The sequence below is a fragment of the Hyphomonas sp. genome (assembly GCF_016125515.1).
Taxonomy (GTDB): Bacteria; Pseudomonadota; Alphaproteobacteria; order Caulobacterales; family Hyphomonadaceae; genus Hyphomonas.
This window is the reverse complement of record NZ_WGLO01000008.1, coordinates 220937-277248: the sequence shown is the minus strand read 5'-3', so window position 1 is coordinate 277248 and position 56312 is coordinate 220937. Positions and strand designations below refer to the sequence as shown.

Sequence of the window (56312 nt, the reverse complement as noted above, 5' to 3'; positions counted from 1 at the left end):
GTCGACCCGCCATTCCGGCTTTCCGTAATAGCGCGTCGCGCTTTCGAACACGTCCGCCATCGCCGCGAGCGACTTGCCGTAACTTGTCTGGCCCATCGGGTTGAGCGGAGACGCCAGCGCGGCGCGCCCGGCTTTCGCCATCAGCCGCATCGGTGCCATCGCCACCCGGTTCATCTCGACAAGTGAATAGAGCATCGTCTGCCTCACCGTTCATGTTGCAGTGCAGCGTAGGCGCAGGATTTCAATCCCGCAATGGCCCTCGCCCGCTGCGCGCAATATTCGACGGTTAACGCAAGCTGTTGATGAAGCACTAATTTTCCCGCGAATGGGAATATTCAGGTCAGGCCTTGCTGTTAAAACTTCGGCGTCTGGGGCGAAATACGAGGAATCTGCCATGTTCCTGAGCTGCAAACCGAACCCGCATGACGGTGGACGGATGACCCGGGCGCTGGTCTTCGAGAAGACACCCGGCACCCATTTCGCGATCGATGCCGAGGCGCTGCACCGCCAGCCCGAACTGCTGAAACCGTTCGGCCGATGGCTGGACGTGCGCATCCGCCTGCTCGACGCGCTGGCCTATCTGGCCGTCTTGGTTGGGGTGCTGGCCGCCTTGCCGGTGGGCTGGTGGACGGCGGGCGCCGGCCTTCTGATCTGCGTCCTGATGCTGGCCGCGAACCGCAAAACCGCTGGCCGCCTCGCCCGGGGCGCAACGGAACGCTCCACGGAGAGCTTCCGTCAGCTCCACGAGATGGGCTGTCTCTGGCTGGTGAAGGACTAGAGCCCGAACAGGCCGAGCACCGCCGCAATCATCGATGCCGCGGTGAAGGTCAGGGACAGCGCGACCGATGTGCCGCGCTGTTCCTTGCGCCGGGTGCGCACGCCGGGGGCATTCTTGCCCTCTTTCGGCGCCAGCAGCATCCGCGTGGCATAGAAGCCGAACGCTGCCACGATCGAGACGATGCCAGCAATCAGGCTGGAGGCGAACAGGAACAAGCCGCCTGAGACGGCCATCAGAAAGCCCAGCTGCGGGCTCGTCCGGTGGATCAGTTCGCGGACATGTCCGTCTGCCCGCGCGCCGGTCAGCTTGTCGAAGCTGCAATTGGGCGACACGATCGAGGCCACCCAGGACGCACCGATAGCCACTGCGCAGGTCATCAGCGCGAGATTGTTGAGCAGCGTCTGGAGGTTTCCGAGCATGAACGCATTTATCGGCGGATTCGGGGCCCTGCGGAAAGCGAATTCCGGCAGCGGCGCCCTTCGGGGCTCCAGAAACCTGTAGTCGCCGCGTGCGCGAGAGCGTTGGAAGTCGCCAAACGCCTGTGCAATCTGGGGCGCAGGAGGGGAGCGCGGGGTCATGGGTTACCGTTTCAAGGCTGGCGAGAAATCGGTCACCAAAAGCGTCCGGCGCATTGCCGCGGCGGAGTTTGCGCAGATTCAGGCCAGCCTGGCAGACCCGTCCCTGCCCCTTGCCCGCAAGGTCCACGACGCACGCAAGGGCACCAAACGCCTGCGCGCCCTGATCCGCCTGGTCGCGCCCGTCTTTCCCGAAGCCGCCGCCGAGATCGCGGCCTTGCGCGCGGCCGCCGGCGAATTGTCGGCGCTGCGCGACACAGGCGCCCTCACGGAAGCTGTCGCTGCATTGCCCTTGCCGGACGATCTGGCCGGCAAACTCGCAGCCGCCCTCGCCGCCAAACCGGCCGGCAGCGCCGCTTCGCATCGCCGGCTGCTCGCCGGCTTCGCCGCAGAGATGTCCGCCGCTGCAGAACGCGTCGAGGGCTGGGCGCTGGAGGCGGAAGGCTGGAAGGCGCTCGCACCAGGATTGAAACGCGCCCACCGCCGGCTGCGCAAATCCATGGCCGCAGCGCGGCGGGCGACGGATGAGGAGCCGGTACATGAATTTCGCAAGCGCGCGAAGGATCACTGGTACCAGACACTGCTTCTGCGCGGCGCCTTTCCGGATGTAATGCAGGGTTATGCCGAAGCGGGTGAGAAGCTCTGCGACGATCTCGGTCTCTGGCGCGACCTCGGGTTGCTCGAATCCGCCGTAGGCGGACTGTCGCCGCGCAAACTTTCCGCAGACGACGCCGGCGCTGCCCTCACCCTCATTGCAAAGGCGCGCCGCCGCGCCCTGCGCCGTGCCTTCCGCACCGCCGCCCCCCTCGCCGCCGAAACGCCGGAAGCCTACGTCGCCCGCCTCAAGGCCTGGTGGACGCCGCGCCGCTGACCCAAAAAAAACGGGCCGCAGCGTTCTGCTGCAGCCCGTTCCGTCCGAGATTGCGATTTGCCGGATCAGTAAGTGACGCGTACGCCGAGCACGAAGCTCCTGCCAAACTCGTCATACTGCGACAGGCGGTTCTCGTTCCCGTGATAGTAGTATTCTTCGGCATCCGTCAGGTTCTTGCCTTCGAGATAGACCTGGAAGTTGTCGTTGATCGTGTATTTGGCGGACGCTTCGACCAGAGTGCGGTCGTCGGTATACCGATCGATATTCGCGCCGAACAACTCGTCGAGATAGTCGTCACGGAAGTTCGCCGAAACCCGCAGGTCCCAAGGGCCTTTCTCATAGCCGAGCGCGATGTTCCAGATCGTGTCAGACTGCTTCAGGAACGGTACCTTGCGACCATCCGGAAGCGTGCTTTCGGAGTCGGTGAGGGTCAGGTTAGCGGAGGTCAGAAAGCCGTCCAGCACCGGGAAGAGGTCGCCAAGGTTCTGCACATAGTTGAACTCAATGCCGCGCACTTCCGAAGATCCGACGTTCACGTAGCTGTCGACTTCGAACTGATTTGGTGCATCACCCGGATTCGCCACGATCAGACTGCTCGGCACCGCAACCGTGCCTGCGCCAAACTCGCTCAGGTCTATGGACGTCTGACCAAAGACGACATCGAATGTTTTCGTCGTCGGGAAGATGGCATTGTCGATCTCTTTGGCGAAAACGCCGACGGACAAGACAGAAAGCCTGGTCGGGTAGAACTCGATTGAAAGGTCGAAGTTGTCTGCCTCATAGGGATCAAGAATGGTATTGCCGACGAACGCGCCGTCCTGGTCTTCGTTGTAGACGAAAACGGGTGCCATTTCGCCGAACGCGGGACGAACAAGGGCGCCATAGTATGCCGCGCGACCAATGATATTGTCCGTGAAGGCATATTTGACGTTCAGGCTTGGCAGGACATTCGTGTAGTCGTCAGAGAAAGTGCGCGGCGTCACGCTCGCTGGATCATCGCCTTCGGTGAAAATGTTTCCGCGGCTGTCAACGTTAGTCTGTTCGACGCGCACGCCCGCAACGACCGTGAGCGGACCGTTCTCGAACGTTCCCATACCGTACGCCGCCAGGATGTCTTCCTGGATATTGTAATCGGCAGAAAGGCTCTCGAATGCGGAAGCAGCATCGTCGCGGTCGGCCGCTGTCACAGTGTTGCGCAGGGCACGCGTCAGGTTGGCGCTCGGCCAGCTCGGCATGAAGTTCGGCAGGCGCCAGCCCGGCACTTCCGTGTTGCTGGCAACGTAGTCGCTGAGCACTTCACCGGGTTCATAGACGTCCAGATTGACATCACGCACTTTCTCGCGGGTCCGGTATTTCAGACCGCCTTTCCATTCCACCGGCGTGCCCATCAACAGGCTGTCGCGGCTGATGTTCAGCTTGCCCGCAAACTCGGTGTCTTCGTTCGTGGTGAATTCACGCTCGAACGCGTCCAGTTCGTAATTGTTGGGATCCAGCAGGAACGCCAACGCCTGTCCCGAAATAATCGGAGTTTGCAGGTTCGAGAAATCCAGGGTGATCGACCCGACCGTATTGTTTCGTTGTTCCGGCGTGGAGCGGAAGGCAACGTCGTGGTTGTCGCTGTCATCCTCTTCGGCATAGGCGTAGGAGGCTTCATAGTCGAACTTCCAGTCGTCGAGGCGGGTGTCACCGCCCAAGGCGATTGTCTGGATCTTGCGAACTTCCTTGCGAACGCGCACCTCGGCATCAACTTCGCCGCGACGGATCGAAACAGATGTCGGCGTTGCCGACACGATCTCTTCGTCGAATTCGCGGAACTCGAACTTGTTGCGGACTTCGTCGTCTTCATACTGGTTGAAGAGGGTACGCAGATAGAGGTCCGTGTTTTCGGTCGCGCGATATTCCAGGTTTCCGACGAAACCGTAGCGGGTGCGTGTCAGATCATACCAGCGCATTTCATAGTCGTCGTTTGGCACGAAATAGGTGCCCGCCTGAGGCACGAGGAAGTCAGCGCCGTCAACTTCGCCCCAGCCGCCGGTTTCGTTGTTGTGCGTTTCAATCCGAAGGTCCTGGTAGTTGAACGACAGGGCCACACCCAGCTTGTCGCCGAAGGTTTCCGAATAGGTCAACGTGCCCTTGGGTGAAATCTCTTCGGTGATCTCGTTATACTGGCCTTCGATCTTAGCACGGATGAAACGGCCGTCGCGGTCAAAGGCCGAGATGGTTTTCAGGTTGATCACGCCCCCAATGCTGTCGCCGTCGACATTCGGGGTCAGCGATTTCTGCACTTCGATCGTGTCGAGCAGATCTGACGGAACGCCGTCGAGCAGTACGCCGCGGCGGTCTTCCGGCGACGGTGTGCGCACGCCGTTGATACTGGAAGAGATCAGGTCCGTGTTGATGCCGCGGATCGATACGTAGCGGCCTTCGCCCTGGTCCGTCTCGATTGACAGGCCGGAAACGCGCGAAAGCGAATCGGCAACCGTCGTGTCGGGGAAATTTCCGAGGCCGTCACTGTCGATCACATTGATCAGGGCGTTTGAGGCGCGCTGCTGGTTGATGGCGCCGGCCTGCGCCGCAGCGGAGCCGACCACAAGGACGTTGTCGAGATATCGCACATTCTCGCCGACGGTCAGGTCAACCACGATCTCGCCGGATTCAGCCACCGAGATGGAGCGGGTCAGACGCGGGGCGCCGACATAGGAGACCGACAGGGTGTAGTCGCCGGCCGGCACGTTCGAGAAGCGGTAGCTGCCGAAGCGGTCGGACGAGGTCGACCGGCCGAGTTCTTCTCTGGAAACTCGACGCCGCGCCCGGCGCGCTGGCCGGCACACTCCTCAAGTCGGTGAAACTCGACACCCAGCTTGAAGGCTGTGTATTCGACGAAACCCTGGGCCTGATGTTCGTCGGCGAGGAAGATCGCGGCCTCTGGAAGCTTGCCTACCGCGAGACGGCTCCCGTGCCGGAGCTGATCGACGAAGTCGGCGGCAGGGCCGGCCTCGTGGCCGATGTCGAGGGCGTGTCGGTCTGGCGCGGCAAGGACGGTGCGGGCTGGATCGTCGCCTCGGCGCAGACCGACAACCGCTATGTGGTCTATGACCGGAAGGCGCCGCATGCCGCCATGGGCAGCTTCTCAATTGGCGCCAACACGGTGCTTGGCATCGACGATGTAACGCATACGGACGGTCTCGACATCCATTCCGGCGCCCTTCCGGGCTTTCCGCGCGGCGTTCTGATCGTCCAGGATGACGGCAACCCGAATTCCGGACAAGACCAGAACTTCAAGCTGGTGAACTGGGCCGATATCGAAGCAGCCCTCACCCTGCCGGTTCTGGACGCCGAGTGATCAGCCGACGCTGAGCGCCAGCAGCCGGCTGATCTGCGCCCGCGGCAGGCCGCTGTCAGCGTGATACTCATTGATCGCTGCCTGCAGGCGCGCGAGGTCGCCCTTGCTGGTGGCCGCCGGCTTCGCCAAAACGCCTTCCCGCACCAGCGCCGTGCAGACATGGCTCGACGCGATCCACGCATCCCAGCCGGCAAAGCGCAGGAAATACTGCGCTGTGGCGCCGCCGAGGCGCGCGCCGCGCTTGTTCAGCGCGTCCATCAGGCCCGTCTGATCCTCTGCCGGCCAGTTGGCCAGGAACTTGCCGAAGCCGCCTTCCTTGCTCTCAACCTCGGCAACGAAGCGCGCATTCTCGAGACTGGCCTTGATCTTCTGGCCGTTGCGCACGATCCGTTCGTCCGAGACCAGCCGGTCCAGCATCTCATCGCCGAAGAAAGCGAGCCTGCCCGGATCGAAGCCCTCGAAGGCAGCCTCGAAGCCGTCCCACTTCGCCTCGATGACCTTCCAGTTGAACCCGGCATTGAACACGCACTTCGTCATAACCGACAGCAGCCGGTCCGCAGGCACCTTGGCGAGGTTGCGCACGGCATGCGTATTTGCCGATTGGGCGAGCACGGATTTTTCGCCGCCATGATGGCCGGCCGCCAGTTTCAGGATGGGTCCAAACTTGCGGGCCAAGGCGCGAACCTCCTATTTGAGCGCCGTCTCGAAGACCTTGGCATAATCATCCGCGCTCATCGGGCGCGGGTTGCCGAAATGGGCGAGGTCTTTCAGCGCATAGTCGACGATGCCGGGACCATCCGACGCCTCAAGCCCCATGGCCGACAGATTCTTCGGAATGCCGATGGCATCGTTGAGATCCTGAATGGCATCGGCGAGGTCCGCGCCGGCCTTCAAACCCATGACTTGCCGCAGACGGACATATTTCGCGTCGGCCGCGCCGTCATGGAAGCGCAGTATATGCGGCAGGAATACCGCGTTCAGCGTGCCGTGGTGCAGCTTCTTTTGCTCCAGGCGGCCCGCCGCATGGCTCAGCGCGTGCACGCCGCCGAGGCCTTTCACGAACGCCAGTGCGCCTTCATAGCTTGCCATCATCATGTGCCAGCGTGCTTCAGCGTCCGATCCGTCCTTCACGGCCCGCTTCAGCATACCTTGCCCGAACGCACGCTGCGCGCCGTCATAGCCGATACCCTCCGCAGGCGGATTGATCGAAGGCGTCAGAACGGCCTCGATGCAGTGCGTCAACGCGTCCATGCCGGTCGCCGCCGTCAGGCCGGCCGGCAGGCCGAGTGTCAGGTCCGGATCGCACAGCGCGACCACGGGAATTAGGTTCGGCGAGGCAAAGGTTTCCTTGCGGCCATTCTCCATGATGATGACCATGCCGACCGACACTTCCGAGCCAGTGCCAGCGGTCGTCGGGATCGCAATCAGCGGCGGGATCTTGCCGATCTTCTTGGCGCCGCCGATGATCGCGGCATAGGTTTCCAGCGGCTCATTGTGCGACGCAAGGAGGCCGATCGCTTTGGCATGGTCCATGGACGAGCCGCCACCCACCGCGATGATGCCGTCCGCGCCGGACTCTGTGTAGAGCTGCGTTGCCTGCTTCGTCTGCGTCTCGGTAGGGTTCGATGTCGTCTCCGCGAACACGCCCGCAGGCGCCACGCCCAGCGCATCCTCCACCTTGGCCAGGATGCCCGATGCCTTGATGCCGGCATCGGTCACGATAAACGGCCGCGTGATACCGCGCGCCTTGGCCAGCGAGGCGAGCTGCTTCAGCGCGCCAGCATCGAACACGCATTGGGTGAGGAAGTTCATCACGGGCATCTAGGCACACTCCAGCCGGAAACAGGGAAAGTCCCATGTTCCCAACTGGAGCCGCGAAGAGCAAGTCTTTCCTTGGGGTCAGGCGCCCTGGCCCGAGGCGGCATTTGTCAGCGTGACTTGCACATCTCCTGCGAGTCCCCTTCGCAGTTCGCCGAACCTGCGGCCTTCGGGGGAATGTCTCAATACGGACGACTACCTAGTCGCGCGTCTGTGTCGCGCGGCTCGCAGCCGCGCGTCAAGCTGCCCGATATCCGAAGCAATTACAGGGGGTTATCGAGAACCATCACAGTCCAAAAAGGATAGGACCAAAGCGATGAAAAAGCTTCTTCTTGCCGCTCTGATGGCCGGCGCTTCCTTCACCGGGATCGCTGGCACTGCTTCTGCCGACGACAATCCGTGGATGATCCGCGGCCGCGTGATCGGCGTGTTGCCGAGCGAGTCGGCCGACCTCTCGGTCGCCGGCGCGCCTCTGGGCGGAAGCGTCAAGATCAGTGACGAGTACGTCCCCGAACTCGACATCTCCTACTTCTTCACGAAGAACATTGCTGCCGAGCTCATCCTGGCGACGGCCCAGCATGATGTGACCGCAACCGACGTGGCCGCTGTAGCCGGCGCTGACGTCAAGATCGGCGATGTCTGGGTCCTGCCCCCGACGCTGACGCTGCAATACCACTTCACCGACATGGGCAAGTTCAAGCCGTATGTCGGCGCCGGTATCAACGCCACGCTGTTCTACAGCGAAGATGAAGGCGCCGTGGCCGACAGTATCGACTACGACTCCAGCATCGGGCCGGCGCTGCAACTCGGCTTCGACTATGACCTTGACGGCACGCCGGGTGGCTGGGCCTTCAACGCCGACATCAAGAAGATCTGGATCAACTCCGATGTCACGGTCGACTTCACCACCGCCCTCGGCGCCACTGTGAAGGCCGATGTCGACATCAACCCGCTCGTTGTCGGACTGGGTTTCGGCTACAAGTTCTGAGCCCCTCCTCTCAGGCCGACGAAACCTGAACGCCGCGCCCCGCCTGCATCGGGACGCGGCGTTTGCGTTTTCTGCGCCGGGCCTCTTGCGCCTGTGGCCTGCCCCGCTACTCCTCAGGTCATGACCATTCTCACTGTCAAAGACCTCGCGGTCGATTTCACCACGCCCGACGGCACCGTAAATGCGGTGCGCGGCACGAATTTCACCGTCTCTGCAGGCGAATGCCTCGGCATCGTTGGCGAAAGTGGCTCCGGCAAGAGCCAGTCCGCCCTCGCCGCGATGGGGCTTCTGGCCGCCAATGGTCGCGCGTCAGGCGAAATCCTGTTCAACGGCACCGACATGCTGACCGCCTCGACGGCGAACCTGCGCCGGATCCGCGGCGCCGAGATGTCGATGATCTTCCAGGATCCGCTCACCAGCCTGACCCCGCACATGACCGTCGGCGCCCAGATGCGCGAGATCCTGGCGCTGCATCAGGACCTGAAGGGCGAAGCGGCCAACCAGCGCTGCGTAGAATGGCTCGAACACGTCCGCATCCCGGAAGCCGCGCGCCGATTAGACCAGTTCCCACACGAACTGTCGGGCGGAATGCGCCAGCGCGTGATGATCGCCATCGCCATGCTCTGCGGCCCGAAACTGCTGATCGCGGACGAGCCGACGACGGCGCTCGACGTGACTGTCCAGGCCCAGGTGCTGGAACTGATGGACGAGCTGAAGCGCGAAACCGGCACCGGCATCGTACTGATCACCCACAACATGGGCGTCGTCGCCCGCATGTGCGACCGCGTGATCGTCATGCGCTACGGCGAAATCGTCGAACAGGGCCCCACCGACGATATCTTCTATGCGCCAAAGCACGACTACACGAAGATGCTGCTGGCCGCCGTGCCACGCCTTGACCTGCCGGACCCGCCCGGCCGTCCCGCCCTGTCGCCGCCGCCGGCCGACACGATCGAGCCGGTGCTGCGCGTCGATGACATGAAGGTGCATTTCCCCATCCAGGTCAAAGGCGGCCTGTTCGGACGCACCAAGCCGCTCAAGGCCGTCAACGGTGTCAGCTTTGACCTGAAGCCCGGCGAAACGCTCGGCGTCGTCGGCGAATCCGGTTGCGGCAAGTCGACCCTGGCGCGAGGCGTGCTGAAACTGATCCCGCCCACCAGCGGCACCGTCGCCTGGCTCGGCAAGGACATCACCAAGGCCGGCGCCCGGGAGATGAACGCCCTGCGGGACGATCTCCAGATCGTTTTCCAGGACCCGCTGGCGAGCCTCGACCCGCGCATGACCATCGGCGCCTCGGTGGCCGAGCCGCTGCTGGTCCACGAACCGAACCTGTCGAAAACCGAACGCGAAGCCAAAGTGCGCGAGATCCTGCCCCGCGTCGGCCTCGATCCGAACCTGATCAACCGCTATCCGCACGAGCTGTCCGGCGGCCAGAACCAGCGCGTCGGCATTGCCCGCGCGATGATCCTGAAGCCGAAGCTCGTGATCTGCGACGAAGCCGTCTCCGCGCTCGACGTGTCGGTCCAGGCGCAGGTCGTGGACCTGCTGATCGAACTCCAGAAGGAGTTCGGCCTCGCCATGATCTTCATCAGCCACGACCTCGCCGTCGTGCGCCAGATCAGCCATCGCGTGATGGTGCTCTACCTCGGGCGCGTCGTGGAACTCGCCGGGCGCGACTCGATCTACACGGATGCCCGCCACCCCTACACCAAGGCCCTGATCGCGGCGGTTCCTAACGCGGACCCGAAAGGGGAACGCGCCCGCGAGAAGCTGCGCCTGACCGGCGACCTGCCGAGCCCGCTCGACAGCCGCGCGGCGCTGCGCTTCCTCAAATCCAAGGTCGTCGACGACCCGGAAGCCGACCAGTACCAGGCCAAGCTCGTCCCCGTCGGCCCCGGCCATTGGGTCGCGGAGCACGACCCCGCGCCCGGCGTCGAAGGCCTGATGGCGGTCTAAGGCGACGGGCCGGTCGGGCGATCGCCATCCGCCGTAAAATCAGTTCCCCGCCGCGAGCGCAGAGCGGTCGATGACAGTCCCGCCCAGAACGACCTTGTCGATCTCGTCGTAGGCCTCAAGACTGTCCAGCGGATTGCCTGAGAGCAGAAGCAGATTGGCACGCTTACCGACCTCGACACTTCCAACTTCGCCGTCAATTCCGAAGGCGGCCGCGTTGTCCAGCGTTGCCGCTTTGAAGATGGTCGCGAGCGGTATGCCGGCCTTCGCCCAGTCCTGCATTTCCCAATAGCCGTTCAGCCCCGGGGGATTGCCCCAGCCGGAACCGCCGACCGCCGTATCGGTGCCGAACAGGAAGTGAGTGCCCGCAGTGTTCATCTGCGAGACCAGTCGTTCCAGCCGAGCCTGATAGGTTCTGACCATTGCTTCCGGATCCGCACTGGCTGCCTCGCCCTTGTCGAACGCGTCGGCGATCACCGCACCATTGCGCCGGATGAAATCATCCCTGCCCTTTTGGCCATCGGTGCGCAGGTAGTCGATATAGGCCGGCGGCAACACGGCTTTCAGACCGGGCTCGTCCAGAAGCGCTGTCTCGAACAGTGAGACCGTGTTGTTCAGCGTCTGCACCGTCGGCTGCACCGCCACGCCGGCTTGTGCGACCTCTTCGATGGCCTGGGTCGCAGCTGCGGGGATCTCGTCATGGCCGAGATAAGCGCCCTCCCAATCCCAGAGCCCATGCGCCACCGCGTCGACACCCGTATGCGCCGCAAGCGTGTAGGCCGCGGGTGTCGTGCCATGCAGCAGCACCGGCATACCGCGCGCATGTGCCTCGGCAACGACTTCGCGCACGATCGCCTCAGATGGCAGGCCGAACGGCGGCCGGGACTCTGCAGGCCACCAGAGCGCTTCTTCATAGTACAGTTTTACGCAGCGCCCACTGCTCTCGGCGATCTTCGCCACCGTCGCGGCCGGCGTATGGTCTGCCGGATCAAATCCGGCCGGAAGGTCAGGTGTTGTGAACCGGTCATGCAGGAAGTTCGGGAATGCAGCGAGGAACTCTTCCTCGCTTTCGAAATCCGTTGCCATGAAATCATTCGACAACACCAAACCCTGGCCGCAATGGATCAGGTCCGGATGCAGAGGCGCGGATTCGAAGTCGCGGTTGGTGTCGAAGTCCGCGTTCAGTTCGGCAACCGTAGTGTAGCCGAAATAGAGGAAGCTGCGCGGCTGCTGGGCCTGGAAGGCCGCGTAAAGGGCGTCAAACGAGTCCGTATACCGTCGTTTCAGGCCGGTGGCGTGATAGAGGTGTACGTGACCATCGATCAGGCCAGGCGTGAGAAACAGGCCCGAACCGTCGAATTCATGCGCCGCAAGCCAACCCGGCGCAGCTGGCCCGACCGCAACGATCCGGCCCTCATCGATCAGGACATCGGCATGCTCAAGAAGCCCGGCCCGCTCGGGGCTGACGACTGTGACATTGCGGATGGCCAGGTCCGCAATGGTGGGGTCGGAGGCCGAAGCACAGGCTCCGATGGCCGGTGCCAACAAGGCGGCCAGCGCGGCCGTGATGGGAATCTTCATAGTTTTTCTGTCCTCGAAAGGTTTCATGACGCCTCGACACCCGCTACTCGTTTACCAAGCCCAAGCGCCGGATAAAGCCCCGAAAATACAAGACAGCGCGTTCGGCCCCACTTGCGAGCCCGGCGTCAGCCCCGCCTTGTCTTTGCCCCCCTCCCCGCATAGGGTGCGCCCGCTTTAGCCGGACCCGTTCCCATGCCTGATACCCTGACCCCGAACGCCCTCGTCACGCTTGCCGATGTGCGGGCCGCCGCCAAGGTGCTGGAAGGCAATATCGAGCGCACGGAACTGGCCCACTCGCGTACCCTTTCGGCTATCACCGGCGCCGATGTCTGGGTCAAGTTCGAGAACCGCCAGTACACAGCCGCCTTCAAGGAGCGCGGCGCCCTCAATAAGCTGTCCAAGCTGACCGATGATGAAAAGCGCCGCGGCGTGATCGCCGCCTCGGCCGGCAACCATGCGCAGGGCGTCGCCTACCATGCCCGCCGCCTCGGCATCCCGGCCACGATCGTGATGGCCGAGACGACCCCCTTCAACAAGGTGGAGCACACCCGCGACCACGGCGCCCGCGTCATCCTCGAAGGCCTGATCTTCGACGAGGCCAAGGAGTACGCCCTGAAGCTCGGTGAGAAGGAAGGCCTCGTCTTCATCCACCCCTTCGACGATGCGGACATCATCGCCGGCCAGGGCACGATCGCCCTCGAAATGCTGGCCGATCAGCCCGACCTAGACACGCTCGTCGTGCCGATCGGCGGCGGCGGCCTGATCTCCGGCATTGCCACAGCGGCCAAGGCCCTGAAGCCTGACATCAAGATCATCGGCGTCGAAGCGGCGATGTATCCGTGCATGCATGCGTCGCTACGCGGCAAGTCGCCCAAGATGGGCGGCGCCACGATCGCCGAAGGCATCGCGGTGAAGGAAGTCGGCAAACTGACCCGCCAGATCGCGGAACAGCTGGTCGACGACATCCTGCTCGTCGAGGAGGAACACCTCGAGCGGGCGATCACCCTTTTCGCCGAAGTCGAGAAGACGATCGCTGAAGGCGCGGGCGCAGCCGGTCTCGCCGCCCTGCTCGCCCACCCGTCCCGCTTCTACGGGCGCAAGGTCGGCCTCGTCCTGTGCGGCGGCAATATCGACACGCGCCTTCTTGCCTCGGTCCTGACCCGCGCCCTTGTGCGCGAGAACCGCCTCGCGCGCATCCGGATCATCGGCGACGACCGGCCGGGCCTGCTGGCGCTGGTGTCCAAGATCATCGGCGACAACGGCGCCAACATCATGGAAGTCGCGCACAACCGCATCGCCCTCGACGTGCCGGCCAAGGGCGCCGAGTTCGACATCCTGATGGAAACGCGCGACAGCCAGCATACGCAGGAAGTCATCGACGCCCTCGCCCAGGCTGGCTACCCGCCCCGCGCGCTCTGATCCAGAAGCTCCGTACACAAACCCAACCAGAATTCGTTTCAATCGAACAGGTCACGCCATGAACGACACACCCCAGGAAAAATCCCCCGAAGCAGAAGGCGGCTCGCCGATCTGGATGATCGTCTGCATGGTCGTGGCCCTGTTTGCCGCCAGCTATTTTGTCCGGTCGGATACGGTCTCGCCAGGCAAGCCCAACGCTCCCTCACTTACCGATTCCTCAAACCCACCGGATGACATCATGCCTGCAGCTTTCAAGGATCACCTGCCCTGGAACCCCAACGCCGAGGGCGTGATCAAGGGCAATCTGGGCCTGCAATACATCGTGCTGAAAGAAGGCCGTAAGGACGGCAAGCGTCCGGTCGCGACCGACCGCGTCAGCGTCAACTATGAAGGCCGCCTCGCCACCGGTGAGAAGTTCGACTCCTCCTTTGATCGCGGCGCGCCGGCCCAGTTCAGGCTGAACCAGGTGATCCCCGGCTGGACGATGGGCCTGCAGGAGATGACCGAAGGCGCCGAATACCTGTTCTACATCCCCAGCGCGCTTGCTTATGGCGACCAGCCGCGCGGCAATGTGATCAAGGCCGGCGACGATCTCGTCTTCCTCGTCCAGCTGCTCGAAGTCGAGGTTCCGAAACACGCCGATGACGCCGCCTGGAAAAAGTACTTCCCGTGGAACCCGGACCTGCCAGAAGTGAAGACAACCGAGTCGGGCCTGCAATATGTCGTGCTCGCCAGCGGCGACCCGTCGGGCGCCCCGCCTGTCAACGGCCAGTTCGTCCTGGTGCATTATGACGGCCGCCTGGCCGAGACCGGCGCGCCGTTCGATTCCTCCTATGAGCGCGGCGACCCGGAAGCCTTCCCCTCCAATGGCCTCATCCCCGGCTGGGTCGAGGCCCTCGCGCTGATGAAGCCGGGCGACCGCTGGATGCTCTACATCCCCGCCGACCTCGCCTATGGCAAAGAAGGCACGCCCGGCGGCCCGATCCCGCCCAACGCCCCGCTCCAGTTCGAAGTCGAACTGCTCAGCGTGATGCAGTAAGCCGCGTCATGGCGCTGACGCCCGACACGCTCGCCCGCATCGCCCTGGATGCCGGCCAGGAAATCATGCGGATCTACCGCACGGAATTCTCGGTCGACACCAAGGACGACAAGTCCCCGCTGACCGAAGCGGACGGCCGCGCCGAGGCGCTGATCCTCGCGCGTCTGGCCGAGGCCGACCCGGACCTCAAGGTCATTGCAGAAGAGTCGGTCGCGGACGGCATCGTGCCTGAACACGGCGCACGCTTCGCGCTGGTCGATCCACTGGACGGCACCAAGGAATTCATCGCCAGGAATGGTGAGTTCACCGTCAACATCGCCATAGTCGAGCACGGCCGCGCCGTGATGGGTGTCGTCTACGCGCCGGCGCTGGACCGTCTGTTCGTCGCCGAAAGCCCATCCTCGGCCTGGCAGGCAAAAGCCGCACCGGGCGGCTCCCTTCCGACCGAGCGCCAGACCCTGCGCATCCGCCGCGCGCCGGCTGCGGGCCTCTCCGCCGTCGCCTCGAAATCCCACCGTTCGCCCGAAACCGATGCCTGGCTTGCGAACTATCACGTCCATGAAATCGTGGCGGCCGGCTCCTCGCTGAAATTCTGCCTCGTGGCGGCCGGCGAAGCGGACGTCTATCCCCGCCTCGGACGCACGATGGAATGGGACACAGCCGCCGGCCAGGCCGTCGTTGAAGCCGCGGGCGGACGGGTGCTGCAGCTTGACGGCGCCCCCCTGCTCTACGGCAAGCGCGCGCGCGGCTACGACAATCCGGACTTCGTGGTCTATGGCGACGTCTCTCCAGCCTGAGTCGCCGCCCGGCCATTTCCAGTTCAGGTGAATTCTGGCAGCTAGGGGGCCAGCAAAGAGAGGTTCCATGGCCCGGCAGTATTTCGGCACCGACGGCATCCGCGGCCGGATCAACCAGCGCCCGATGACGGCCGAAACCGCTTTGCGGCTGGCGATCGCTTCGGCGCGCACCTTTGCGCCCGAGGGCGGGCGCGAGGTGGTCATCGGCCGCGACACGCGCCGCTCCGGCGAGATGATCGAAGCCGCCTTGATCGCCGGGCTGACCTCGATGGGTGTAACGCCCGTGCGCCTCGGCATCGTGCCGACACCCGCCGTCGCGCTGATCGCCCGCGAAACCGGCGCGGCACTCGGTTTCATGGTCTCGGCCAGCCACAACAAGTTTGAAGACAACGGCCTGAAACTCTTCAGCCCCGAAGGCGTGAAGTTCACGGATGAAGTCGAGGAAACACTCGAAGCCGCCATGGCAGCCGCCTTCGAGGGCGCCTACGCCGCACCGGCCGCCATTTCCGAACTGGCCAATCTGCCCGGCGCTGCCGCCCGCTATCTGGAACGTTGTCTCGAAACCATCGGCAAGGGCCAGGATTTCTCGAAACTGAAGATCGTGCTCGACTGCGCCCACGGCGCCGGATTCGAAACCGCGCCGGAAGCCCTGCGCAAGCTCGGCGCCCGGCTTACCCTGATCGGCGCTGCGCCCGACGGCATCAACATCAATGCCGGCGTCGGCTCGACCGCCACGGGCGCGCTCAAGGCGGCTGTCCTCGAAACCGGCGCCGATATCGGCATCGCGCTCGATGGCGACGCCGACCGGCTGATCGTGGTCGATGAGACGGGCGCGGAAGTGGACGGCGACCAGGTGATGGCGCTGATCGCGGGCGAGATGCACCGCACCGGGCGCCTGAAAGGCGGCGGCATGGTCGCCACCGTCATGTCCAACATGGGGCTCGACGCATATCTTAAGGCCAGCGGACTCGTCCTTGCACGCACAAAAGTCGGCGACCGCTATGTCGGCGAGCATATGCGCCAGCACGGCTTCAATCTCGGCGGCGAACAATCCGGACACATCATCCTGTCGGACGTCTCGACCACGGGCGACGGCTTGCTGGCCGGTCTGCAGGTCCTGTCCGTCCTCGCCGCACGCGGCGGCAAGGCCTCCGACATGCTGCGTGTCTTCACGCCGGCGCCGCAGAAACTGTCCAACATCCGCTATTCCGGCGCCAACCCGCTCGAGTCCGACAGGGTGAAAGCCGCTTTGGCCGAAGCCGAAGCCGTCCTGGGCGATCGCGGCCGGATGGTCGTGCGCAAATCAGGCACCGAACCCCTGATCCGCGTGATGGCCGAGGCGCTCGACGAAGCCCTGATGCAGCAGGCGCTGACGCTGGTGGCTGACGCGGTCCAAGCCGAAGCCTGACGGCGCAGCCTATCGCGGCGTCACCCGTTGAATGGCGGAGCGGAGTCTTTATGGCTCGGCAAAACACATCGACACCGGAGGAAACCTGCCATGACCGAGGCCCAGCCCCTGCCTGCCTTCCGTCCGCTGCCGCAGAAGCTGCCGGACGTCACGATGACCCGGAAAGACGGGGCATTCTACATCTCCGCCCGTCAGGCCCCCGGTCCGCGCCCGAGATCGATTCCGCATGCCCTGGACGAACGCGCCGCCCAGCACCCGGAGAGACCCTTCCTGCGCGAACGCGCTCCGCAGACGGATGAATGGATCACGCTGACCTATGGCGAAGCCAAAGAGATCACCGACGCCCTCGCGCAGGCCTTTCTCGATATCGGCGCCGGCCCCGATGCGCCCGTGATGCTCTTGTCCGGCAATTCGATCCGCGCCGCGATGGTCATTCTCGCCGCCCAGAAAATCGGCGCCCCGGCCGCGCCTATCTCGGTGCCCTATTCCACAATGTCGACCGATTTCGACAAGCTGAAACACTGCTTCGACGCCGTGAAGCCCGCCATTGTCTTCGCCGAACAGCTTGCGCCCTTCCGCAGGGCCCTCGCCGCGCTGCCCGCCGGCGCCTTCAGGATCGTCACCGCCGAACCGGACGGCGACAATGCCGTACTCGCCTATGACAGCCTCGCGGCCACCACGCCGACCGTAGCCGTCACCGCCGCGCGCGACAGCCTGACCGATGCCAGTATCGGCAAATACCTTTTTACCTCTGGCTCCACCGGCATGCCCAAGCCCGTCCCCCAGACGCAGGGCGCCATGTGTTCGCTGATCGCCGGCCAGGAAGGCTTGCGCGACAATGCCCGCGACCCGGACCACGATCCGGACCGGGTCGACAACCTGCTCGACTGGCTGCCCTGGAACCACATCTCGGGCTCCAACGTGAACTTCAACAGCGCGCTCTGGAACGGTTCGACCTTCTGGATCGACGGCGGCAAGCCGACCGCGGCCCTGTTCCGCGAAACCATCCGCAATATCAGCGATTGCAGCCCGTCCGTATTCGGAACAGCGCCCATAGCCTTGTCGATGCTGGCCGACGAGATGGAGCAGAACGAGACGCTTCTAAATGCGTTCTTCAAGAATATGCGCTCCATCGGGTATGGCGGAGCAACACTGTCCGACGACCTCTATGACCGCCTGCAAGCCCTCGCCATCAAGGCGACGGGTCATCGTATCCCCATCGTCACCATGTACGGCGCCACTGAAACCCAAGGCATTACCGTCGTGCATTGGGAAGTCGAGCGCGTTGGTCTAATCGGCCTGCCGCTGCCCGGCACGACGCTGAAACTCGTGCCCAATGGCGAAAAGCTGGAAGTGCGCGTCAAGGGCCCGACCGTCATGCCCGGCTACCATAACGACCCGAAGAAGAATGCCGAAGTGTTCGATGAAGAAGGCTTCTATTGCCTTGGCGACGCTGTGAAATTTGTTGACGAGACCGATCCCAACAAGGGCCTCGTCTTCGATGGGCGCGTCGGCGAAGACTTCAAGCTCTCCTCCGGCACCTGGGTCTCGGTCGGCACGCTGCGGCCGGATTTCGTGGCGGCCTGCTCACCCCTGATCTTCGACGCCGTGATCTGTGGCCAAGACAAGGATTTTGCCACCGCGCTGGTATGGCCCTCGCCGGCTGCCGCCGAACAATACATCAAGGCGGCTGGCGACGCCGCCGGGGGAATGGCCGCGCTGAAGGCCGATCTGGCCCGCCGCGCTGCCGCCTTCAACGCCGCCGAACAAGGCTCGTCCCGGCGGATCAAGCGCCTGATGGTCATGATCGAACCGCCGAGCATCGATGCCGGCGAGATCACCGACAAGGGCTATGTAAACCAGCGCCTCGTGGTCAATCGCCGCGCAAATCTTGTGCAGGCCCTGTATGCCGAGCCGTTGGCTGAAGGCGTGATCGCGCTCTGAACGGGCTCCGGCTGGCCCGCTGATTGCATCGCCAGAGAACTGCCATCACTTGGTCAGAATTGGCAGGCAATGGCGCGTTCATGACGTTTGACGATGCCCTCCGCAGCTTTCGGGACCGGTTCAATCTGCCGGAACTGAAGCCGCTTGACCTGAAATTGCCGATCGACCGTCTGCGCCAGCAATTCCTCAAGATTGATTATTCCAGCGAGCCGGATGCGCCGGAACTGGCCGAGATCCGTCCCCTGATCATTCCGGGTGCGGCCGGCCCCATCAAGGCGCGCCTCTATGTGCCGCTTGGCGCGGGTGTCCCACCGGGTCCGGGCATCCTGTTCTTCCATGGCGGCGGCTTCGTCCTCGGCGACCTCGACAGCCATGACATGCTGTGCCGTCGCCTTGCGGAAGGCTCGCGCTGCCGGGTGATCGCGGTTGACTACCGCCTCGCCCCGGAACACCGTTTCCCGAGCGCGCATGACGACGCGCTCGCCGCCTGGGCCTGGATCCAGGAAAAGGCCGGCGCCGTGGCAGGCATCGACCCAGCCCGCATGGCGGTGGCCGGCGACAGCGCAGGCGGTAACCTCGCCGCCTATCTCTGCCAGGAGATGGTGCGCGCCCGCGGCCCGAAACCCGCCTTCCAGCTGCTGCTCTACCCCCTGCTCCAGTTTGCCGACATTCGCACAAAGAAGATGTCGCCGCAGGAGAGCGGATTCTTCATTTCGGCCAGCCTGTTCGAATTCTTCAAGGGTCACTACCTCGCCGACCCTGCCTGCAGCATGGACCGGCGCATGTCGCCGCTTTTTTCGCCGATCGAGGACCTCAGGGGCCTTCCGCCGGCACACATTATCGTCTGCGGCTGGGACCCGCTGCACGATGAGGGTCTCGCCTATGCCGCCAAGCTGCGCAGCCTCGGCGTGCACGCCTCGGAGCGCGAATACAGCACCATGGTGCACGGCTTCCTCAATCTTACTCACATTTCCTCGACCGCCCGCCTCGCCGCGCGCGACGCCGGCGTGGTCACCGGCAAAGCGCTCGGCGCGCTGTAATTTCGGGCATGACAACCTTGTAAAGCGCCAAGGCGTGTCCTTGGGGCAACACCCCCAACTTTATAGAAAAAACAAGCGCCTGACTCTATTCTATATGAAAGGAATTACCCTAAGTGACGCGCTGGGATCCACCGTCCCGCACAGAAATCACTTAGAGGAAACTCCCAGGAATGAAATTCAGCAAAGTACTGATGTCGTCGGTATCGGCGGCAATGATTGCCTTCGTGCCGGCCTATGCTCAGGTTTCGGAAACGCCTGAAGCGACCGCCGAACGCGAGTCCGCCATCGACCGCGTCCTCGGCACCATCACAGTCACCGCGACCAAGAAAGCAGACGTCGAGAACGTCCAGTCGGTTCCCGTCGCCGTCACCGCCTTCAACGCCGAAACGCTCGACGCCCTTCAGGTGCGCGACGTCTCCAGCCTGTCCTACTCGGCCCCGAACATCCAGCTGGAAGACATCGGCACCGCGCGCGGCACCGCCAACTTCTCGATCCGCGGCCTCGGCATCAACTCCTCGATCCCGTCAATCGACCCGACCGTCGGCGTGTTCGTGGACGGCGTGTATCTCGGTGTGAATAATGGCGTGGTGCTTGACCTGTTCGACCTCGACAGCGTCGAGATCCTGCGCGGCCCGCAAGGCCTGCTGTTCGGCCGCAACACCACCGGCGGCGCGGTGCTGATCAATACCGGCAACCCGACCGACACTTTCCAGTACAAGGCAAAGGCCACCTATGAAGGCCCGATCGATGACGGCCGCGGCGGCCCTTCGTCGACCCTGCAGGCCGGCGTGTCCGGCCCGATCGCCGAAGGTCTCCTGAACGGCAAGATCGGCGCCTACTACAATTACGATTCCGGCTACTTTAACAACAAGTTCGACAACTCGAACATCGGTGAGGCCCAGACCTTCATTGTGCGCGGCGCGCTGGAATTCACGCCGACCGAAGACTTCACCCTGCTCGGCAAGCTGGAATCCTTCACCACCCAGACCGATGGTCCGGCCGCAAAGAACTCCGGCGTCTACAGCCGCGACAATTTCGATCTCGCCGTCGACAATATCGGCCGCTACCAGGCCGACACGACCTTCGCCACGCTGCGCGCCGACTATGACGTGAGCTTCGGCAATGGCCGCATCACGAACATCTTCGGCTACCGCGACCTCGACTCGACCTCGAATGGGGACATCGACGCCCTGCCGTTGTTCCTGTTCCACTCGGATACTGAACTCGTCCAGGAGCAATACTCGAACGAGCTGCGCTATGCCGGCACCTTCGGCAAGGCCGACGTCACTACGGGCGTGTTCTGGTTCAACCAGGAAATCGCCTACACTGAACGACGCAACCTTCCGACCGTCACGGCGGCCCAGTTCAACGGCGGCGGCCGTCAGGACCACACCGTGTATGGCATCTTCGGCCAGGTCGATTATGCGTTCACGGACAAATGGACCGGTATCTTCGGCCTGCGCTACGGCACGGAAGAAAAGATCGCAGACATCACCTACGTGCGCCCGCGCCCGTTCTGCTCGGTGGTCGACAATACCTGCCCGACGACGGGCACAAACCCCTTCGTGCCAGGTGAGCCGAACGGTTTCACCGACTCGCAGGAATGGTCGAACCTGAACCCGAAGATTGGCTTCCAGTACACGCCGACCGACCTGATGCAGATTTATAGCCACTACACCCAGGGCGTACGCTCGGGCGGCTACAACTTCCGCATCACCAACGCTGTCGCCTTCGAGGCCTTGTTCCCGGCCGGCAGCAGCCGCGCCTTTGATGAGGAAGAAGTGAACTCCTACGAGGTTGGCTTCAAATACGAAACGCAGGACCGCAAGGGCCAGCTCAACGCCGCCGTGTTCCTGAACGACATCACGAACATGCAGCGCGAGCTCAACCTGTCCTCGCCTTCCTCGGGCGTGGCCCAGACGATCATCAACACGGCCGACGCCGAAATCCTCGGCTTCGAAGCCGAAGGCCGCTACGCGCTCACCGACAACCTGTTGCTGACCGCCAACATCGGTATCCTCGATGCCGAATACACCGCTGTGAAGTTCGATATTTCGGGCAACGGTTCGTTGGGTCCGGAGGACCTCGCGCTCGCCCTGCCCCGCGTGCCGGAAACCACCTACGGTTTCGGCCTGCTGCATGATCTCGATCTTGCAGAGCGCGGGTCGCTCGTCTCGCGCGTGAGCTTCCAGCACCGCGACGAGTTTGCTTATACGGACAACAATTTCGGCTACATCAACGAAGCCGACCAGGTCGACGCAAACTTCACCTGGAACACGCCGTATGAAGGCCTGTCGGTCTCGCTGTTCGGCAAGAACCTGCTCGACGAGGTCGTCTCGGGCGGCGATACGCAAGTGCCGTTCGGCGGTTCGCTTGCACCGCTGGTTCCGGGTGGCCAGAACCTGTCGAACGGTGTCAACGCCCCGTTCGATCCGAACCCGGCCGCCGGTACTTTCCAGCCGCTGCAGCCGGGCCGCACCATCGGCATCGAGTTCACGATCCGCGGCTAAAGCCCCGTGTCCTCAAACGGGAAAGGGCGGGCTTTCGGGTCCGCCCTTTTTGTTGCTGGGCAAACCGGCAAAGAAAAACGGCCCCCGGATTTCCGGGGGCCGTCTTGTTTTGTCAAACAGTCCTATGGATCAGTTGCTGCCACCGAAGCGCTTGGTCACACTTACCTTAAACGTACGCCCGAATGGATTGTGCGTGTAAGGATCATAGTTGACGTCGAAAGCCGCGAAGGGCGGATCTTCATCCGTAACGTTCACAGCGGACAGGCCGAAGTCGAGACCCCAGGCTTCCGATGTTAAGTTGTAGAAGAGGTCGAACGTCGTTTGGCTATCAATTGTCTCGCCAACACCGCCTCGTGCGGCGGCTGAACGTTCATCCTTGTAGCTATCGATATGACGCATCACGGCCCGCAGATTGTGCTCACCGATAGCGTAGTTGGCAAAAACGTTGGCCTTCCATTGCGGCATCGAGCGCGTGAAGTTTGACCGGTTGAATTGGCCGACATAGTCGCCGCCGCCAATTGCAAGACCTTCGACGATGTAGGGGTCTACCACGTACTCGATGATGTACGTCGCATCCGCACCCAACGTGAACTCGGAACTACCCACATCCCACACATTGCTGGCTCGCAGGTCGATCCCCGAGGTTTGGATGTTCGGACCGTTGGTCACGTTCACCCGGATGCGGGAAATCGTTGACGCCGAAGGCGCCAGCGGATTGTTGAAAGTGATCCTCGACAGAATCGCATCATCTGCCGTAGTCGCCGTCGCAAGTGCAGCCACGGCCGCGTTCACGATTTGCGCTTGCTCCTCGACGATCACCGGGTCGGAGAAGTCGAAGTTGTAGTAGTCGAGCGATGCTTGGAAGTTGCCGGTGTCATAGAGGGCACCGACGTTGAAGCTGAAGGCCGATTCCGGCTTCAGGTCAGCATTGCCAAAGGTGTCTACGGCTTTGAACGCACTCGTCGGAGCCACAAACTGCAGGCTGGTGCCCACACCGCCGAGCTGGTTGAGCGTCGGACCCTTGAAGGAGGTCTGGGCCGAACCGCGCAAGGCAAAGTTGTCTGTCACGTCCCATTTCGCAGCGACTTTCGGGTCGAATGTCGATCCGATTTCGCCGCCGTAGTCTTCGTAGCGTACGGCGAACTGCATATTCAGGTTGTCATAGAGAGGTACCTGAAGTTCACCGAAGATGGCATAGATGGTCTGCGATTCATCCGATGGCAGCGTGCCAGCAAGGAACGAATACGGACCCGTGCCGCCCGGTCCAGGCGTGACCGACAGGTCGGTCAACGCCGACGGATCAAGCTTGTAGGATTCGCGGCGAACCTGCATGCCGGCAGCCCAGCCGACAGCTCCGCCCGAGGCCTGGACACTGCTCTCCCCCGACAGGATGCCATCAAAGACAAGCAAGTCAGTCTTCGCAGTGGTCAGGCTAGGATCGGTGATCCAGTCTGCAAGCGTGGCGGTGTTCTCAAGGCCTGGTACGAACGTCGGGTTTGCCGCACCGGTCACAGCGTTGAACGGAATCGCGTTGGAGAAGGGATTGTAATATTCGCACGAACCGACGCCGGCGGCGAGCGTACCCGCATAACCGGCTGACAATGGCGAAGTGCCGGTTGCCGGGTCGAAGCCGGTGTTCGGATCGGTACAAACGCCAAATCCGCGAAGCGCGTTCGTCAAACCGGTGATGTACGTATCATTGGTCAGACGTTCGCTTTCGGTTGTCGAATAGCTGATGGTCGCGTCGTAATTCACGCCGTTGGTGAAGTCGCCTTTGAGGCCGCCTGACCCGCGGAAGGTTTCGCTGGTGCGATAACCTTCCTGCGCTCCGCCGGTAAGGGGGGAGCCGCCATAGCCGAACGACCGGCCGATGTAGAGCGCTGCCGCCGTGCCGGCCGGGAAGACGCCGGGATTGTCAAGGTTGTACTGGATGAAGCCAGGGTGACTGGCGAGCAGCAGCTGGTTGGTCAGAACCTGCGGCGGATAGGATGGAGAGGTTTTCCAGGTCGGCACATCCGAGTAAGCATACATTGCTTCAAGGTGCAGTTCAGCACCATTGCCGAGGTTTCGGTTGTATTCTGAGAAGACCTGATAGCGCTCTTCCTCTTCGACAAGGTTGTCGAACTGCGTAAATTGAAAATAGCAGGAGCTTGCAGCGCCTGCGTATATGCCCCCGGCTTCATCGCACCCAAAATCGTTGACGTTTGCTGCCAGCGGCGTGAAGCCGGCGCTGAGTGGCACATAACGGCCCGGGTTCGACAGCGAAGACCAGCCTCCGACGGGGTTTTCGGCGAATGGCCGGACAGCCCAGTCCTTTTCACTTAGCAGAACTTCCGAGCGCTTGTTGTAACCAACCGAGGTCACCCAATTGAAGTTCGCGCCCTGCAGGCCATAGGCCGCAGAGATGTCGAAGTCGCCATCGGATCCGTCGAACTGCGAGAACGAACCACCGACCTCAAAACCGTCGAGATCCTGGTTTGTGATGAAGTTCACAACGCCGGCAATTGCGTCCGATCCGTAAAGCGCCGCGGCACCGTCTTTCAACACTTCAACCCGACCAATTGCGGCCGAAGGAATGTTGTTCGTATCGACGAACAGCTGCGCCTGCTCACCGATCGAATAGGGGTGATAGGTCTGGCGGTGACCGTTGATCAGCACCAGCGTACGGGCGGGGCCGAGGCCGCGCAGGTTGATGTTCGACGTGCCTTCGAGGCCGTTCGACGCGAACTGGTTGGTCTGGCCATCCACACCGGACGAGGGGCCGAGGTTGCGGATCAGCTCCGTGATCGTCGGCTTGCCTTCAAGCTTGAGGTCCTGCGCACTCAGCACATCCACCGGCAGGGCCGCATCTTCAGGTGTGCCCTGAATGAACGAACCCGTGACCGTCACCGTACCGAGCTTGCGCTCGCCGTCATCGGCTTCTTGAGCGTGAGCAACCAAGCTGCTGCTCAGCGCAATGGCTGATGCATAAAACAGCATTCCTTTGAAAGTTTTCATTCGTTTCCTCCCGAAACTATTATGGTCTGGCGCAAGCTTCTGCCACTTGTCATGTATTTGACCAATTTCCATCCTTAAGCGTCTCGACCCGGTCGCAAAGAGGGCTTGTGTGCTGCGCCGCCGCATACCAATTTAGAACCAACCCGTCCCGACATGGCGGTTAAGCATCACTTTACCTCAATGCGCTCAGCAACCACGTGTGAATACGAAAACGGAACTCACATGCCGCCCTTCCAGAAACTCGCGGCAAGATTTGCCGATCCCGTCACACCTGCAAATTTTCCTCAGCGAGTGTTGCGCTGGCGCAACCAGCGCTGGGCGCAAGCGGTAGGGTTGGGGGAACTGTCCGCGCCGGACTGGCTGGAACATTTTGCAAGGTTCCGCCCCCTGCCCGGCAACCTGCCACAGCCACTGGCCATGCGCTATCACGGCCACCAGTTCGGCACCTACAATCCGGATCTCGGCGACGGACGCGGTTTCCTCTTTGCCCAGCTGCGCGATCCGGCCGGCCGCCTGCTCGATCTCGGCACCAAAGGCTCCGGCCGAACGCCCTGGTCACGCAACGGCGATGGCCGGCTGACCCTCAAGGGCGGCGTGCGCGAGATCCTCGCCGCCAGCTATCTGGAAGCCCTCGGCGTCAACACATCCAAGGCCTTCAGCCTTGTCGAGACCGGTGAGGCCCTGCAACGCGGCGACGAGCCTTCGCCGACCCGCAGCTCGGTCCTCGTGCGCCTGTCCCACAGCCATGTCCGGTTCGGAACCTTCCAGCGCTCCGCCTGGCTGGAAGACCGGGACGCCATGGCCGAACTTGTCGATTATTGCGTGGCCGAATTCCACCCTGCTGCAGACCATCCGGAGATGGCTGACAAGACCTGCGCCCTGCTGCAGCAGATCGCCCTCGCCACGGGCCGGATGATCGGCCAATGGATGGCCGCCGGCTTCGTGCACGGCGTCATGAACACCGACAATTTCAACATCACCGGCGAGACCTTCGATTTCGGCCCCTGGCGCTTCCTGCCGCAATCGGATCCGAACTTCACCGCCGCCTATTTCGACCAGAACGGTCTCTACCGGTTTGGCCGACAGCCCCTGCAGGGTGGCTGGGCGCTCCAACAGCTCGCCTCCGCCATGCTGCTCCTCGCCGAAGCAGAAGACCTCGCCCGGGCGCTGGCGCCCTACGAAGCGGCCTACCGCGACAGCTTCGCCGCGCACACCCATGCCTTGCTGGGTCTTGCCTCGGGCGGCGACCATGCCCGCGATCTCGGCTTCCTGCAGGTCTTCTATGCATGGATGACCGACAGCGGCGCCAGCTGGCCGCAAACCTTCTTCGACTGGTTCGGCGGCGCCGCCTCCGCCGATCGGGCCGCCGCCTCGCCCCAGGCCGCGCTCTATGCCGAAGCCCGCTTCGAACCGGTCCGCGCCGCGCTGCTGGACCGCGCGCCCGTCCGGCCCGAACGCCTCGCCGAACCCTACTTCCAGGCCCCTCTCCCGGTCAGCCTCGTCATCGAAGAGGTCGAAGCCCTCTGGGACCCCATCGCCGAGCACGACGACTGGTCGCGCTTCGACGCCAAGATGGCGCACATCGAGGCGGCCCGGCGCGCGCTGGCATGACGCGTGGAAAGCCCTTGATTCCGAGGGCGCCTGCAGGCCACTAACCGCTAGGCTACCAGGAGATCGCCGCATGACCGACGCGCCCCGTCCCGGCCCGCTATCCGGCGTCCGCATCATCGACATGAGCACAGTTGTTCTCGGCCCCTTCGCGACCATGATCCTCGCCGACCTCGGCGCCGAAGTGATCAAGATCGAGCCGCCCGGCAAGGGCGATACGATGCGCTATGCCGGCGCGTCGCCGACCGGTGATCTCGGCCCGATCTACATGGCGCTGAACCGCAACAAGAAGTCGATCACGCTCGACGCCAGGACGCCCGAAGGCAAGGCCGCGCTCACCGAGCTGCTCAAGACTGCCGATGTCTTCTTCCACAATGTACGCCTCGCCGGCATGGAACGCCTCGGCTTCGGCTATGAACAGGTGAAGGCCCTGAATCCCGCCATCATCTACGTCCACTGCGCCGGTTTCGGCAAAGGCGGGCCGTATGAATTCCGTCAGGCCTATGACGATCTCATCCAGGGCGCATCGGGCTTCGCCGACCTCAACGCCATCCGCTCCGGCGGCCGCCCCGAGTACGCCCCATCCCTCGTCGCCGACAAGACGGCCGGCCTGTTCGCTACCTACGCAACCCTCGCCGCCCTTTTTCACAAGGCCCGCGCCGGCGAAGGCCAGTTCGTGCAGGTGCCGATGCTGGAATGCTTCACCTTCTTCAACATGGTCGAGAACCTCTATGGCGAGACCTTCATCCCGCCCAAGGGCAGGCTCGCCTATACCCGTTCGGTCAACCCGAACCGGCGCCCCTACCCCACGCTCGATGGCTATATCGGTCTTGTTCCGTACTCGGACCAGCAATGGGAAACCTTCTTCGAAATCGGCGGCCAGCCAGACGTCTTCAAGGACCCGCGCTTCAGCACCTATGCCGCCCGCACCGAAAATACCGGCGCCCTCTATGCTCTCATCGAACACGTCACCGCCACGCGGACCACGGACGAATGGCTGGAACTGCTCGACAAGGCGAATATCCCCGCGATGCGCTACAATACGCTGCCGGAAGTCCTGACCGACGCCCACCTCGTCGCCACGGACTTCTTCGAAAAGGTCTCGAGCCCGGAGATCGGCGAATACCGCTCGATGCGCCACCCCGTCGCTTTCTCGGAAACGCCAGCCAGCAGCCACCGCCTGCCCCCGCCGCGGCTCGGCGCCGACACCGAAACTATACTGGAAAGCCTGGGGCTCGGGTCCTAGAAGCGCCTTGCCGGCGTCAGCTTTCGGGCTTCGCGTAATGCGCGGGCTTGATCAGGTCCATCAGACGCTGGGGCGCCCTGATCGGGCCGAAGCCCAGTTCGGCATAGACGCCGTGCGCATCCGCCGTGCCGAGCATCCAGCGTCTCACGGTCTGCATGTCCGGATGTTCCATCAGTGAACGCACCAGGCCGCGGCCGAGTCCCTTGCCCCGGTGTTCCGGCGCCACGATCACGTCGCAGACCCAGGCAAACACCGTCCGGTCGGTGATGGTCCGGGCAAAGCCGATCAGCGTCCCGTTGCCGTCGCGGGCAATCGCGCAGATCGAGTTGGCGCAACCTCGCTCCACCGTGTCGCGCGGCACGCCGGGCGACCAGTAGGTTTCCCGCAGCATCGCATGCAGGATATCGATGTCGGCGGCTCCGGGCTGTTCGATCTTGATCATGGCGCGCTCAGACCGGCGGCTGGCCCAGCTTGCCGACACGGCGGGCATGACGGTCGCCGCCGAAGGGCGTCGTCAGGAAGGCCGTAAGGCAGGCCTTGGCCATTTCGATGCCGATGATGCGCGCGCCCATAGCGATCACATTGGCATCATTGTGCTCGCGCGACAGCGTCGCCGACAGTGGTTCGGACACCAGCGCGCACCGCACGCCCGGATGGCGGTTGACCGCGATGGAAATTCCGATGCCGGTGCCGCACAGCGCAACGCCGCGTTCGGCCTTGCCGGCCGCAATATGCCCGGCCAGCCGGTAGCCGAAATCCGGATAGTCGACACTCGCCTCGCCATCCGTACCCAGATCTTCGACCTCATGGCCTTCCGCGCGCAGCCAATCCGTCAGCGCCGCCTTCAGCCCGACAGCCGCATGATCCGAAGTCATGGCAATCCGCATGATATCCCCGTTCCCCGGCCGCTTCGGGCCTAGCCCGCCAGCCGCGCCATTTCCTCTTCCGAAAGTTCGGAATTATCGAACACGTTCTGCACGTCATCGAGTTCGTCGAGCACATCGAGCAGCTTCATCAGCTGGTCTGCTGCTTCGCCCGAGACCGCCACATTGACCTTCGGCTTCCAGATAATCTTCGCCGATTTCGGCTCGACCTTCTCGCCGAAGGCTTCCGCCAGAGCGGTGCCGACCGCCGCGAAATCTTCCCGCGCGGTATAGATCCAGTGGCTTTCCTCGTCGGACTCCACGTCCTGCGCGCCGGCCATGATCGCCGCTTCCATCACCTCGTCCGGCGTGCCGGCCTCCAGCGGGAATTCATATTCGCCCAGCTGGTCGAAATTGAAGGATACCGAACCGGTCGTGCCGAGTGCGCCGCCATTCTTGGCGAAGGCGGAGCGCACGTCGGTCGCGGTGCGGTTCTTGTTGTCGGTCGAGGCCTCGATGATGATGCCGACGCCGCCGGGGCCGACGCCTTCATAGCGGATGTCGGCATAATCAGCACCGCCGCCGCTCTGGCCTTTGTCGATGGCGCGCTGGATATTGTCCTTGGGCACAGACGCGCCCTTGGCGTTCTGCACGGCAAGGCGCAGGCGCGGGTTCATGTTCGGGTCCGGCCCGCCCATTTTCGAGGCCACCGTGATCTCTTTCGAGAGGCGCGAGAACAGGACGGCGCGTTTCTTGTCCTGCTTGCCCTTGCGGTGCTGGATGTTGGCCCATTTGCTATGACCGGCCATCGAAGGCTCCTGACGCTGGAAGTTTGAAGCCCTGCGCTCTAGCCCATCGCCCCCGCGCCGGGCAACCCGCCCCGCCCACAAACCTCGCCCCCCGCTCGGCCCCAACCCCGCCCAACTCATGCTGAGCGAGGTCGAAGCTCGGGCGTCTCCGCGGGCGCCAAGCGCCCTTATCCGCAAACACCTCTCCTGGACGGCCCTGAAGGTCCGGATGTTCGTGCTAGGCCTCGGCGCCGCCCTGACCCTCTCCGCCACCGGTGAGGGGACAGGCTGCACCGTTGGGCTGGCTGAGCGCGTCACATAGAGTGACATGTCCCCTCCCCATTTTAGGGAGGGTGGGGCAAGGCAAACGAAAACGCCGAAGCCTCACCAATACTGCGCCATCAGCGCGCTCGCCCAGTCAGCCTGGCGCACCTCGCCGCGAGGCAGGAATTCCCGCATCACCGGCTTGATGTCGATCACCGGTGTGCCGTCGATGGCGTCCAGCCCCTCGACGATCATCTCCCGGCCCGAAACCGAGACGATCCGGCAGACTGTCACGCCAAGCCGGTTCGGGCGGTTCTTGCCGCGCTGGGCGAAGATGCCGATCCGCGGCCAGTCCGGATTGCCCCGAGGATGGCGCGCTCCGGTCTCGATCTTTTCGTCCGGCACCAGATGGAAATGGAACAGGATCTCCGCATGACTGAACGCATCGAGCCCCATCAGCGCCTCAGCGGGCAGCGTGTCAGCCAGCACGATACGCGCCTGCTCCTCGCCCCAGTGATCGTCCTTCGCCTCGGCGCGGCCCCCGCGGACATGAGCCACCGGTGAAACCGTGATGTCCGTCATGTGCTCCTCCTCAAGGTTCCTGAAGCGTTTCCTTCAGCATACTGAGGTCATACCCCTTTGCCTTTGCCGCTGCATCCAACTCGGCGCGCACCTCCGGCGTCACCGTCGGCGTTCGCGAAAGCATCCAGAGAAAGCGTCCCGATGGTTCTCCGATAAGGGCATGCTGATAGCCTTCGTCGAGATGGATGATCCAGTAATTACCCCGCCCCGCCGGCAGCGGAATGGGCGCGAAGTTCACGAAGACCCGGGCACCGTTCGAGCCCTCCATGACGCGGGCCACCGCCTCGGCCGACCGCGGCTCGCCATCCTTCGTGCCGAAGCGGCAGGTATTGACCACGTCGACCCGACTATCGTCGCGCAGCGTGTACTGGGCGGTCGTGCCTTCGCAATCCTTCTGGAAGCTCGTCGGATACCGGGCGATCTCATACCAGAGCCCCATGTAGCGCGCGATATCGACAGACGCGACCGCCTCCAGCGGAGGCGCATCCTTTGCTCGCCCGGATGGCCCGGCCACACAAGCCGACAGCGCCAGAAGGGCGGCGGCCAATATTGTAGGAATACGGAGCATCATAACAGTCTTTCCTTCAATCCGCCGCGCACGGCACACGTCCACTCAATCCGATCGCACCCGCGACAGCACGCGCTCAGCCGCCAGCACTACGGGCCGGTCGATCATCTTGCCGTGATGTAGCACCACTCCGCCGCCCGCCGCCTCCATCGCGGTTAGCACGGCGCGGGCTTCAGCAATCTCGGCCGCGCTCGGCGTGAATACGGTGTTCACCGCCGCGACCTGGTCCGGATGGATGCAGGCGCGTCCAGAAAATCCGACGGCCTTCGCCCGGCGTGTCGTCTCGGCGAGACCCTCCGTATCCCCCGTATCGAGGAAGGGCACATCATAGGCCGGCACCCCGGCGGCGCCGCAGGCGGCGGCAACCGTGCCGCGCGCCGTCAGCATCGCGTCCCAGTCGTTCACGTCGGCGCCGAGGCTGGCGGAAAAATCGACGCCGCCGAACAGTACGCCGCCGGCCGCCTGCGCCGCAATCGCAAAGGCATTCGCCAGGGCGCGGCCGCTCTCGATCACCGCGATCAGCGGCGCCGGCCAGCCGAGCGCCTCGGCAACGATCTCGAGGTCGACCGCCGTCTCGGACTTGGGCACCATCACGAAAGCTGCCCGCCGCGCCGCACTGGCCGCCGCCAGCGCGGCAAGGTCGGCGCAGCCGAACGCCGTGCGTGGCGAATTGATCCGCAGGCCGACCGGCCCGGCCGCTCCTGCCGCCAGCCAGTCCAGCGCCGCCGCCCGGGCCTGCGCCTTGTCTTCCGGCCGAACGGCATCCTCTAGGTCGATGATCACGGCGTCCGCGCCAGCGGCGGCCGCCTTGCCGAAACGGTCCGGCCGCGCACCAGGCACGAACAGGAGGGAGCGATGGACCTGCATGGGAAAGCCGCCTTCAGAAACGCGTCCTCCCGGGTATCCAACCCCCGGTGCAGGGTCAAACGGAAACCCGGCAGGAGAGAGATTGCGCCCCGCCGCCAATCACCCCATCCTGCCCCGCGGGAATGGGAGCTGGGCGTGGTTGCGATCCGGTACATGGATTCTGAACGGGTAATGGAACTCGGTCTCGCCGACCTGCGCGGCGCATCGATCGAGCGTCAGGACTTCCTGCGTGCCGATCTCGGCGGTCTGGACCTCTCCGGCGCCGTGTTCCGGGACTGCGAACTGCGCGCAGCCTGTCTCGACTGGGCCAATCTCGAAGGCGCCCGGTTCGACTATGCCCGGATGATGTCGGCCACCTTACGCCGGGCCCATCTGCGGGGCGCGTCCCTGCGTCATGCCTGCCTGAAGGGGGCTGACCTCTCGGGCGCCTGCCTGATCGGCGCAGACTTCACCGGCGCCTCACTGAGCCGGGCAAACCTCACGCAGGCCAATCTCTGCGGCGCCATCTGCCTCTGGCATGACCAGGGCCCGGTCAACCTCGATGGTGCGGTCTATGACGGACGCACGCTCCTGCCACCTGCCTTCCATCCGCACGATCATGGCATGATCCGGCGCCTCACCGCCGCCCGCGCTTGACTTCGTCCCCGGCCATCCCCACCCCTCTCCCGCAATGACAGTCCTCAAGGCCATCCTCGGCCCCACCAACACCGGCAAGACGCATTACGCCATCGAGCGGATGCTCGCCCACGGCACAGGTATGATCGGCCTGCCGCTGCGGCTGCTGGCGCGTGAGGTGTATGACCGCGTGGTCGCCGCCAAGGGCTATGCCGCGGCAGCGCTGCTGACCGGCGAGGAGCGTATCCAGCCGCCCACCGCGCGCTATTTCGTCTGCACGGTGGAATCGATGCCGGCGGATGTTCGGGCCGACTTCGTGGCCATCGACGAGATCCAGCTCGCCGAAGACGATGACCGCGGCCATGTCTTCACCGACCGCATCCTCCACATGCGCGGAAATCACGAGACGCTGTTGCTCGGCGCCGACACCATGCGCGCCCTCCTGAAAAGCCTGAAGCTCGGCGTCGAGACCGAGCCGCGCCCCCGCTTCTCCGAGCTGCGCTATACCGGTCACTCCAAGATCACCAAGTTGCCCAAGCGCACCGCCATCGTCGCGTTCAGCGCCGAGGAAGTCTACGCGATTGCCGAACTGCTTCGCAGGCAGAAGGGCGGCGCCGCGGTGGTGATGGGCGCGCTCAGCCCCCGCACCCGAAATGCCCAGGTCGCACTCTACCAGTCCGGCGAGGTCGATTACATCGTCGCTACCGATGCCATCGGCATGGGACTCAACCTGGATGTCGGGCGTGTCGTGTTCGCCTCGCGCTCGAAATTCGACGGCCGCCGGCACCGCCCGCTAAGCCTTGCCGAAAGCGCGCAGATCGCCGGCCGCGCCGGCCGGTTCCGTACAGATGGCGAATTCGGTGAAACCGGAAGCTGCCCGCCCTTCGCCGAAGAGGAATGGAAAGCGATCGAGGCCCACCGCTTCGATCCGGTCGATGCGATCCAGTGGCGCAATTCTGCGCTCGACTATTCGAGCCTCAAATCTCTGATCCGTTCGCTCGAACGCCCGTCCGGCAATCCAGTGCTGATCCACAATCCGCGCGCCCTTGATGAATGGGTGCTGCGCCGGATGAGCGAAGACGCAGCCATCGGACCCAATGTGACCGGTGAGCGCAAGGTGCGCCGCCTCTGGGATCTCGCCCGCCTGCCGGACTTCCGCAAGGCCGGGCCGGAAGGTCACGGACGGCTGGTGCTGGGCCTTGCCGAAACCCTGGCCGATCCCGATGCACGCCTGTCTGATGAAGGCCTCAGCCGGCGGATGGAAGACCTGGCCTCGGTGCGCGGCGATATCAACCAGCTTCAACAACGCCTCGCCGCGATCCGCACCTGGACCTATGCCGCCCACCGGCAGGACTGGCTGGAGAACCCCTCTTATTGGCAAGAGAAGACCCGGGAGATTGAAGACTCCCTGTCAGACGCGCTACACGAAGCGCTGACGGCACGTTTTGTGGACCGGCGCACCACCGCGCTGCTCGCAAGCCTGAAGAAGGAAGACGCACTCGTGACTGAACTGACGCCCGACGGCGACGTGACCGTGGAAGGCCATCTGGTCGGCCGTCTGCGAGGCCTGACCTTTGAACCCGTGGTCGATGCGCGAACGCTGGAAGGCAAGGCTGTGCGCGGCGCGGCGCTCGCCGCTGTGCGCCCCATGTTGACCGCGCGCCTTGCGGAAATCGCCGCCGCGCCCGCCGAAGCATTCAAGCTGACCGAAGCCGCCGAGATCGAGCACAAGGACGCGCCTGTTGCCCGCCTTGCCAAGGGCGCGCAATGGATGACGCCGCGCATCGAACTGATCGGTGCGCTGGAAGCGGACGCATCCGAACGCCAGGCGGCGCTGACGCGGATCGAGGAATGGGTGCGCGGCGAGATCGGCCGCGTGCTGCCGACGCATGCGCGGCTCGTCTTTGCCCGCAGCGGCGAAGCGCTGGAAAGCCTGCTGCGCGGCCTCGCCTTCCGTATCCTAGAAAGCGGCGCGGCCGTTGATCTGCGTACGGACGAGTCGGCGCCGCGCCTGACGCCGGAGCAGCGCGAAGCCCTCAAGGCCGCCGGCATCCGCGCGGGCCGCCTCGCCGCCTATGCGCCGGATGCACAGAAGCCGGCCGCGCAGCGCATGATCGCGATCCTTAAAGCCGTTGAATCGTCCACGGAATATCCGCTCGCGCCGGAAGGGGCCGGCTCGTTCGGCCTCGATGGCACCTGGCCGGAAGCCGCCCTTGCCGCCAATGGCTACCTGCGCTTCGGACGCCGCGCCGTGCGGGCCGACCTCGCCGAACGCCTCGGCTGGGAACTCGCCAAGCGCCGAAAGGATGCCGGCAAGAGCACGTTCGAGATTCCGATGGAACTCGCCTCGGTCGTCTCCTGCCCGGCCGATGACTGGCCGGCGGTGCTCAAAGGATTTGGTATCGCGCCCGCTGAGAAAAATCCCGAAACCGGCGCGGTGACGCGGTGGCGCTATGTTGCCCGGTCGCGGCCCGAGGGCGATGAGCGCCCGGCCCGGCGCCCCCACCCGAAAGCCGACGGCGGCGCGTCCAAGGAGGGCCCGCGTCCGGATCGCCGGCCCGGCAACCGCGCAGACAACCGGTCCGGACCTCGGCCCGAACGCAGCCAGGGCGGCGGCCCTCGGCCCCCGGAGCGCCGGTCCAAACCGGTCGATCCCGATAGTCCGTTCGCGGCGCTCGCCGCGCTGCTGCCCCCACCGAAACCACCGAAGCCTGCCCGCAACAAGCAGGCCCGCAAGCCGGCCCCCTCGCCCGGCCCGGCGCCCGGCGCCTTCCGGTACCGCCCCTTCAGATGACGCCGGACGTCGGCGCGGAAACCTCCGTGCGGGTCGATGTGTGGCTCTGGCGAGCGCGATTCTTTCGCACGCGGGCCTTGTCGACCGCGCATGTCCGCAAGGCTGGTCTGCGTCTCTCGCATGCCGGCCAGACCCGCCGCACCAGCAAGCCGGGCGCCACACTTACGGTCGGCGATATCGTGACATTCGGGAAAGGGGCAGATATCCTGACCGTGGAAGTGCTCGATCTGGGCGCCCGCCGCGGGCCCGCTGAAGAAGCGCGAACGCTGTACCGGCCGCTGGAGTCGCTGACATGATGAAATCCCTGAGAAGCCTGTTCACCGCGAAAACGCCCGCCGAATTGCCGATGCCGGCCGAAGTGGCGGTCGCGGCCCTGTTGGTCGAGGCGGCGCTGGTCGATGGCGTCTACGTCAATATCGAGAGCGACATGATCGCGGAGATCCTGCTGGAATCCTTCGCGTTCGATGCCGACAAGGCCGATGCCGTTCTGGCCCAGGCCGAGACTCTCGCCGAGGAGGCCGTGGGTAGCCACCAGTTCACCAAGCACGCGAAAAAACTGCCCCTCGCTGACCGGGTCAGAGTGATCGAGGCGATCTACCGGGTCGTGCTGGCCGATGGTGAGCGGTCTGACGAGGAAGAGGCCTATGTGCGCCACGTCGCCGGCCTCCTATATGTCGATGACATCAGCCGCGCCGAAGCCCGCAAACGGGCCGAAGCGCGCAGCGCCGGAGCCGTGTGAGCGAAACTGCATGCGCGGTTCAGCCCGCCGCATTGACAGATGACACCCGCGCCGCCAATTGGCTGGCCTGATCCCAAACGCCCACGAGTATTGCCCTCCCATGACCTATATCGTTGTCGATGCCTGCATCCGCTGCAAATACATGGACTGCGTGGAGGTCTGCCCGGTCGACTGCTTCTATGAAGGCGAGAACATGCTCGTCATCCACCCGGACGAGTGCATCGATTGCGGCGTCTGCGAGCCGGAATGCCCGGTCGAGGCGATCAAACCCGACACGGAGGATGATCCGGACGGTAAATGGCTGAAACTCAACTCTGAGTTTGCCAAGACCTGGCCGAATATCACCCGGATGAAGGAGCCTCCGGCGGACCGCGAAAAGTTCGCGCAGGAGACCGGAAAGCTGGAGAAATACTTCAGCCCGGCTCCCGGAACAGGCGACTGAACGGCCGCTGCGGACTGATTCGGACCGCAGCTGCAACAGCTTCCAAGGCACCTCAAACGTTAACGAGGCGCTTGATTCCATTCCGTTTACGAAACGGCTGCCTCTGTGGGCAACTGTTGTAAATGCGCCAAATTCGTGCTATGTCTTGGTTCTGATCAATAATCATCAAGAAGCGGGATTTCCTAACTCAGTGCCTTAATGCGGGACCTGGGGCGGGGAGGCGTCGCTTTCGTGTGTGTAGAAAAAAGGGTCAATTCAGATATGGCGAAAAAAGCAGAGACTCGGACTTTGGCGTTCGAGGTCGGGCAAAGCGTTGTCTACCCGGCCCACGGCGTAGGCAGGATCACGGCCGTTGAAAAGCAGACGGTCGCCGGAATGCAACTCGAAGTCTATGTCGTCGCTTTCGATCAGGACAAGATGATCCTGCGCGTACCGACTAATCGCGCCGAAGCCTCGGGCATGCGTGCCCTGGCCGGCTCGAAACTGGTCGATGACGCCCTGAAAACGCTCGGCGGCAAGGCCCGCATCAAGCGCACCATGTGGTCGCGCCGCGCCCAGGAATACGAAGCAAAGATCAATTCGGGCGACCTGATCTCGATCGCGGAAGTCGTGCGCGACCTGCACCGCGGCGATGACCAGCCGGAACAGTCCTACTCGGAGCGCCAGCTCTATGAGAGCGCGCTGGACCGGATGGCCCGCGAACTGGCCGCTGTCGAGAACATCGACAAGGGCAAGGCGATGGAGAAACTCGCCAAGTCGCTGGCCAAGAAGAAGATCGCCGCCTGATCTCAGGCCAGGCCCAGGTAAATTGCAGAATCCCCGTGGGTCTCCGGACCTGCGGGGATTTTCATTCTGACTCACTGCCGGCGCCATGACATTTTGAACAAAACATGAACATCTGGAGGCCTTCCATGGCGATCCCGGGCGGATGCCAGTGCGGCGCGATCCGGTATGAACTCTCAGGCCCGCCGGACCGGGTGTCGATCTGCCATTGCCGGGACTGCCAGCTCAGCGCCGGCGCGCCGATGTTCAGCTGGGCGCTCATGCCCACAGACCGCCTGACTGTCACCGAAGGCGCACCCGCCACCTATCGGTCGTCCAGGGACGCGGTCCGCAGCTTCTGCCCCGTATGCGGCACCGGCCTGTTCTACACGAACCCCGCAATGATGCCCGGCCGGATCGACCTCCAGTCCGTGACGCTGGACGATCCGTCCGCATTCGCACCCGTCAACCGGGTCCAGACGGCCGAGCAGCCGATCTGGATGGCTCACTTCGATGCCTTGCCTGTGCACCGGCGTTTTCCGGGTACGGATTGAGCGGAACCTGCGATTCCAGCCAGATGTTAATCCGGACGGCCCGCCGCTTAACCAAGCCGCGCCAACCGTTGCGCGCCGTTAACCATGCCAAAACCCCTCTGCGTCAGGTTTGATCCGTTGCCGGATGGTCCGGCAGGTGATTGGGCCGCAGCCCGGACATGGGAAAACCCCAGCCAGTTGCGGCAGGTGTCAAAGGACAAAGAACATGGCTTATTCAGATATCCCGATGGAGCCCGGCGCGCTGATCGGCGCCCACTCCCTCCCCGAAGACCTCTACCGCGCCGGCCTCGCCTATGCGACCGGCACGGGCACCGAGGTCAACCTCGTCGAGGCGCACAAATGGTTCAACCTCGCCGCCGCAAGGGGCCATGAAGAGGCCAAGGCGCAGCGCCAGGACATGGCCGAAATGCTGACCTCCGAGGAAGTGAAACTGGCCCTTCAGGCCGCCCGCGACTGGATGCGCCTCGCGCACTGAAGCACGCCTAGCCCACCCGGCGCGTCATGCTCTTCCAATAGGGCTCGCGTAGGTCCTTGCGTAGGATCTTGCCGGACGGGTTGCGCGGCAGGGCCTCGATGAAGTCGATTGACTTCGGACACTTGTAGGCCGCGATCCGCTCGCGTGCCCAGGCAATGATGCTCTCGGGGGACGGATCTTCGCCGGGCTTCTTCACAACGATGGCTTTCACGGCCTCGCCCCATTTCTCGTCCGGCACGCCGATCACGGCGACATCAGCCACACCCGGCGCGCCGAAGATCGCGTTCTCGACTTCGGCCGGATAGACGTTCTCGCCGCCCGACACGATCATGTCCTTCACCCGGTCGTGGATGTAGAGATAACCGTCCTCGTCGAAATACCCGGCATCGCCGGTATGGAAGAAACCGTCGCGGATCGCTTCCCGGGTCGCGTCTTCCCGGTTCCAGTAGCCCTTCATGATGAAGCCGGACCTGATGACGATCTCGCCCACCTCACCGGTGGGAACGGGTTTGCCTTCGCCGTCGACCACACGCACCACAGCGCCCGGCCACGGCAGACCGCAGGAGCGCAGCTTGCCCCAGGACGGATCATGCGCTTCCGGCGGCAGGAAGGTGCCCGCGCCCACTGTTTCGGTCAGCCCGTAGAGCTGCGTGAACCGTGCGCCCATGATCTCGACCGCCGTGCGCAGCAGCGCTTCGGAGATCGGCGAGGCACCATAGAAAACCTGTTTCAGGCTGGAGAAATCGATCTGCTTGATATTGGGCTGCTGGGTGAGCATCAGAATGACGGCCGGCACCCAGAAAGCGTGCGCGATCCGGTGTTCGGGAATCAGCTTCAGGATCAGCTGCGGATCGATCTCGCGAAGGACGACCGTCTTGGCGCCCTGGGCGATGGCGAGCACGCCGGCATTGACGCCGGCGACATGGAACAGCGGCATCGCGTTCATCACCGCGTCGCCTGCATCATAGCTCGACCATTCGAGCAGTTTGGCCTGGGAGAAGAAGGACAGGTAGTTGTCGTTGGTCAGCTGCACGCCCTTCGGCAGGCCGGTCGTGCCCGAGGTATAGAGCTGGATGACATCGTCGTTGCCCTCCACCTTGATGCCGGGATCGGCGGCAGATTTCGAATTGCGCCAGGAAGGATAGAAATCCCAGTCCTCGCGGTCGCCATCGATGGTGATGATGCGCTTCAGGTCCGGCAGCTCGGCCTTGATCGTGTCGATCATGGCGTAGAAATCCTTGCCGACGAACAGCACGGTAGCTTTCGCATCCGACAGGATGAACTTCACTTCCGGCGCGGCGAGGCGCGTGTTGACGCCGTTGATCACCGCGCGGACTTTCGCGGCGCCGAACAGCATCTCGTAATAGACGTCCGTGTTCTTCGCGAGATAGCCGATTCGGTCGCCCGGCCTCACGCCAAGCGCGAGGAGACCGTTCGCGACCTGGTTTGCGTGTTTCTCGAGATCGGCAAAGGTGGTCGCGCGGCCTTCGAACCACAATGCCACTTCAGCGGGGCGGCGGGCCGCCTGCACACCGGTCACATTGGCGAGATAAGGCATCGCCTCGATGTCGATCATCTGTTTCCTCCACGTTTCTTGAGCCTGAACTTAAGGCATTTCCCGCACCTGTCAGCCCCTGCAGCGCTGCAACCGGATGAAGCCGGCCGCGCCCCCTTTGGCAAAGGCCATTTTTGTGCAAGGTTCGCCCAGCGCGCGAGCCTGAAAAAGCGCCGCGCTCAGGGGACGCATGCATGGCTGCTATCTTTCTTTCCTATAGCCGGGCAGATCGCCCGAAGGCGCAGGTCTTCGCAGAAGCGCTGACGGCGGAAGGTTTCTCGGTCTGGTGGGACAAGGTGCTGCGTGCCGGTCAGACCTATGACGAAGTGACCGAAGGCATGCTGCGCGACGCCGATGTCGTGGTTGTGCTGTGGTCGGCCGTATCGGTGAAATCGAAATGGGTTCGCACCGAGGCAACGCTCGGCCAGCGCACGTCTGTGCTTGTGCCCGCGATGATCGAGGATGCCGAACGCCCCATCATGTTCGAGTTGACCCAATCCGCGGACCTGATCGGATGGGACGGCGATCGCAGCGATGTACGCTGGCAGGAGTTCGTCGCCGACATCCGCCGCGCCGCCGAACAGGCCGCCGCATCCGATTCCAAGCCCGCACCTGTTCCGCCTCCCGCGCCCGGCCAGGCCGCCGACATGACGATGGAGCTGACCTTCTGGACGTCGGTCAAGGATTCCGACGACAAGGCCGATTTCGAAGCCTACCTGAAACGCTATCCGGACGGCCACTACTCGGACCTCGCGCGCAACCGGATCGCCGCGATCGCGCGCGCCCATGCCAGGGCTGCTGCGCCGCCGCCTGCGCCCCCACCTCAGGCTCCACCTCCGCCTCCTCCACCGCCGCCGCGCGCTGCTGCACCGGCACCTGCGCCCAAACCCGCCCCTGCCCCACCGAAGCCCGCCCCGGCCAAGCCGGTTGCCGCCGCCTCGGCGCCGCCGAAAAAGTCCGGGTCTTCGCTGCCCTTGGTGTTGGGCGGCCTGGTGGCCATCGTCCTGGCGGGATGGGTCATCGCCAACCTGATCCCGAGCGATGACACGGCCGCCGATGACGCGGCGCTGACGGCGGATGCGGCCGATGCGCCGGCCGCGCCAGAAGCGCCGGCTCTGCCCGAGCCCGAAGTGATCGAAACCGCCGCCACGGAGACGGCGGCGCCAGCGGTTGACGTGCCCGCCGAGCCGGAACCCGAACCCGAGCCTGTCGCTCCGGTCTGCGATGTCTGCCCGGCCATGGTCAGCCTGCCGGGCGGAACCTTCAGCATGGGATCCCCGGCCACCGAATCCGGCCGCGAGCCCATCGAGGGCCCGGTGCATGATGTGACCGTGAAGCCCTTCGCGATCAGCAAGACTGAGATAACGGCGGCGCAATGGGCTGCTTGCCTCGCCGATGGCGGCTGCAACGGATACCGACCGCCGGCGGGCGAGTCCGATGGCCTGCCGGCCACCGCAATTTCCTGGCGCGATGCAACGGCCTACACCAAATGGCTCTCCGCCAAAGAGGGGCGCACCTATCGCCTGCCCACCGAAGCAGAATGGGAATATGCCGCACGCGGAGGAACCAGCACGGCCTATTGGTGGGGCGAACGGTTCGATTCCATGAAAGCGCCGCGCGACCGTCTGCGGGAAGCGGCGAGCCTACCGGAGAATACGTTCGGCCTGCAGGGCATGCTCGGCAATCTGCGCGAATGGGTCGAGGATTGCTACGTGAACGGATATTCCGATACGCCAACGGATGGCAGCGCCGTGCTCTCCGGCGATTGCGGGCGCCGCGTCGTGCGGGGCGGTTCGATCAAGAGCGGCCAGGCCGAGCACCGCGCTGCCAACCGTGCGCGCATCTCGGTGACCACGCGCGACCGGCAGATCGGCTTCCGCGTGGTACGCGAAGAAGACTGACAGGCCGCAATGCGAAACCTGCTTTTCCTGTCCACCCTTCTGGTCAGCGCCTGCGCCTCGTCACCTCCTGCCCCGGTGGCGGCATCCGGCTGCACGGTTCCGGCGGGTCTTGCCGTGATGGATGACGCCTGGCTGGAGACGACGCGCGCCATGAGCGCGGAGGTAAAGGCGGCGCTGGTCCTCTCCCTGCCGGACTGTCTGGAAAACCCCGACCCGGCCGTGCGCGACCATTACGCCTATGAAACCCTGTCGGGCCTGCTGCGCGGCGAGGCTGTGGGGCCTGAAACCCTCCGTCCCCTGAAGGCAGAACTGCTGTCGCGCCTCGCCCAGGCCGATGAGGATGCAGGCGGCTTCCGAGGGCCCTTCGCGGCGCTCGCCCTGGCGGAGGTGGCGCGCACGGACCGGATCACGCCCTGGATGGATGAGGCCGCGCGCAGCGCACTGATTGCGGCGGCTCATACCTATCTCGCGAACCTGACGGACTATCGCGGCTTCTCCGACACTGAAGGCTGGCGCCACGGCGTGGCACACACGGCCGACCTGCTGATGCAACTCTCGCTCAACCCCCGACTGACGAAACCGCAGGCCGAAGCCATTCTCGCCGCCATTGCGCTCAAGGTGGGCACGCCCGACCATGCCTACATTTTCGGGGAGAGCGAACGCCTCGCGGCGCCGGTCATGTACCTCGCCCAGCGGGAACTTTTCACCGACGAGGAATGGACGGCCTGGTTCACGGGCCTCTGGCCGGCCGACGATCCGCTGCGCGAGGTCGCCTACCGGTCCGAAGCGGCGCTCGCCCGGCTGCACAACCTGCGCGCCTTTTCTGAGGCCGTGTATGTCAGCGCGGTCGCCAGCCATCAGGACACCTATACCCCCGTGGGCGAGGCGGCTTTCGCCCTGCTGAACCTGCTGCCCTGAGCGAAACCTTGCTTGCGCCGGCCATTTGCGGCACATCCCTCCCACCATGACCCTTGCCACCCAGCCCCCTGACGCGGCCCTTGCCGAACGGATGCACGACATGGGCGCGCGCGCCCGCGCCGCCTCGCGCGTGCTAGGCCTGCTCAGCGCTGACGACCGCACGCGCGGCCTGACCGCTATCGCCGCCGCCATCCGCGCCGCCGCGCCGGAGATCCTGGCAGCGAATGAGGCGGACATGGCTGCGGCCACGGCCAAGGGCCTCGCCCCCTCGATGCTCGACCGGCTGGCACTGGACGCCGGCCGGGTAGAGGCCATCGCCGCCGGCGTGGACGTGATCGCCGCCCTGCCCGATCCGCTCGGCCGGGAACTCGCGCGCTGGACGCCGCCCAACGGGCTGGACATCGCACGGGTGGCTGTGCCGCTCGGCGTGATCGGCATCATCTACGAAAGCCGCCCGAACGTGACCGCCGATGCCGGCACGCTGTGCCTGCGCTCAGGCAACGCTGCGATCCTGCGCGGCGGTTCGGAAAGCCTGCGTTCGTCGCGGGCGCTGGCAGGCGCCATGCGCGCCGCGCTGAAACAGGAAGGCCTGCCGGAGGATGCCATCCAGCTGGTCGACACCGCCGATCGCGAAGCGGTCGGCCACATGCTGACCGGCCTCGGCGGCGCGCTGGACGTGATCGTCCCGCGCGGCGGGCGCAGCCTGGTCGAGCGTGTACAGGCCGAAGCGCGCGTTCCGGTGATCGGCCATCTCGAAGGCCTGTGCCACACCTATATCCATGCCGCGGCCGATCCGGAAAAAGCGGTCAGCATTGCCGTCAACGCCAAGATGCGGCGCACCGGCGTGTGCGGGTCGACCGAGACGCTGCTTGTTGATACGGGCGTCGCCCCGGCCCTGTTGCAGCGCATCGCCGCCGCGCTCGAAGAGGCGGGCTGCGAGCTGCGCGGCGACGGACGTGCCCGCGCCGTGCTGCCCCATATTGTTCCGGCAACGGAGGAAGACTGGTCAACCGAGTATCTGGCGCCGATCCTGTCGATCGCCATGGTCGATGGATTGGAGGGCGCGCTCGCCCACCTCGACCGCTGGTCGTCCGGACATACTGATGCCATCATCACCGAAGACGCCGCAGCCGCCGAAACCTTCCTGGCGCGCGTCGACAGCGCCATTGTGCTGCACAATGCCTCCACCCAGTTTGCCGATGGCGGCGAGTTCGGCTTCGGCGCCGAAATCGGCATCGCGACCGGGCGCATCCATGCGCGCGGGCCGGTCGGTGCGGAGCAGCTGACCACCTACAAATATGCCGTGCGCGGCACCGGACAGGTCCGCCCTTGACGCGCGCGCGCCTGCCCGGTCCGGCGGCGGGACGGCGGATCGGCCTGCTGGGGGGAAGTTTCAATCCGGCCCATGGCGGACATTTGCACGTCGCAGAAACCGCGCTGAAGCGACTGCGCCTTGATGCGGTCTGGTGGATTGTCGCGCGCGGCAATCCGCTTAAATCCGAACACGGATCATTTGGGGCGCGCCTGGCTTCGGCGCGCGCCCTCGCGACCGGCCCGGCCATGCAGGTCAGCGATATCGAAGCGCAGCTGAGCCTCACCTACACCGTCGATACACTGGCCGCTCTGAAGGCCGCCGCCCCCCGGGCTCGTTTCGTCTGGATCATGGGCGCCGACAGCGCCGCCGCCTTCCACCGTTGGAAAGATTGGCAGACGATTGCGCGCATGGTGCCCATCGCGATTGTCTCGCGCCCCGGCACACGGCTCTCGCGCGCCCTGCCCTTCACACGGCGGTTCGCACATGCGCGCCTGCGCGAAGCCGACGCCGCGCGCCTTGCCGGCTGCACGCCGCCGGCCTGGGTGTATCTGCGCGGGTCAGACAATCCGCTCTCGTCCACAGCCCTGAGGCGCGCGCGATGAGCCTGACGGCAGAAGAGATCGACCGCCACCGCCGCCACATCCTCCTGAAGGAGATCGGCGGGCCCGGCGTGCAGAAGCTGCGCGCGGCTTCGGTGTCGATCATCGGCGCCGGCGCCCTCGGCGGGCCTTGCGCGCTCTACCTTGCGGCCGCCGGTGTCGGACGGATCGAGATCTGGGACGACGACACGGTCGAGCGGTCGAACCTGCAACGCCAGATCCAGTTCGGCGCCGCCGACGCCGGCGCGGGCAAGGCCGAGCGTCTCGCCGAGCGGCTGTGCGCGATCGATCCGGACCTGACGATCCTAAGTGTTGCGCGGCGCTTTGCGCCCGGCGAGACGCCCGCCGGCGACATCCTGATCGATGCGAGCGACAATTTTGAAACCCGCTTTGCGCTGAACCGGTTCGCGCATGCGCACCGCCGGCTGCTCGTCTCCGGCGCCGCCAGCGGGTGGACCGGACAGGTCAGCGTCTTCGCCTCTGGCGTGCAGGGCGATGCGCCCTGCTATCAATGCTGGGTGCCCGAATCACCGCCCGCCGCCGAAGCCTGCGACGAAGTCGGCGTCGCCGGACCTGTTACAGGAATTACAGGCTCCGCGATGGCGCTTGAAACGCTGAAGCTCATCACCGGCGCAGGCACGCCGCTGATCGGCCGGATCCAGCTGATTGACGGGCTCAGTGGTACGTCCCGCATGGTTCGCCTGATGCGCGACACTTCATGTCCTGTGTGTCACGTCTGATCTGAGGGTTTGACACCGCGCCACAGGAGGGGGTTATCTCGCGAACGCCCGCTTTGAAAAGTTGCGAATTGCCATGTTCAGACGCCTTCTTGCCGTTGTTGTTACCTTGGGTGTCATCCTGTTCGCCGGGTGGATGACGCTGCGCCGGGACGACATCCCCTACGAACAACTCGAAGCGATCTACGCGAATGCCGACAGTCGTTACATTGCGTTCGGCGATGACATGCGCGTGCATTTCCGCGATGTCGGCCCGCGCGATGGCAAGGTGATCATCCTCGTGCACGGCTTCTCTGCGTCGCTGCACACCTGGGAGCCCTGGGTGAACAACCTGAAGCGCGATTACCGCGTCGTCAGCCTCGACCTTCCCGGCCACGGCCTGTCGCGCTGCCTCGACAACGGAACCATCGGCCCGCAGCAATTTGTCGACACGATCAACCGCGTGGCCAACACGTTGGAGATCGAACGGTTCACGCTCGCCGGAAATTCGATGGGCGGCAGCGCGGCGTGGAACTATGCACTGACGCATCCGGATCGTCTGGACGGCCTCGTGCTGGTCGACTCCGCTGGATGGCCCCATCCCGAAACGGAGGAAGACAGCCGGCCCCTGGTTTTCCGTCTGCTCGACATCGGCCTCGCGCGCCGCGTGATGAAGGATCTCGATCTTTCGACGCTGATCCGGGGCGGACTGGAAAACAGTTTCGGTGATCCGTCTTTCGTTACCGACGAAATGGTGGAACGCTACGCCACGCTGTCGCGTGCGCCCTGCCACCGTGCGGCACTGCTGGAACTCGTCTCCGGCCAGGGCGAACGCCGGGAGGCGACGCCGGAACTGCTCGCGACGATCACCACACCGACGCTGGTGATGCATGGCGAGAAAGACAACCTGATCCCGGTGGAGAATGGCGAGCGGTTTGCCGAAGCGATCCCCGGTGCGAAGCTTATTATTTATCCGGGCGTCGGCCACCTGCCCCAGGAAGAAGTAGCCGAACTTTCGGAAAGCGACCTGCGCGCCTTCCTCGCAAGCGACGTCTACGGCGTTTCGGAAGTAGCCCTTGAAGGACTCTCCGGCCCGGGCAACTGAGGTCAGAGGATGGCAGGGATCACGCGGTCGGGCGGGCGGTGACCGTCGGCAAAGGTCTTGATGTTGATGATGACCTTTTCGCCCATCTCGGTGCGTCCCTCGATGGTGGCCGACCCCATATGCGGCAGGAGCAGCACGTTCGGCAGGCCGATCAGGTCCGGGTTCACGGACGGCTCGCGCTCGAACACGTCGAGACCGGCCCCGGCCAGTTGGCCGCCGCGGATCGCCCGGGCGAGCGCCGCTTCGTCGATCACTTCGCCGCGCGCCGTGTTGATGATGTAGGCTTCCGGCTTCATCAGCGCGAGACGGCGCGTGTTGATGAGGTGGAAGGTGGCGGGCGTGTGCGGGCAGTTCACCGAGACGATGTCCATGCGGGCCAGCATCTGGTCGAGCGAGTCCCAATAGGTGGCCTCAAGCGCTTCTTCGATACGCGGGCCGACCGGCTTGCGGTTGTGATAGTGGATTTGCATGCCGAACGCCTTGGCGCGGCGGGCGACCGCCTGGCCGATACGGCCCATGCCGATGATGCCGAGCCGCTTGCCCGACAGGCGCCGGCCGAGCATCCAGGTCGGCGTCCAGCCATCGAAGCCGCCGCCATCCATGATCTGTGCGCCCTCGTGCAGGCGGCGCGGCACGGCCAGGATCAGCGCCATGGCGACGTCTGCCGTATCATCGGTCAGCACGCCGGGCGTGTTGGTCACCGTGATGCCGCGCTGGATGGCGCTCGCCACGTCGATATTGTCCACCCCGGCCCCGAACTGGGCGATCAGGCGCAGTTGCTGGCCGGCACGCGCCATCAGGCGTCCGTCGATCCGGTCCGTCACGGTGGGCACCAGCACATCGGCCGTCTGCATCGCCTCGGCGAGTTGTTCCTGCGTGAGGGGAATGTCCGCTTCATTCAGGCGAGCGTCGAACAGCTCTTTCATCCGCAATTCCACCGGCGCGGGCAGCTTGCGGGTGACGACGACTTTCAACTTCGAGGCTGGCATGGGACTCCCACAGATGTGCTTATTGTCATTGCCGCTTACCAGAGCATGGCTGCCGCGCCAATGACCCGTCGTTTTACCTGGGATTCATGTGCACCTGAGAGAATGGCTCTCTCCCGGAAATTGCGGAAGGTTGCACATGAAACGGGCAGTTCTTGCACTCGCCCTTGCGTTCGCTTCGACCGGTTTGCCTTCGGCTTCGGCAGGAAGCCTCGAGGAGGTCCAGATCAGCCGGTTCTCCGGCAAGGAAGTGCCGCGCTTCGAATCGCTACGCCATGAGAAGGTGAACGGCCGGATCGGGCCGGGCCGAGACTATGCCGTGCGCTGGGAATACGTCCGCCGCGGCCTGCCGGTGCTGATTCTCAAGGAAAGCGGCGACTGGCGCTACGTGCGCGATCATACAGGCGACGAAGTTTGGATCGAGAAGACCCAGCTGTCCGACGCCCGCAAGGCGCTGACGCGGGGTCCGTTCGCCCTCAAGGCTGGCCGCGCCGACGACAGCCGCGAGATCGCGGCGGTCAGCAAGGACGTGCTGGTGGACCTTGGCGACTGCGAACGCGATGCTTGCCAGGTGACTGCCGGGCGGTATCAGGGCTGGGCACCGCGCGACCTGCTATGGGGCGCAACCGCGACAAAAGGTTGACATTATCGCCGCCAGACGGTGGGAAAGCCGCTTGATTCAGCGCCTTTTGACAGGATAGCCCGCATGTCCGGACCGCACGATTACCACACGCCCAAGTCGTCCTACACCAAGGAAGACCTGCTCGAATCCGGCAAGGGCGGCTATTTCGGCCCCGGCAATGCCCAGCTGCCCGAACCGCCGATGCTGATGATGGACCGGATCACCGAGATCAGCGTTGATGGCGGCACCTTCGGCAAGGGGCACGTGGTCGGCGAACTCGACATCAACCCTGACCTCTGGTTCTTCAAATGCCACTTCCCCGGCGACCCCGTCATGCCGGGCTGCCTCGGCCTCGACGCCATGTGGCAGGCGGTCGGCTACTGGCTTGGCTGGTCGGGCTCGCCCGGCAAGGGCCGCGCCCTGGGCGTCGGCGAGGTCAAGTTCACCGGCGAGATCACGCCGGACAAGAAGCTCGTGCGCTACGAAATCGACATCAAGCGCGTGCGCCGCGGCAAGCTCAACCTCGGGATTGCGGATGGCCGGGTATATGTCGACGGGCAGCACGTCTACACGGCGCTGGACATGAAAGTCGGCCTCAAGAACCTCGCCGAAGAGGGCTGAACGCCCGTCCACAAACTGTCCACAAGACGGCGTGTGGCGTGGCCCGTCCAGACAGGGCATGCTCGCCTGTGAGGCGAGCGATTTGCGGCGCTCAGAAGCCGCCGGCGGCGGCCCAGCACGGCTCGAGGAAAATGCCCACGATCACGAAAATGGCGATGGCAATGCGCATGGTGTCTCCCGGCAGGTCAGCGGGGCCTCGCGCCCCTGTCTGCTACAAGCCGTTTGCACGAAGCGTGCCGCCAACTTGACGTCTCCGCCGGGCCCGCCTAGCCCTCGCGAAAGACGGTAAACTCAATCAAGGGAGGCCCTGATGGCCGATGACTGGAACATGCCCAAGGGCGACCTGATGAAGGGCAAGCGCGGCGTCGTGATGGGCGTGGCGAACCAGAACTCGATCGCCTGGGGCATTTCGAGCCAGCTGGCCGCGCAGGGCGCCGAGATTGCCTTCACCTATCAGGGCGAAAGCCTGGAGCGCCGGGTGCGTCCGCTGATCGAGTCGATCGGCATGGACACGATGATCCCCGCCGACGTCACCGACGACGCTTCGATGGACGCCGCCTTCGCGGCCATCAAGGCAAAGTGGGGCAAGATCGATTTCCTCGTTCACTCGATCGCCTTTGCCGGCAAGGATGAGCTGCAGGGCTCGATGGTCGCCAACACCACCCGCGAGGGCTTCCGCCGCGCGATGGATATCTCCGTGTACAGCTTCATCGATTGCGCACGCCGCGCGTCCGAACTGATGCCGGACGGCGGCTCGATCATCTGCATGACCTATCTCGGCGCCGAGCGCACCGTGCCCTCCTACAACGTGATGGGCGTGGCGAAGGCGGCGCTGGAAGCCTCCACCCGCTACGCGGCGCGCGACCTCGGCCCGCAGGGCATCCGTGTCAACGCGATCAGCGCCGGCGCGATGCGCACGCTGTCGCTGGCCGGCATCCGCGGCGGCAAGAGCCTGATGGGCACCGGGCGCAGCTGGTCGCTGCTAAAAGAAGACACGAGCATGGAAGGCGTCGCTGGCTGCGCGCTTTACCTCCTCTCCCCGCTCGGCCGCTCGATCGCCGGCGAAGTCATTCACGTCGATGCCGGCTTCCACGCCGTCGGCGTGCCGGACGCCAGCGAAGAGGATTAAGCCTTCGATGGTCGCCCGTCTGGCAAGCTGCCGGTGCGGACAGCTGACGGTGACCTGTGAAGGCGAGCCCGTGCGGGTTTCCGTATGCCATTGCCTGAATTGCCAGCGGCGATCAGGCAGCGCGTTTGCGGTGCAGGCCCGCTGGCCTGATGCGCAGGTTTCTGTTTCAGGCACGTTCAAGGAATGGACCGCAATCTCCGACAGCGGCAATCGTGCGACATTCCACTTCTGCCCGGACTGCGGCTCGACCTTGTGGTACACGGCTGAAGCAATGCCCGGGCTAACGGCCCTTGCGGTCGGCGCCTTCGCGGACCCGGCCTTCCCGTCTCCGGAATATTCCGTATACGAAGGGCGCAAGCATGCCTGGGTCGCAATCCTCGGCGAGGGGATCGATCATTTCGTCTGACTTGACGGCGCAACGGCGAAGCGCAAAATAAGTACTCCTATCGGAGTGCCTATGTCTCTGAACCTGTCTGAGTCCCGCTAGAGGGCCTGCCGTTCCCGCACGGATATCCGTGCAAGGCAGGCCGGCGAAAGCGTGAAGCCTGGCGCCCGTCCCGACCGGAGGCGCCAGAGACGTTTTCATGCGCCCCATCCGCCATGGCGGGGCGTGGGACCAGAGACTTCTACAAATGGACATTTCACGCGCTGAACAGCGCATCCTCCACCTGCTCGCCCAGGGCGGGCGGATCGAACTCATCCGCGACGAGACGCGCAAGCCTTTGGAAGTGCATTGCTACACCCGGGACGGCTGGCGGCTCGCCAGTCTCGACATGGAGCTGTTCCGGAAACTGAAGCGGCGACGCACCATCGCCTCGCAAGGCGGCAAGCCGTACCGCATCACGCGGCGCGGCTTGCAGCTCGTCCGGGCCCAGCCGGACAATTGCTGAGCGGATGAAACCGGGTGCGCCGCCAAACTGTGCGGCGCGCCCCTCTTGCCTCGCCCGGTAAATTGCAGGACGTTCCGGCGGTCCATCCAGCGGGGGCCTTCCATGTTGCGCGGTGCAAGTTGTCTGACGACGCCGTTGATTGCCCTCGCCCTTGTGCTGGCGGGTTGCCAGACCCGGCCCGCCCCTCTGCAGCTGCTGGCGGCGGACGGCACGGTCTGTGCCGGTGCCGCTCAGTTCGACGTGGCTAAAATCAAGGCCGCCAACGCGGCCGACGAAGCCGAAAGCGCCGCCTGGATTCTTGAATACACGGCCGCCACGCCGCTGCCGCCTGGCGCAGAAGACGCCGCAACGCGCCTGCGCGTGCGCGTTCCGCCGACCGGCATGTGGCCGCTCGATTCGCGCGTCACGCTCTGGAAAGATGCAGCCGGAACCTGGCAGGTCGCGACGAACAATATCAATTACGGGGCGCCGCCTCCGCCGCCCCCACCTCCCCCGCCGGTCGATGCCGATGGGAACCTGTTGCCGGGATTCGAGGGTTGGACGCCCGAGCCACCTTCGCCGCCGCCACCGCCCTACCTGACCTCCGCGCTGGAGGCCGGCGCGGCAGCAGAGCTCGATGCCTTCCTCGCCGACCCCTGCTTCCTCAACGGGCCGGACCGCCTGAGCCATTCCGTGCCGCTGAACGAGATCGACGCGTACGGGCGTGAGGAATGGCTGTGTCCGCCGGATTCAGCCTATTACATGGCGGAAGTGAAACAGCCCGGCCTGCCGGCGCGCCATATTTCACATTCTTGCTACATGGACTTCGCCGTCTCGAAATTGCTGACGCGCGCCGCTTACCTTCAGGCAAGCCCGTGAAGACGTCGCCCGAAACGCATGTGCCGTTGACCGGATTTCCGGTCTACACGGCGTCCGAGATGCAAGCGCGGGCGGCGGCCTTCCATGATACCATGTCGTCGCGCCGTTCAGTTCGTCAGTTCTCGGACAAACCGGTCGACCGCGCCGTGATCGAAGCCTGCATCCGCACTGCCGCCCGCGCGCCGTCGGGCGCCAATCATCAGCCCTGGTTCTTTGCGTGCGTCGGCAGCGCACAGAAGAAACGCGAGATCCGCCTCGCCGCCGAAGCCGAAGAGCGCGCCTTCTATTCCGGCAAAGCGGGCGAAGACTGGCTGGAAGCCTTGGCGCCGATCGGCACCGATGCCGACAAGCCCTACATGGAAACGGCGCCCTGGCTCATCTGCATATTCGCGCAGCGCCGGGGCGGCGTGCAGGCGGGCGAAGACCGGAAGAACTACTACATCCATGAAAGTGTCGGCATCGCGACCGGCCTGTTGATCGCCGCCTGCCAGATGGCGGGGCTGGCGACGCTGGTGCACACGCCGAACCCGATGGCCTTCCTGAATGGTATATGCGGGCGCCCCGAAACGGAGAAGCCGTTCCTGATCCTTGTGGCGGGACACCCTGCCGACGGCGCGGTGGTGCCGAAGCACGCGTTGATCAAGAAGCCGCTCGAAGCGATCGCCAGCTGGCTGTGAGCCCGCTCAGGGCGTGACGGTGACGGCGGGGCCCAGGAACCGGATCCAGTAATAAGACAGCGCGTCATCGCCGGGCTGGGTGGCGTAGGCGGCGAGCCGGGCATCGCCCCGGCGCGGCGGCAGGGCGACGGCGGGCCCCGCCTCGCCTTCCTCCGTGACCAGATCAAAACGCACGAACTGCCACCCGTCCAACCCGCGCGGCGCGCGCAGGCGCGAGGTGGCGGACAGGCGCAGCGGCGCCGCCTCCGGCAGCGTGCCCGAGAGGCTGAGGAACAGCTGCGTCACCCAGACGCCGCCGCGAGTGCGCACCACGCCGAAGGCCACATGCGTTGCCTTGGGATGCAGGATGTTGGCGCGGTGGCCGGGGCTGTTCATCAGGTTGTTGTGCAGGCGCTGCAGCGCGAAATCCGGATCGATCCGGCCGGAGCCTTTCGAGACGGTCGCGACATTCTCTGCCGAGAAATCCACCAGCGCCGTCCGGTCGAGCGCAGCGATGCGGTACACCCCGTCATGACCATCCGGTCCGTTATGGCCGAAGAAGCCGTTGACCGCCATGTCGAGCGAATGGAAGCGCGCGGCGCCGCGCAGTTCGGGTCGCATCTGCACCGGCGCGAGCCCCGCGGCGCGGCGTTCTTCGTTCACGAGGCGCAGGAAACCCCCTTCAAGCTCGGCATCGAACAGGAAGCCCTCCGGCGGCGCCCTCAGGCAGGCCTCTGCGGTCTCCACATAGCCTGCCACTTCAGGCGGGCGGCCCTCCAGATGCAGGTCGCAGGCGAACGCCGGCAAGCCGGTCAGACCCGTCAGGACAAGGAGCAGGAACCTGTACATGCGCAGGCGAGCCTAGCACGCTTCGCGGCTGCGTTCACCGCCCGGATGGCAGGTCAGATGACGCCGGCCGTCTGCAGGCGCGCCAGCACCGGTGCAAGCATCCGCTCGATGGCATCGGCCGAAGGCTTCACGTCGCCATAGGCCGGCACGCCTTCATCCGCGATCACCAGATCGGCCTCGAACATGGCCGGATAGGTGAAGCGGTAGTGCGCGGCGCGGACCGTGGACATGTATTGCAACAGCACCGAGTCGACCGTGCGGCCGCGCTCGATGACATCGCGGCGGATGCGCCGCGCGAGACGCAGGTCATCGGGCGTATCGACATAGACCGACAGGTCGATGAGGTTGCGGATCTTCGGCATCGACAGCGCGTGGATGCCCTCCAGGATCAGGACGGGGGCGGACTCGATCCGGCGCGTCCGGGCCGAGCGGTCATGGCGGTCATAGTCGTAGATCGGCTGCTCCACCGCCTCGCCGGCCTTTAGGGCTTTCAGGTCGGAGACGAGATGGTCGACTTCCTTGGATTTCGGGTCGTCATAGTTGATGCCGGCGACAAGGGCGTGACGCTCTTCCTCGGTCTTCGGCGAGCCGTAATGACTCATCGGGTGGTAGTAGGCGTCCTCGCCGAACATCACCGCCTTGCCGGGCCCGAGCCGCTCCAGCAGCGCCACAGCCAGCGTCGACTTGCCCGATCCGGACCCGCCGGACATCGCAATGAGGAAAGATTTGCGTTTGGTCATGCAGCGCCTTTAGCGGCAAATACAGAGAACCTTCAACGGAAAAGCGCGCGCCTTGCCCCAACACTTTCCGGGTGGCACGCCGTGCCGTGCGTCGTATGACTGGCGCAAGGGAGACAGGCATGACCGATCCGCTCGACCGGGCCATCGCCCACGCGCGCGTGTGGCTGGACCAACTGGACACAGCGCCGGCAGGCGCGACCGCCACCGCCGCAGACCTGCGCAAGGCCCTCGGCGGCCCCCTGCCCGAGCAGCCGGGCGATCCGGCAGCCCTCATTGACGCCCTCGCAGCCAACACGCGCGGCGGCCTCAATGCCAATACGGGCGGTCGGTTCTACGGCTGGGTGATGTCCGGCGGATTGCCGGGCGCGCTGGCGGCAGACTGGCTTGTCTCGGCCTGGGACCAGAATGTCGGCCTCTACAGCGTCGCGCCGGCGGCCGCGATGATCGAGGACATCACCGGCGCGTGGCTGAAGGAGTTGTTCGACTTGCCGCGCGAGTCCTCCTTCGCCTTCACGACCGGTTGCCAGCTGGCGCATGTAGTCTGCCTTTCGGCAGCGCGCCACCGCATGCTCGCGGCGCGCGGGTGGGATGTGGAGATGCAAGGCCTCTCCGGCGCGCCGGCAATCCGCGTCCTGACGAGTCAGAACCGGCACAAGTCAATCGATGCCGCGGCCCGCTATCTCGGCCTCGGCCAGAACAGCCTGGTCGATGTCGAGACAGGCCCGATGGGCGACATGTCGGCCCGCGACCTGGAGCGCCGCCTCGCAGAAGGCGCCGCCCCGACGATCGTCTGCCTCAACGCGGCAGACCTGAACGTGGGCACCTTCGACGACTTTTCGGTCCTCATCCCGCTTGCCAGGCGCGCCGGCGCCTGGGTTCATGTCGATGGGGCCTTCGGCCTGTTTGCCCGCGTCAGCCCGAAACTCCGTGCAATGACCGATGGCATCGACGGCGCCGACAGCTGGGCGACGGACGGCCACAAATGGCTGAACGTCCCCTATGATTGCGGCATCGCCCTTGTCCGCGACGCCGACGCGCATCGGGCCGCCATGTCGATGGGCGCGGCGTATCTGTCACCGAGCGGTGAGGCGCGCGATCCGAACGACTGGAACCTCGAACTGTCCCGGCGCGCGCGGGCCATCCCGGTTTACGTCGCCCTGCAGGAACTCGGGCGCGAAGGCGTCGCAGAACTCGTCGAGCGCTGCTGCCGGCATTGCCGGGCGATTGTTGAAGGCATCGGCGCCCTGCCCGGTGCGCGCGCGCTCAATACGCCGTCCCTGAACCAGGGACTTGTGCGGTTCGAGGAACCGGGGCGGAGCGACACAGAGAATGACCGGTTCACGGATGCCGTGATCGCCCGGATCAATGCGTCCGGAGAGGCCTTCTTCTCGGGCACCACCTGGAACGGGCGACGCGTGATGCGCGTCAGCGTCGTCAGCTGGCGGACGAATAAGGCCGATGTCGCCCGCGCCATCGCGGCCGCCGCAGCAGCGCTGGGCACCTCAAACATACGCCCATGAAAAAGGGCCGCCCCACGAGGAGCGGCCCTTCCCTGCTTCTGTCCTGTGGCAGGACTTATTCTTCGGCGCCGGCTTCAGCGCCTTCGATTTCCTTGCCGGTCTCCTGGTCGACGACCTTCATGGAGAGGCGGACCTTGCCGCGCTCATCGAAGCCCATCAGCTTGACCCAGACCTTGTCGCCTTCTTTCACCATCTCTTTCGGATGGCCGACGCGCTTGTTGGCCATCTGCGAGACGTGGACGAGGCCGTCCTTCGGACCGAAGAAGTTCACGAAGATGCCGAAGTCCTTCATCGAGACGACCTTGCCTTCGTAGATCTCGCCGACTTCCGGCTCAGCCACGATGCCCTTGATCATCTTGATCGCCGCGTCGATCGACTTGCGGTCGAGCGCCGAGATCTGGACGGTGCCGTCATCATCGATGTTCACCTTCGCGCCCGTCTCGTCGACGATGCCGCGGATGACCTTGCCGCCCGAACCGATCACGTCGCGGATCTTGTCGGTCGGCACTTTCATGATTTCCATCTGCGGCGCGGTTTCAGCCAGTTTGCCGCGCGAAGCGGTGAGGGCCTTCGCCATTTCGCCGAGGATGTGCTCACGGCCACCTTTCGCCTGATCGAGGGCCTTGCCCATGATCTCGCGGGTGATGCCGGCAACCTTGATGTCCATCTGCAGCGAGGTGACGCCATTGGCGGTACCGGCCACCTTGAAGTCCATGTCGCCGAGGTGGTCTTCGTCGCCGAGGATGTCGGAAAGGACAGCAAAGTCCTTGCCTTCAAGGATCAGACCCATCGCGATGCCCGAGACCGGCCGTGCGATCGGCACACCGGCATCCATCATGGCGAGGGAGCAACCGCAGACCGTCGCCATCGAGGACGAGCCGTTGGACTCGGTGATCTCGGAGACGAGACGGATCGTGTACGGAAAGTCTTCATGCTTGGGCAGGACAGCCTGCAGCGCGCGCCAGGCGAGCTTGCCGTGGCCAATCTCGCGGCGGCCAGCGCCGCCCATGCGGCCCGTCTCCCCGACCGAGTAGGGCGGGAAATTGTAGTGCAGCATGAACTTCTCTTTGCGGGTGCCGTCCAGGCCGTCGATGTATTGTTCGT

Annotated in this window: 54 protein-coding genes (2 of these 54 running past the window's edge); 36 read left to right on the top strand and 18 right to left on the bottom strand. The window is 64.5% G+C overall.

Going from position 1 to position 56312, the window contains the following annotated elements; genetic code table 11:
- A protein-coding gene (phaZ, locus tag GC148_RS07750; RefSeq protein ID WP_291070097.1) for a polyhydroxyalkanoate depolymerase crosses the window boundary here: on the bottom strand, window positions 1–195 show its beginning. 1095 nt of this gene lie to the left of the window's left edge; only the first 195 of its 1290 coding nucleotides appear in the window; it begins with the start codon at window positions 193–195; the stop codon falls past the left edge of the window.
- 199 nt (window positions 196–394) lie between these two features.
- On the opposite strand from phaZ, the gene GC148_RS07745 reads away from it, so the two are divergent.
- Window positions 395–778, top strand: a complete 384-nt coding sequence (locus GC148_RS07745; RefSeq protein WP_291070096.1) for a hypothetical protein — start codon at window positions 395–397, stop codon at window positions 776–778.
- Here GC148_RS07745 and GC148_RS07740 read toward each other — a convergent pair.
- Complete coding sequence (locus GC148_RS07740; protein WP_291070095.1) at window positions 775–1197, bottom strand: hypothetical protein; 423 nt, start codon at window positions 1195–1197, stop codon at window positions 775–777. The genes GC148_RS07745 and GC148_RS07740 overlap by 4 nt on opposite strands.
- A gap of 157 nt (window positions 1198–1354) precedes the next feature.
- Here GC148_RS07740 and GC148_RS07735 point away from each other — a divergent pair, with 157 nt between their 5' ends.
- Entirely contained in the window at window positions 1355–2224 is an 870-nt protein-coding gene (locus GC148_RS07735) for a CHAD domain-containing protein (protein ID WP_291070094.1), read from the top strand.
- Between the two features lie 65 nt (window positions 2225–2289).
- Here GC148_RS07735 and GC148_RS07730 read toward each other — a convergent pair whose 3' ends face one another.
- Window positions 2290–5055, bottom strand: a complete 2766-nt coding sequence (locus GC148_RS07730; protein WP_291070093.1) for a TonB-dependent receptor — start codon at window positions 5053–5055, stop codon at window positions 2290–2292.
- Between the two features lie 11 nt (window positions 5056–5066).
- Here GC148_RS07730 and GC148_RS07725 point away from each other — a divergent pair, with 11 nt between their 5' ends.
- Window positions 5067–5567 (top strand): phytase, encoded by a 501-nt coding sequence (locus tag GC148_RS07725; RefSeq protein WP_291070092.1) that lies wholly within the window; start codon window positions 5067–5069, stop codon window positions 5565–5567.
- Here the strand turns inward: GC148_RS07725 and GC148_RS07720 are convergent, their stop codons facing one another.
- Both GC148_RS07720 and GC148_RS07715 read right to left on the bottom strand, forming a co-directional pair.
- Window positions 5568–6242, bottom strand: a complete 675-nt coding sequence (locus tag GC148_RS07720) for a DNA-3-methyladenine glycosylase I (RefSeq protein ID WP_291070091.1) — start codon at window positions 6240–6242, stop codon at window positions 5568–5570.
- 12 nt (window positions 6243–6254) lie between these two features.
- Window positions 6255–7379 (bottom strand): iron-containing alcohol dehydrogenase, encoded by a 1125-nt coding sequence (locus tag GC148_RS07715; protein ID WP_291070090.1) that lies wholly within the window; start codon window positions 7377–7379, stop codon window positions 6255–6257.
- Between the two features lie 322 nt (window positions 7380–7701).
- Here GC148_RS07715 and GC148_RS07710 point away from each other — a divergent pair, with 322 nt between their 5' ends.
- Both GC148_RS07710 and GC148_RS07705 read left to right on the top strand, forming a co-directional pair.
- A complete protein-coding gene (locus tag GC148_RS07710) occupies window positions 7702–8373 on the top strand; it encodes an OmpW family outer membrane protein (RefSeq protein ID WP_291070089.1) in 672 nt (223 codons plus the stop codon).
- A gap of 120 nt (window positions 8374–8493) precedes the next feature.
- Window positions 8494–10329 carry a dipeptide ABC transporter ATP-binding protein gene (locus tag GC148_RS07705; RefSeq protein ID WP_291070088.1) on the top strand — a complete coding sequence of 612 codons (1836 nt, stop codon included), beginning with the start codon at window positions 8494–8496 and terminating at the stop codon, window positions 10327–10329.
- A 39-nt stretch (window positions 10330–10368) separates the two neighbouring features.
- Here the strand turns inward: GC148_RS07705 and GC148_RS07700 are convergent, their stop codons facing one another.
- Window positions 10369–11907 (bottom strand): amidohydrolase family protein, encoded by a 1539-nt coding sequence (locus GC148_RS07700; RefSeq protein ID WP_291070087.1) that lies wholly within the window; start codon window positions 11905–11907, stop codon window positions 10369–10371.
- A gap of 192 nt (window positions 11908–12099) precedes the next feature.
- Between GC148_RS07700 and GC148_RS07695 the strand changes: the two genes are divergently transcribed.
- From GC148_RS07695 to GC148_RS07665, 7 genes are all read left to right on the top strand, one after another.
- Window positions 12100–13326 carry a threonine ammonia-lyase gene (locus tag GC148_RS07695; RefSeq protein WP_291070086.1) on the top strand — a complete coding sequence of 409 codons (1227 nt, stop codon included), beginning with the start codon at window positions 12100–12102 and terminating at the stop codon, window positions 13324–13326.
- 58 nt (window positions 13327–13384) lie between these two features.
- On the top strand, window positions 13385–14365 hold the full coding sequence (locus tag GC148_RS07690) for an FKBP-type peptidyl-prolyl cis-trans isomerase (protein WP_291070085.1): 981 nt from the start codon (window positions 13385–13387) through the stop codon (window positions 14363–14365).
- An 8-nt stretch (window positions 14366–14373) separates the two neighbouring features.
- Window positions 14374–15162: a 3'(2'),5'-bisphosphate nucleotidase CysQ gene (cysQ, locus tag GC148_RS07685; protein WP_291070084.1), complete on the top strand. Its 789-nt coding sequence runs from the start codon at window positions 14374–14376 to the stop codon at window positions 15160–15162.
- 67 nt (window positions 15163–15229) lie between these two features.
- Complete coding sequence (glmM, locus tag GC148_RS07680; RefSeq protein WP_291070083.1) at window positions 15230–16570, top strand: phosphoglucosamine mutase; 1341 nt, start codon at window positions 15230–15232, stop codon at window positions 16568–16570.
- A gap of 90 nt (window positions 16571–16660) precedes the next feature.
- Complete coding sequence (locus GC148_RS07675) at window positions 16661–18514, top strand: AMP-binding protein (RefSeq protein ID WP_291070082.1); 1854 nt, start codon at window positions 16661–16663, stop codon at window positions 18512–18514.
- A gap of 80 nt (window positions 18515–18594) precedes the next feature.
- Window positions 18595–19554 (top strand): alpha/beta hydrolase, encoded by a 960-nt coding sequence (locus GC148_RS07670; protein WP_291070081.1) that lies wholly within the window; start codon window positions 18595–18597, stop codon window positions 19552–19554.
- Between the two features lie 170 nt (window positions 19555–19724).
- Complete coding sequence (locus GC148_RS07665; protein ID WP_291070080.1) at window positions 19725–22064, top strand: TonB-dependent receptor; 2340 nt, start codon at window positions 19725–19727, stop codon at window positions 22062–22064.
- Between the two features lie 129 nt (window positions 22065–22193).
- On the opposite strand, the gene GC148_RS07660 is transcribed toward GC148_RS07665, so the two are convergent.
- Entirely contained in the window at window positions 22194–25133 is a 2940-nt protein-coding gene (locus GC148_RS07660; protein WP_291070079.1) for a TonB-dependent receptor, read from the bottom strand.
- A gap of 150 nt (window positions 25134–25283) precedes the next feature.
- Between GC148_RS07660 and GC148_RS07655 the strand changes: the two genes are divergently transcribed.
- Together GC148_RS07655 and GC148_RS07650 are read left to right on the top strand one after the other, a co-directional pair.
- Window positions 25284–26672 (top strand): protein adenylyltransferase SelO family protein, encoded by a 1389-nt coding sequence (locus GC148_RS07655; RefSeq protein ID WP_291070078.1) that lies wholly within the window; start codon window positions 25284–25286, stop codon window positions 26670–26672.
- 70 nt (window positions 26673–26742) lie between these two features.
- A complete protein-coding gene (locus GC148_RS07650) occupies window positions 26743–27915 on the top strand; it encodes a CoA transferase (RefSeq protein WP_291070077.1) in 1173 nt (390 codons plus the stop codon).
- Between the two features lie 16 nt (window positions 27916–27931).
- Here GC148_RS07650 and GC148_RS07645 read toward each other — a convergent pair whose 3' ends face one another.
- The 6 genes from GC148_RS07645 to GC148_RS07620 all read right to left on the bottom strand — a co-directional run bounded on the left by GC148_RS07645 (window position 27932) and on the right by GC148_RS07620 (window position 31847).
- Window positions 27932–28357, bottom strand: a complete 426-nt coding sequence (locus GC148_RS07645) for a GNAT family N-acetyltransferase (RefSeq protein ID WP_291070076.1) — start codon at window positions 28355–28357, stop codon at window positions 27932–27934.
- 7 nt (window positions 28358–28364) lie between these two features.
- On the bottom strand, window positions 28365–28802 hold the full coding sequence (rpiB, locus tag GC148_RS07640) for a ribose 5-phosphate isomerase B (protein ID WP_366063380.1): 438 nt from the start codon (window positions 28800–28802) through the stop codon (window positions 28365–28367).
- Window positions 28803–28831: 29 nt separating this feature from the next.
- A complete protein-coding gene (locus GC148_RS07635) occupies window positions 28832–29587 on the bottom strand; it encodes a YebC/PmpR family DNA-binding transcriptional regulator (RefSeq protein WP_291070074.1) in 756 nt (251 codons plus the stop codon).
- A gap of 363 nt (window positions 29588–29950) precedes the next feature.
- Entirely contained in the window at window positions 29951–30412 is a 462-nt protein-coding gene (locus GC148_RS07630) for an SAM-dependent methyltransferase (RefSeq protein WP_291070073.1), read from the bottom strand.
- Between the two features lie 10 nt (window positions 30413–30422).
- Window positions 30423–30983, bottom strand: a complete 561-nt coding sequence (locus GC148_RS07625; RefSeq protein ID WP_291070072.1) for a lipocalin family protein — start codon at window positions 30981–30983, stop codon at window positions 30423–30425.
- A 42-nt stretch (window positions 30984–31025) separates the two neighbouring features.
- Window positions 31026–31847 carry a CoA ester lyase gene (locus GC148_RS07620; protein ID WP_291070071.1) on the bottom strand — a complete coding sequence of 274 codons (822 nt, stop codon included), beginning with the start codon at window positions 31845–31847 and terminating at the stop codon, window positions 31026–31028.
- A 153-nt stretch (window positions 31848–32000) separates the two neighbouring features.
- On the opposite strand from GC148_RS07620, the gene GC148_RS07615 reads away from it, so the two are divergent.
- From GC148_RS07615 to GC148_RS07580, 8 genes are all read left to right on the top strand, one after another.
- Window positions 32001–32483 (top strand): pentapeptide repeat-containing protein, encoded by a 483-nt coding sequence (locus GC148_RS07615; RefSeq protein WP_291070070.1) that lies wholly within the window; start codon window positions 32001–32003, stop codon window positions 32481–32483.
- Between the two features lie 34 nt (window positions 32484–32517).
- Complete coding sequence (locus tag GC148_RS07610; protein ID WP_291070069.1) at window positions 32518–35256, top strand: helicase-related protein; 2739 nt, start codon at window positions 32518–32520, stop codon at window positions 35254–35256.
- Window positions 35253–35552: an RNA-binding S4 domain-containing protein gene (locus GC148_RS07605; RefSeq protein WP_291070068.1), complete on the top strand. Its 300-nt coding sequence runs from the start codon at window positions 35253–35255 to the stop codon at window positions 35550–35552. The genes GC148_RS07610 and GC148_RS07605 overlap by 4 nt, the downstream gene beginning before the upstream one ends.
- Window positions 35549–35995 carry a TerB family tellurite resistance protein gene (locus GC148_RS07600; protein WP_291070067.1) on the top strand — a complete coding sequence of 149 codons (447 nt, stop codon included), beginning with the start codon at window positions 35549–35551 and terminating at the stop codon, window positions 35993–35995. The genes GC148_RS07605 and GC148_RS07600 overlap by 4 nt, the downstream gene beginning before the upstream one ends.
- A 100-nt stretch (window positions 35996–36095) precedes the next feature.
- Entirely contained in the window at window positions 36096–36437 is a 342-nt protein-coding gene (gene fdxA / locus GC148_RS07595) for a ferredoxin FdxA (protein WP_291070066.1), read from the top strand.
- A gap of 261 nt (window positions 36438–36698) precedes the next feature.
- Entirely contained in the window at window positions 36699–37223 is a 525-nt protein-coding gene (locus GC148_RS07590; RefSeq protein ID WP_291070065.1) for a CarD family transcriptional regulator, read from the top strand.
- A gap of 125 nt (window positions 37224–37348) precedes the next feature.
- On the top strand, window positions 37349–37753 hold the full coding sequence (locus tag GC148_RS07585; RefSeq protein WP_291070064.1) for a GFA family protein: 405 nt from the start codon (window positions 37349–37351) through the stop codon (window positions 37751–37753).
- 205 nt (window positions 37754–37958) lie between these two features.
- Complete coding sequence (locus tag GC148_RS07580) at window positions 37959–38228, top strand: hypothetical protein (RefSeq protein WP_291070063.1); 270 nt, start codon at window positions 37959–37961, stop codon at window positions 38226–38228.
- Between the two features lie 7 nt (window positions 38229–38235).
- Here the strand turns inward: GC148_RS07580 and GC148_RS07575 are convergent, their stop codons facing one another.
- On the bottom strand, window positions 38236–39804 hold the full coding sequence (locus tag GC148_RS07575; RefSeq protein WP_291070062.1) for a long-chain-fatty-acid--CoA ligase: 1569 nt from the start codon (window positions 39802–39804) through the stop codon (window positions 38236–38238).
- 173 nt (window positions 39805–39977) lie between these two features.
- Here GC148_RS07575 and GC148_RS07570 point away from each other — a divergent pair, with 173 nt between their 5' ends.
- The 6 genes from GC148_RS07570 to GC148_RS07545 all read left to right on the top strand — a co-directional run bounded on the left by GC148_RS07570 (window position 39978) and on the right by GC148_RS07545 (window position 46337).
- A complete protein-coding gene (locus GC148_RS07570; protein ID WP_291070061.1) occupies window positions 39978–41684 on the top strand; it encodes an SUMF1/EgtB/PvdO family nonheme iron enzyme in 1707 nt (568 codons plus the stop codon).
- A gap of 9 nt (window positions 41685–41693) precedes the next feature.
- Window positions 41694–42602 carry a DUF2785 domain-containing protein gene (locus GC148_RS07565; RefSeq protein ID WP_291070060.1) on the top strand — a complete coding sequence of 303 codons (909 nt, stop codon included), beginning with the start codon at window positions 41694–41696 and terminating at the stop codon, window positions 42600–42602.
- A 46-nt stretch (window positions 42603–42648) separates the two neighbouring features.
- Complete coding sequence (locus GC148_RS07560; protein ID WP_291070059.1) at window positions 42649–43935, top strand: glutamate-5-semialdehyde dehydrogenase; 1287 nt, start codon at window positions 42649–42651, stop codon at window positions 43933–43935.
- The gene (locus GC148_RS07555; RefSeq protein WP_291070058.1) at window positions 43932–44519 is read left to right on the top strand and encodes a nicotinate-nucleotide adenylyltransferase; all 588 of its coding nucleotides are present in this window, start codon (window positions 43932–43934) and stop codon (window positions 44517–44519) included. Before GC148_RS07560 ends, GC148_RS07555 begins: the two co-directional genes overlap by 4 nt.
- Window positions 44516–45256 carry a ThiF family adenylyltransferase gene (locus GC148_RS07550; RefSeq protein ID WP_291070057.1) on the top strand — a complete coding sequence of 247 codons (741 nt, stop codon included), beginning with the start codon at window positions 44516–44518 and terminating at the stop codon, window positions 45254–45256. The genes GC148_RS07555 and GC148_RS07550 overlap by 4 nt, the downstream gene beginning before the upstream one ends.
- A 73-nt stretch (window positions 45257–45329) precedes the next feature.
- The gene (locus GC148_RS07545; RefSeq protein WP_291070056.1) at window positions 45330–46337 is read left to right on the top strand and encodes an alpha/beta hydrolase; all 1008 of its coding nucleotides are present in this window, start codon (window positions 45330–45332) and stop codon (window positions 46335–46337) included.
- A 2-nt stretch (window positions 46338–46339) separates the two neighbouring features.
- Here GC148_RS07545 and GC148_RS07540 read toward each other — a convergent pair whose 3' ends face one another.
- A complete protein-coding gene (locus GC148_RS07540) occupies window positions 46340–47326 on the bottom strand; it encodes a D-glycerate dehydrogenase (protein WP_291070055.1) in 987 nt (328 codons plus the stop codon).
- Window positions 47327–47462: 136 nt separating this feature from the next.
- On the opposite strand from GC148_RS07540, the gene GC148_RS07535 reads away from it, so the two are divergent.
- From GC148_RS07535 to GC148_RS07505, 7 genes are all read left to right on the top strand, one after another.
- Entirely contained in the window at window positions 47463–47966 is a 504-nt protein-coding gene (locus tag GC148_RS07535) for an SH3 domain-containing protein (RefSeq protein ID WP_291070054.1), read from the top strand.
- A gap of 63 nt (window positions 47967–48029) precedes the next feature.
- Complete coding sequence (gene fabA / locus GC148_RS07530; protein WP_291070053.1) at window positions 48030–48566, top strand: bifunctional 3-hydroxydecanoyl-ACP dehydratase/trans-2-decenoyl-ACP isomerase; 537 nt, start codon at window positions 48030–48032, stop codon at window positions 48564–48566.
- 310 nt (window positions 48567–48876) lie between these two features.
- Window positions 48877–49695, top strand: coding sequence for an enoyl-ACP reductase (locus GC148_RS07525; RefSeq protein ID WP_291070052.1), 819 nt, complete (start codon window positions 48877–48879; stop codon window positions 49693–49695).
- A 7-nt stretch (window positions 49696–49702) separates the two neighbouring features.
- Window positions 49703–50101 carry a GFA family protein gene (locus tag GC148_RS07520; protein ID WP_291070051.1) on the top strand — a complete coding sequence of 133 codons (399 nt, stop codon included), beginning with the start codon at window positions 49703–49705 and terminating at the stop codon, window positions 50099–50101.
- A gap of 226 nt (window positions 50102–50327) precedes the next feature.
- Complete coding sequence (locus GC148_RS07515) at window positions 50328–50585, top strand: YjhX family toxin (RefSeq protein ID WP_291070050.1); 258 nt, start codon at window positions 50328–50330, stop codon at window positions 50583–50585.
- A gap of 102 nt (window positions 50586–50687) precedes the next feature.
- A complete protein-coding gene (locus GC148_RS07510; RefSeq protein WP_291070049.1) occupies window positions 50688–51443 on the top strand; it encodes a hypothetical protein in 756 nt (251 codons plus the stop codon).
- Between the two features lie 59 nt (window positions 51444–51502).
- Window positions 51503–52120: a nitroreductase family protein gene (locus GC148_RS07505; RefSeq protein WP_366063422.1), complete on the top strand. Its 618-nt coding sequence runs from the start codon at window positions 51503–51505 to the stop codon at window positions 52118–52120.
- Between the two features lie 6 nt (window positions 52121–52126).
- Here GC148_RS07505 and GC148_RS07500 read toward each other — a convergent pair whose 3' ends face one another.
- On the bottom strand, window positions 52127–52948 hold the full coding sequence (locus tag GC148_RS07500; protein ID WP_291070047.1) for a CAP domain-containing protein: 822 nt from the start codon (window positions 52946–52948) through the stop codon (window positions 52127–52129).
- A gap of 53 nt (window positions 52949–53001) precedes the next feature.
- On the bottom strand, window positions 53002–53688 hold the full coding sequence (udk, locus tag GC148_RS07495) for a uridine kinase (protein ID WP_291070046.1): 687 nt from the start codon (window positions 53686–53688) through the stop codon (window positions 53002–53004).
- A 119-nt stretch (window positions 53689–53807) separates the two neighbouring features.
- Between udk and GC148_RS07490 the strand changes: the two genes are divergently transcribed.
- Entirely contained in the window at window positions 53808–55208 is a 1401-nt protein-coding gene (locus GC148_RS07490) for a pyridoxal-dependent decarboxylase (RefSeq protein ID WP_291070045.1), read from the top strand.
- A 55-nt stretch (window positions 55209–55263) separates the two neighbouring features.
- Here GC148_RS07490 and pnp read toward each other — a convergent pair whose 3' ends face one another.
- On the bottom strand, window positions 55264–56312 hold the 3' end of the coding sequence (gene pnp / locus GC148_RS07485) for a polyribonucleotide nucleotidyltransferase (RefSeq protein WP_291070044.1). It continues 1087 nt past the right edge of the window; the window shows 1049 of its 2136 coding nt (coding positions 1088–2136); its start codon lies beyond the right edge, outside the window — the gene reads right to left on this strand; the stop codon is at window positions 55264–55266.

What these genes read in the sequence shown, in the direction of transcription:
- GC148_RS07745 (WP_291070096.1), top strand. Translation starts at nt 395, where the DNA reads ATGTTCCTGAGCTGCAAACCGAACCCGCATGACGGTGGACGGATGACC.
- GC148_RS07740 (WP_291070095.1), bottom strand. Translation starts at nt 1,197, where the DNA reads ATGCTCGGAAACCTCCAGACGCTGCTCAACAATCTCGCGCTGATGACC.
- GC148_RS07735 (WP_291070094.1), top strand. Translation starts at nt 1,355, where the DNA reads ATGGGTTACCGTTTCAAGGCTGGCGAGAAATCGGTCACCAAAAGCGTC.
- GC148_RS07715 (WP_291070090.1), bottom strand. Translation starts at nt 7,379, where the DNA reads ATGAACTTCCTCACCCAATGCGTGTTCGATGCTGGCGCGCTGAAGCAG.
- GC148_RS07710 (WP_291070089.1), top strand. Translation starts at nt 7,702, where the DNA reads ATGAAAAAGCTTCTTCTTGCCGCTCTGATGGCCGGCGCTTCCTTCACC.
- GC148_RS07705 (WP_291070088.1), top strand. Translation starts at nt 8,494, where the DNA reads ATGACCATTCTCACTGTCAAAGACCTCGCGGTCGATTTCACCACGCCC.
- GC148_RS07700 (WP_291070087.1), bottom strand. Translation starts at nt 11,907, where the DNA reads ATGAAGATTCCCATCACGGCCGCGCTGGCCGCCTTGTTGGCACCGGCC.
- GC148_RS07695 (WP_291070086.1), top strand. Translation starts at nt 12,100, where the DNA reads ATGCCTGATACCCTGACCCCGAACGCCCTCGTCACGCTTGCCGATGTG.
- GC148_RS07690 (WP_291070085.1), top strand. Translation starts at nt 13,385, where the DNA reads ATGAACGACACACCCCAGGAAAAATCCCCCGAAGCAGAAGGCGGCTCG.
- cysQ (WP_291070084.1), top strand. Translation starts at nt 14,374, where the DNA reads ATGGCGCTGACGCCCGACACGCTCGCCCGCATCGCCCTGGATGCCGGC.
- glmM (WP_291070083.1), top strand. Translation starts at nt 15,230, where the DNA reads ATGGCCCGGCAGTATTTCGGCACCGACGGCATCCGCGGCCGGATCAAC.
- GC148_RS07675 (WP_291070082.1), top strand. Translation starts at nt 16,661, where the DNA reads ATGACCGAGGCCCAGCCCCTGCCTGCCTTCCGTCCGCTGCCGCAGAAG.
- GC148_RS07670 (WP_291070081.1), top strand. Translation starts at nt 18,595, where the DNA reads ATGACGTTTGACGATGCCCTCCGCAGCTTTCGGGACCGGTTCAATCTG.
- GC148_RS07665 (WP_291070080.1), top strand. Translation starts at nt 19,725, where the DNA reads ATGAAATTCAGCAAAGTACTGATGTCGTCGGTATCGGCGGCAATGATT.
- GC148_RS07660 (WP_291070079.1), bottom strand. Translation starts at nt 25,133, where the DNA reads ATGGAAATTGGTCAAATACATGACAAGTGGCAGAAGCTTGCGCCAGAC.
- GC148_RS07655 (WP_291070078.1), top strand. Translation starts at nt 25,284, where the DNA reads ATGCCGCCCTTCCAGAAACTCGCGGCAAGATTTGCCGATCCCGTCACA.
- GC148_RS07650 (WP_291070077.1), top strand. Translation starts at nt 26,743, where the DNA reads ATGACCGACGCGCCCCGTCCCGGCCCGCTATCCGGCGTCCGCATCATC.
- GC148_RS07645 (WP_291070076.1), bottom strand. Translation starts at nt 28,357, where the DNA reads ATGATCAAGATCGAACAGCCCGGAGCCGCCGACATCGATATCCTGCAT.
- rpiB (WP_366063380.1), bottom strand. Translation starts at nt 28,802, where the DNA reads ATGCGGATTGCCATGACTTCGGATCATGCGGCTGTCGGGCTGAAGGCG.
- GC148_RS07635 (WP_291070074.1), bottom strand. Translation starts at nt 29,587, where the DNA reads ATGGCCGGTCATAGCAAATGGGCCAACATCCAGCACCGCAAGGGCAAG.
- GC148_RS07630 (WP_291070073.1), bottom strand. Translation starts at nt 30,412, where the DNA reads ATGACGGACATCACGGTTTCACCGGTGGCTCATGTCCGCGGGGGCCGC.
- GC148_RS07625 (WP_291070072.1), bottom strand. Translation starts at nt 30,983, where the DNA reads ATGATGCTCCGTATTCCTACAATATTGGCCGCCGCCCTTCTGGCGCTG.
- GC148_RS07620 (WP_291070071.1), bottom strand. Translation starts at nt 31,847, where the DNA reads ATGCAGGTCCATCGCTCCCTCCTGTTCGTGCCTGGTGCGCGGCCGGAC.
- GC148_RS07615 (WP_291070070.1), top strand. Translation starts at nt 32,001, where the DNA reads ATGGATTCTGAACGGGTAATGGAACTCGGTCTCGCCGACCTGCGCGGC.
- GC148_RS07610 (WP_291070069.1), top strand. Translation starts at nt 32,518, where the DNA reads ATGACAGTCCTCAAGGCCATCCTCGGCCCCACCAACACCGGCAAGACG.
- GC148_RS07605 (WP_291070068.1), top strand. Translation starts at nt 35,253, where the DNA reads ATGACGCCGGACGTCGGCGCGGAAACCTCCGTGCGGGTCGATGTGTGG.
- GC148_RS07600 (WP_291070067.1), top strand. Translation starts at nt 35,549, where the DNA reads ATGATGAAATCCCTGAGAAGCCTGTTCACCGCGAAAACGCCCGCCGAA.
- fdxA (WP_291070066.1), top strand. Translation starts at nt 36,096, where the DNA reads ATGACCTATATCGTTGTCGATGCCTGCATCCGCTGCAAATACATGGAC.
- GC148_RS07590 (WP_291070065.1), top strand. Translation starts at nt 36,699, where the DNA reads ATGGCGAAAAAAGCAGAGACTCGGACTTTGGCGTTCGAGGTCGGGCAA.
- GC148_RS07585 (WP_291070064.1), top strand. Translation starts at nt 37,349, where the DNA reads ATGGCGATCCCGGGCGGATGCCAGTGCGGCGCGATCCGGTATGAACTC.
- GC148_RS07580 (WP_291070063.1), top strand. Translation starts at nt 37,959, where the DNA reads ATGGCTTATTCAGATATCCCGATGGAGCCCGGCGCGCTGATCGGCGCC.
- GC148_RS07575 (WP_291070062.1), bottom strand. Translation starts at nt 39,804, where the DNA reads ATGATCGACATCGAGGCGATGCCTTATCTCGCCAATGTGACCGGTGTG.
- GC148_RS07570 (WP_291070061.1), top strand. Translation starts at nt 39,978, where the DNA reads ATGGCTGCTATCTTTCTTTCCTATAGCCGGGCAGATCGCCCGAAGGCG.
- GC148_RS07565 (WP_291070060.1), top strand. Translation starts at nt 41,694, where the DNA reads ATGCGAAACCTGCTTTTCCTGTCCACCCTTCTGGTCAGCGCCTGCGCC.
- GC148_RS07560 (WP_291070059.1), top strand. Translation starts at nt 42,649, where the DNA reads ATGACCCTTGCCACCCAGCCCCCTGACGCGGCCCTTGCCGAACGGATG.
- GC148_RS07550 (WP_291070057.1), top strand. Translation starts at nt 44,516, where the DNA reads ATGAGCCTGACGGCAGAAGAGATCGACCGCCACCGCCGCCACATCCTC.
- GC148_RS07545 (WP_291070056.1), top strand. Translation starts at nt 45,330, where the DNA reads ATGTTCAGACGCCTTCTTGCCGTTGTTGTTACCTTGGGTGTCATCCTG.
- GC148_RS07540 (WP_291070055.1), bottom strand. Translation starts at nt 47,326, where the DNA reads ATGCCAGCCTCGAAGTTGAAAGTCGTCGTCACCCGCAAGCTGCCCGCG.
- GC148_RS07535 (WP_291070054.1), top strand. Translation starts at nt 47,463, where the DNA reads ATGAAACGGGCAGTTCTTGCACTCGCCCTTGCGTTCGCTTCGACCGGT.
- fabA (WP_291070053.1), top strand. Translation starts at nt 48,030, where the DNA reads ATGTCCGGACCGCACGATTACCACACGCCCAAGTCGTCCTACACCAAG.
- GC148_RS07525 (WP_291070052.1), top strand. Translation starts at nt 48,877, where the DNA reads ATGGCCGATGACTGGAACATGCCCAAGGGCGACCTGATGAAGGGCAAG.
- GC148_RS07520 (WP_291070051.1), top strand. Translation starts at nt 49,703, where the DNA reads ATGGTCGCCCGTCTGGCAAGCTGCCGGTGCGGACAGCTGACGGTGACC.
- GC148_RS07515 (WP_291070050.1), top strand. Translation starts at nt 50,328, where the DNA reads ATGGACATTTCACGCGCTGAACAGCGCATCCTCCACCTGCTCGCCCAG.
- GC148_RS07510 (WP_291070049.1), top strand. Translation starts at nt 50,688, where the DNA reads ATGTTGCGCGGTGCAAGTTGTCTGACGACGCCGTTGATTGCCCTCGCC.
- GC148_RS07505 (WP_366063422.1), top strand. Translation starts at nt 51,503, where the DNA reads ATGCAAGCGCGGGCGGCGGCCTTCCATGATACCATGTCGTCGCGCCGT.
- GC148_RS07500 (WP_291070047.1), bottom strand. Translation starts at nt 52,948, where the DNA reads ATGTACAGGTTCCTGCTCCTTGTCCTGACGGGTCTGACCGGCTTGCCG.
- udk (WP_291070046.1), bottom strand. Translation starts at nt 53,688, where the DNA reads ATGACCAAACGCAAATCTTTCCTCATTGCGATGTCCGGCGGGTCCGGA.
- GC148_RS07490 (WP_291070045.1), top strand. Translation starts at nt 53,808, where the DNA reads ATGACCGATCCGCTCGACCGGGCCATCGCCCACGCGCGCGTGTGGCTG.